The organism is Burkholderia sp. Ac-20384, from assembly GCF_017104605.1.
Taxonomy (GTDB): Bacteria; Pseudomonadota; Gammaproteobacteria; order Burkholderiales; family Burkholderiaceae; genus Burkholderia; species Burkholderia lata.
The window spans coordinates 1-54,052 of record NZ_JAAGPE010000015.1 but is presented as its reverse complement, the minus strand read 5'-3'; the positions used below and the strand labels follow the sequence as shown (position 1 = coordinate 54,052).

Below are 54,052 nucleotides of genomic sequence, written 5' to 3'. Positions count from 1 at the left end.
AGTTCGCGCACGGTGTAGAGCGGGTTGACGTTGACGACGATCGCGCCGGCCTTCAGCGTGCCGAACAGCGCGACCGGGTACTGGAACGTGTTCGGCAGCATGATCGCGACGCGGTCGCCGGGCTTGATGCCGATGCTTTGCAGGTACGACGCGAACGCGTCGACTTTCTGCGCGAGCGTGCGATAGGTCATCGATGCGCCCGCGCTCACGTAGGCGACGCGTTCGGCGAAGCGGCTCGTGCATTCGTCGAAGAACTGCACGAGCGAGGCGTATTGCGTGACGTCGATCTCGTGCGGGACGCCGGGCGGGTATGACGCGTACCAGATGCCGTCGGTGTTCGGCGGAACCTGGGCCGCTGCGGTTGCTGCGGAAGATGACATGACGAGTCTCCGGTCTGTGCTCTCGGCGAGGGCGGGCGCTTCTGCGCCGGCCCGTGCCCCGTGCCGCACGGTCGATCGACGGGGCGCCTCGACGCCCCGCACGACCGCGCGTTTCAATCAAATCGTGAACAGGAAGCCGCGCGTGGCCTCGCGCGCTCAGTTCGTGGAATGCAGCGTCGCCGTATCGATGGCGGTCGCAGCCGACTGCGGCAGCCCGAACGCTTCGCTGGCCCCCGCGTCGTCGAGCACGGCCGCGAAGATCGACAGTTGCGCACTGTCGGGCATCGGCGCTTTCAGTGCGGCGACGATCAGCGACGACAGTCGCGCGATCATCTGCACGTCGTTCATCGTGCGGCCTTGCGAGAACTCGTCGATCAGGCTTTCCGTTTCAGCGCCCGCGAGCGCGCCGGACAGCGCGCCGATCGCGAAGTGCAGCCGCCAGCCGAGCTCCGTGCGCGGCAGGTGCGGCAAGGCACGCTGGAACGCGTCGAAGAAGCGGCCTGCGACGCTTGCGTAGTGCGCGGTCAGGAAGTTGCGCACGAACGGTGACGGATCGGTGTACGCACGGCCGATCAGCCGCAGGAACCCGGGCCCGCCGCGTTCGGGGTTGCGCGATGCCTTCAGTGCGGGGATGAACATCGCGCCGAGCACGTGCTCGCAGGTGATGTGCGTGCCGAGCTGCGCATCGAAGCGGTCGAGGATGCCGAGGCGTTCCTGGTTGAGCTGGTCGAGCCGGCGCGACAGCATCGCGTGGATCAGCGCTTCCTTGCTGCCGAAGTGGTAGTTGACCGCGGCGAGGTTGACCGCCGCGCGCGAGGTGATCTGGCGCATCGACATCGCCTCGAAGCCATGCTCGATGAACAGATCCTCGGCTGCATCGAGGATGCGCGCCTTCGTCCCGCCGGTCTGCCGCGTGCCGGATGACCGTGCCCCGGACGGCCGTCCCGCGGATGGCCGCCCCTCCTGACTTACTGCCATGTCCCGCCTCCCATGCCGGTCGCCCGGCCGCGAACTGGTGATTTGTTTGTCTGATTCAAACAGTCGTTTTTATTAAGATAAAAAATCGCGGACGGAGCGGGCAAGCAGGGAATCTGGACAAATTCCTCTAGTTCGATGTGCGAATGCGGAAAGTATCGCGCGTGCCCTCGGCGGGACGGGGCACACGCGATGATGCGGTGCGGCAACGCGCGGGTTCAGGTGACCGTGCTACGCGTATTGACCGATTGCGTCATGTCGATGCCGCGCCGCTCGCGGCTGAACAGGATCAGCACGGCGATCACGACGGCGACGATGCCGGCCACGAGCGCGAGCGCGAAGCTGTAATTGTTGTTGTTCGAAACGGCGAGCGAGGCCTGCATCGTCGCGTTGCCCGACGCGAGCAGATTGCCGAGCTGGTAGACGACTCCGGGGAAGGTCGCGCGGAGCTCGTCGGGCGAGATCTCGTTCAGGTGAACCGGGATCACGCCCCACGCACCCTGCACCGAGATCTGCATCAGGAATGCCCCCGCGGCGAGGGCGACCGGGCCGCTCGAGAACGCCCACAGCGGCAGCACGGGCAGGGCGATCAACGCCGCGATGAAGATGGCACGACGCCGGCCGATCCGTTCCGAGATCGCGCCGAACGACAGGCCGCCGACGATGGCGCCGATGTTCAGCACGATCGTGATCCACGACACGGTATGCGGATCGAAGTGATGCTGTTCGCGCAGGAACGTCGGGTAGAGATCCTGCGTGCCGTGCGAGAAGAAGTTGAACGCGGTCATCAGGACGATCGCGTAGATCGTGAGCTTCCAGTTCTGCTTCAGCGTGGTGCCCAGGCTCGGGCGCGGGCGCTTCTCCATCTGCATCCACGCCGGCGATTCGGGCACGTGAGCGCGCACGTACAGCACGAGCAGCGCGGGCAGCACGCCGACCATGAACATCCCGCGCCAGCCGATGTACTGGTAGAACAGGCCGAACACGACGGACGCGAGCAGGTAGCCGCTCGGATAGCCGGCCTGCAGCAGCCCCGATACAAAGCCGCGCGCATGGGTCGGCACGGTTTCCATCGTCAGTGCCGAGCCGACGCCCCATTCGCCGCCCATCGCGACGCCGAACAACGCGCGCAACACGAGCAGTGCGGTCAGGCTCGGCGCGAAACCCGATGCGAGTTCGAGCAGCGAGTAGCACGCGATGTTGACCATCAGCGTCGGGCGGCGGCCGAAGCGATCGGCGAGCCGGCCGAAGATCAGTGCGCCGAGCGGGCGCATCGCGAGCGTCAGTGTGAGCGCGAACGCGACGGCGGGAATCGTCGACCCGAATTCGGCGGCGATGTCCTTCAGCACGAAGACCATCAGGAAGAAGTCGAACGCATCGAGTGTCCAGCCCAGGTAGGCGGCGATCGTGACGTTGCGTTGTTCGCGGGTCCAGCTCATGTCCGAGGTCTCCTCGTTGGCTTGCGCGCTCGCGATGTGCATGCGGATGCCGGCCGGCTTGCGCGCGGTGCGGGGGCATTGATCGAGTGTAGGCCGCGACGCCGGACGATGTGGGGCGCGATAACGTCGAATCGGGAATAATCCCTAGGAAATGAACTGTTGCGGAATGGGAAACGCCGTCGCATGAATCAGGCGACAGGCATCTGTATCATTCCGGAAGGCAGTTTGTATCTGTTTTGTAATCAACCCGATGCGCATTGTCACCGAATCAGGAGTCCCGATGACCGAACGTTCCGCCGCCACGCTGCCCGTGCTCGAAACTGCCCGGCTGTGGTTGCGGCCGCGTGTGATGGCCGACCTCGATGCGTGCCTTGCGATGGATCGCGATCCCGAGGTCACGCGGCACATCGCCGGGCCGTGGCACGATCCCGTCGAGCATCGGCGCTTCGTCACGCACCGGATCACGTGCGACTATCCGCCGGGCCTCGGCTACTGGTCGATCTTCGAGAAGGCCGTGCCCGATGCGTTCATCGGCTGGATCCTGCTGATTCCCGACTATGTGGACGGTGCGCACGACGTCGAGATAGGCTGGCGGCTGGTGCGTGCGACATGGGGGCGTGGCATCGCGAGCGAGGCCGCAGCAGCCGTCGTGCGCCACGCCTTCGACACCGTGCGCCTGCCGCGCGTGATCGCCGATATCGCGGAGGCCAACAGCGGCTCGCTGAATGTCGCGCGCAAGCTCGGGATGCGTCGCGTGAGCGTCGTGCACGATGGCATTCCTTACATTCGACATCGTCTCGAACGCAACGATCTGCGCGCGTAGCGCGGCGACGCGTGTGCGCGGGACGGTGTCAGAGATCGTCAACCGGTGGCGTATCGAGGTCATGACGTATTAACGGCTCGCGCGATCAGGAGTATCGTTGCCGGAATTTCGCAACATGGGGTACGACCATGGCTCTCGGCAACGATGTTCATCTGATTCCCGTCAAGCTGGAAGAACTGCGTCCCACGCAGATGACGGTCGGCTATCGCGAAGTCAAGGCGAAGCGCAAGCACTGGAAGGCGCTCAGCAAGCGCGCGCGCAAGGCCGCGATCGAATCGCACTGGTTCCCGGCGGTGCTCGGCCCGGACGGGCTGCACTACATCACCGATCATCACCACCTCGGCCTCGCGCTGATCGAGGAAGGCGAGGCGCGCGTGAACGCGATGCTGCTGAAGGATCTGTCGTGGCTCGACGACACGATCTTCTGGCGGATGATGGAACACAACCAGTGGGTGCATCCGTTCGGCGCGGACGGCACGCGCCGCGACTACGGGAATCTGCCGAAGGCGCTGACGGGGCTCGTGGACGATCCGTACCGCAGCCTCGCCGGCGAGTTGCGCACGGCGGGCGGCTATGCGAAGGATGCGACGCCGTTCAGCGAATTCCTGTGGGCCGATTACCTGCGTCAGCACGTGTCGCTCGACCAGATCCGCAAGAACTTCGCGAAGGCGCTCGATATCGCACTGCATCGTGCGCATGAGCAGGATGCACGCTATCTGCCCGGCTGGTCGGGCGTCATCGCCGTCAAGCCCTGACCCCCTCATGACGACCGCCCCGATCCGCCCCGATGCCGGCCCGCAGCATGCCGACCATTTCGCCGCGCTCGACGCGGCCTCGCCGCCGCCCACGCGACGCATCGGCCTCGATGCGCTGGCTGGCCTGTCGATCGCGGGCCTGCTGATCCCCGAGGCGGTCGCGTATGCGGGGCTGGCGAACCTGCCGCCGCAGGCCGGTCTCATCGCGTTGCTGTCGGGGCTCGTCGTCTATGCGCTCACCGGCAGCAGCCGCTTCGCGATCGTGTCGTCGACGTCGTCGTCGGCCGCCGTGCTCGCGGCGACCGTGCTCGCGGAATCGGGGATGGCGCTTGCCGCACAGCTCGCGCTCGCCGCCGCGCTCGTCGCAATGACGGGCGTGCTGTTCATCCTGGCCGGTGCCGCGCGGCTCGGCGGCATGTCGGATTTCGTCGCGCGGCCGGTGCTGCGCGGCTTCACGTTCGGCCTCGCGCTGACGATCGTCATCAAGCAGTTGCCGAAGATTCTCGCGATCTCCGTGCAGCACAGCGATGCGCCGCATGTCGCGCTCGACCTGATCACCGGCGCGCCGCATGCGAATCTCGCGAGCGTCGTGCTCGGTGCGATCGCACTGGCGTTGCTGTTCGCGCTCGGGCGGAGCTCGCGCGTGCCCGCGACGCTCGTCGTGATCGTGCTGTCGATCGCGGCCGGCTATGCGATCGACTGGCAGCGATACGGGATTGCGATCGTCGGCCATATCGATTTCAAGCATATCGAGTTCGGCCTGCCGACCCTCGACCGCAACGCGTGGATGCAGACCATCGAGCTTGCATTCGCGCTGATGCTGATCCTGTACGCGGAATCGTACGGATCGATCCGCAACTTCGCGTTGAAGCACGGCGACAGCGTGTCGCCGAACCGCGACCTCGTCGCGCTTGGCTGTGCGAATCTCGTATCGGGCCTGTTGCACGGGATGCCGGTCGGCGCCGGCTATTCGGCGACCTCGGCGAACGAAGCGGCCGGCGCGCAGTCGCGCTTTGCCGGCCTGTGGGCGGCGGGTGTGGTCGCGCTGATCGTCTGGCTGCTGCTGCCGCAGCTCGCGCGCACGCCGGAGCCCGTGCTCGCGGCGATCGTGATCTTCGCGGTCAGCCACTCGCTGCATCCGTCGGTATTCCGGCCGTACTGGGCCTGGCATCGCGACCGGCTCGTCGTGGTCGCCGCGCTGCTCGCGGTGCTCGTGCTCGGCGTGCTGCACGGACTGCTCGCGGCCATCGGCGTGAGCCTGCTGCTGACGCTGCGCAAGCTGTCCGAGCCGAACGTCAGCGTGCTCGGCAGGCTGCGCGACAGTCACGATTTCGTCGACGTGGCGAGCCATGCTGACGCGAAGCCGGTGCCGGGCGTGCTGATCGTGCGGCCCGAGGCGCAACTGTTCTTCGCGAATGCGGACCGGATGCTGAACCGCGTGCGCGCGCTGATGAAGGCCGCGCCTGACGCGCATACCGTGATGCTGAGCCTCGAGGAAACGCCGGATGTCGACAGCACGACGATCGAATCGTTGCGCACGTTCGCGGCCGAATGCACGGCGCGCGGGTTGCGGCTCGCCATTGTGCGGCTCAAGGTGCACGCACTGCATGCGTTGCGCCGGGCGGCCGACGATACGCTGCACGACGATGCAATGTCCGAACTGAGCGTCGACGAAAGCCTGCAACTGCTGCAGGCCGGGATGCCGCCGGACGGCAGCGACGGCACGACCGCCGCGTGACGAGGCGGCGCGCCGGCGCGTGCTATTGCGAAACTGCGGCGTCGGCGGAGCGATCGATCATGTCGGTCACTTCGGCCGCCGTCGGCGCATAGGCGCCTGCATGCGCACAGGCGACCGCCGCGCACGCGGCTGCATAGCGCAGGTGCTCGGCGTCTGACGCATCGGGACGCGCGAGCTGGCTCGCGAGCCAGCCGCCGATGCTCGCATCGCCGCAGCCGACGGTGTCCGCCACGTCGGTCGGGAACGCGGGTTGGAACAGCACGGTGTCGCGATGCAGGAGCTGCATGCCGGATGCGCCGCGCGTGACGAGCATCGTCGCGCGCGGCGCCCACGTGCGCAGTTGCGCGAGCGCGGCGGCTTCATCGAGTTCGGGAAACAGTCCGCGCAGATCCTCGTCGGATACCTTGATCCAGTCGGCGAGCCCGGCCAGCTTGCGCAGCGTGTCGCGATACGACGGTGCGGCCATCGGCGCACGAAAGTTCGGGTCGAACGAGATCCGCTTGCCGGCCGCCCGCGCAGCTTGCGCCACTTCGATCAGGCGTGACGCGAGCGGCTCGCGCACGACGCCAAGCGAACCGACATGCACGATCTCGGCCGCGTCGAGTGCGCCGGCGGGCAGGTCCGCCGGATCGAACGCGAGATCGGCGCTGTTCTCGCCGATGAAGAAGTAGTGGGGCGGCTGCTTCGATACGACCATCGCGAGCAGCGGTGCGCGATCGACCTGCCGGATGAAGCGCAGGTCGAGCCCCGCGTCGGCGCTCTTGCGCATCAGCTCGTCGCCGAAGGTGTCGCGGCTGACCGTGCCCGCAAAGGCCGTCGGCACACCGAGTCGCGCACCGACGCGCGCGACGTTCCAGCATGAGCCGCCGGCGACGCTGTGCCAGTGCTGCGCGTCGTCGCGGATGAAATCGGTCAATGCTTCGCCGAATACGATCAGGCGGGGAAACGTCGTCGTCATGTCGAACCTTGTGCCGCGGCGTGGTGCGCGGCCATGCAGCGATTGATCTGAAATGACGGGCAGTGCGGGCCGTCGCACGTTGCGATGCGGTCCGGCACTGCCCGGTTGCGTGGGCGGACGGGCGGCGCGATCAGCGCGGGGTGCTCCAGCCCTTGTAGCTCTTCACGTTGTCGCGCGTGATGAGCGTCGGTTCGATCAGGATCATCGGGTTGGCCGGCTTCTGGCCGTTCATGATGCCGTAGCCGACGTTGACCGCCTGCTGCGCCATCGCCCACGGATCCTGGCTCGACGACGCCTGCACGAGCGTATTCGACTTGAGCGCGACCTCGATATCGGGGGCACCGTCGACCGACGTGATCACGATGCCCGGGCGGTTCAGCTGCTTCGCGGCGAGATCGCTGCCGATCGCCTGCGGGTCGTTGATCGTGAACACCGCATCGAGCTTCGGAAAGCGCGTCAGGTAGCCCTGCATCGCGTTCATCCCGCCTTCGCGCGAGCCTTTGCCGTCCTGGTCGCTCGACAGCACCTTGATGCCGGCGTTCTTCGCGAGCACGGTCTTGCAGCCGTTGACGCGATCGATCACGGCCGACACCTGCGGGCCGTTCTCGATGATCACGTTGCCCTTGCCGTTGAGCTTCTTCGCGATGTAGTCGCATGCCAGCTCGCCGGCCTTCACGTTGTTGGTCTGCACGGTCGCGTTCGCGCCAGCCGCCGCGACGTCGACCGCGACGACCGTGATGCCGGCCGCCTGCGCCTTCTTCACCGCCGGCTCGATCGCCTTCGGATCGGTTGCGTTGAGCAGGATCATGTCGACGTGCGCGGAGATGAAATTGTCGATCTGCGTGAACTGCTTGTTCAGGTCGTAGTCGGCCGACACGGCCGTGACTTTCGCGTTCGGGTTGATCTGCCTGGCGCGCGCCTCGGCGCCCTTGACGATCGTGACGAAGTACGGGTTGCCGAGCGACCCGACCGTGACGCCGATCGATTTGAGCGGCTTGTCGGCCGCGTGCGCGGCGGAAGCGCCGAAGGCGAGTGCGCAGGCGACGGCGGTCAGGGCGGCTTTGTGCTTGAACATGTCGTTGTGTCTCCGTGAAGTTGCTTGGCGAGCGGGCGCGGGGATCGGCCCGCGCTGCAAGGTTGAATGGACGGGCAGGCGCTCAGGTACGTGCCGAATCGCGCTGGCGGTAGCGGTCGAGCGCGACCGCGCCGATGATCACGAGCCCCTTGATGATGTATTGCCAGATGTCGGATACGCCGAGCAGCACGAGGCCGTTCGTCAGCACCGCGATGATCAGCGCACCGATCAGCGTGCCGACGATCGAGCCGACGCCGCCGACGAAGCTCGTGCCGCCGAGGATCACCGCGGCGATCGCGTCGAGTTCGTACGACTGGCCGAGCTGCAGGCCGTTGGCCGCATAGAGTCGCGCGGCCGACATCACCGCGCCGAGGCCGGCGAGCAGCCCCGACGCCGCGTACACGAACATCTGGATCGCCCGCACGTTGATGCCCGACAGGCGGGCGGCTTCCGGATTGCCGCCAACCGAATAGATGCGCATCCCGAGCACGGTGCGGCGCAGGATGAACCACGAAATCGCGATCACCGCGCACGCGATCACGACGAGCCACGGCACGCCGAGGATCGTGCCGTTGCCGATGAACGCGAACGGCAATTGCGGATTGAACACGGTCGTGTCGTTGCCGATCAGGCGCGCGACGCCGCGTACGGCCGTCATCGCGCCGAGCGTGACGATGAACGGCGGCAGGCGCAGGAACGAGATCAGGCCGCCGTTGATTGCACCGAACACGAGGCCGACGATCAGCGCGAACGGCACGCCGAGCCAGCCCCAGCCCGGGATGGTCGACGCGAGCAGCGCCGCGACGGCGGCGGCGGCGAGCACCGAGCCGACCGACAGGTCGATGCCGCCCGTCAGGATCACGAAGGTCATGCCGGCGGCGAGCACGATGTTGATCGACGCCTGCTGCGTGACGATCGACAGGTTCTGCAGCGTAAAGAAACCGTCGGTCAGGAAGCCGAAGCCGATGCACAGAACCAGCAGCACCGGCAGCATGCCGGCGGTGCGGATCAGCGATTGCATGCGGGCGCGGTGATCGGCGCCGCGCAATAGTGGCGTACGGGTGGCCACCGGCTGGGCCGTCGCGGAAGCGAGGTTCCGCTGCTTGGTCGGGTTGATCATTTCGTTAACCTGAATGTAAGAAAGAAATGAAAAGGGCGAGGCTCAGTGCGCGTCGGCGAGCTCGGCTTGCGAGCCGGTGGCGAGCGCGATGATGGCTTCCTGCGTGATGGGCGTCTGCGTGTAGCCGCCGAGTTCTCCGGCGATCTCGCCTTCGCGCATCACGAGCACGCGGTCGGCCACACCGATGATCTCCGGCAGTTCGCTCGAGATCACGATCACGCCAACGCCGGCCCGTGCCAATTCGTTGATGATCCGGTAGATTTCGGATTTCGCGCCGATGTCGACGCCGCGCGTCGGTTCATCGAGGATCAGCACGCGCGGCTTCGTCTCGAGCAGGCGCGACAGCAGCACTTTCTGCTGGTTGCCGCCTGACAGCGCACCGACGTTGACATTCGCATCGGGTACGCGGATCGACAGCGATGCAATGGCGTCGCGCGCGCGTTCGGCGCCGCGCGCGAGGTCGAGCGCACCGAGCCGCGCGTCGCGGTTGCAGACCGAAATGTTGATGTTGTCGCGCACGCTCATGTCGAGGAACAGGCCCTGGCGCTTGCGGTCTTCGGTCAGGTAGACGAGGCCGGCATCGATCGCGTCGCGCGGCGAGTGCGCGCCGAACGTGCGTTCGCCGACCTTCACGTCGCCGCGCACGCGCGGTTCGGCGCCGAAGATCAGCCGTGCGAGTTCGGTGCGGCCTGCGCCGACGAGCCCCGCGATGCCGAGCACTTCGCCGGCATGCAGGTCGAGGCTGCAGCCGCGCACGCGCGCGTCGTCGGCGATGTCGCGGACCGACAGCAGCAGGTGGCCGGGGTCGTACGGCGCGTGTTCCTTCTTGTAGAAGCCGGAGATGTCGCGGCCGACCATCATCGCGACGAGACGCTCGGCCGACAACGATGCGCGTTCGAGCGTGCCGACGTACGTGCCGTCGCGCAGCACCGACACCCGGTCGGACAATTCGTAGATCTCCGCCATCCGGTGGCTGATGTAGATGATCGCGAGACCTTCCTCGCGTAACTGGCGGATCAGGCGGAACAGGTGTTCGGTTTCGCGCGACGACAGCGGCGTGGTCGGCTCGTCCATCACGAGGATGCGCGCACGGGTGTGCACGGCGCGCGCGATCTCGACGAGCTGCTGCTCCGCGATCGACAGCGTGTCGACGAGCGTGTCGGGCCCGAACGACGCGCCCAGGCGCGCGAGCACGTCCTCGCAGCCGCGCGCCATCGCCGCGCGGTCGATCGTGCCCCAGCGCCGGTTGCCGCGCCGCAGTTCACGGCCGATGTAGATGTTTTCCGCGACGCTCAGGTTCGGCGACAGGCACAGCTCCTGGTAGATCACCGCGACGCCCGCATCGCGCGCGGCAAGCGGGCCGTCGATGTCGATGCGGGCGCCGTCGATCAGGATCTCGCCGCCGGCGTCGGCGCGGTACGCGCCCGACAGGATTTTCATCAGCGTCGATTTGCCTGCGCCGTTTTCGCCCATCAGCGAATGGATCTCGCCGGGATAGACGGTCAGGCTGACGTTGTCGAGTGCACGCACGGCCGGGAACGTCTTGCTGATCCCGCGCATCTCGAGCAACGGGCGGGGCGACTCAGATCGCGACATGGTTGACCTCCTGCGAGTCGGTGCGGGCGCCCTTGAGGATGCCGGCCCGCGGGGAGAAGTTGAAGAACATCGGCAGCGTGGCCGCACCGATCGCACCGGCATCGGCGCCGAACGTGCCACGGACGAGCACCGGCGTGCCGCGCGCTTCAGGGGCGGTGGCCACGAGCGCCGCGCGCAGGCGCGTCGTGACCGCGTCGAGCAGTCCCGCGTCGGTATCGGCGTCGAGCACGACCACCGGCGCATCGACCACGCACAGCACTGAACGCAATGCCGGTGCCAGAGCGTCGACGCAATCGTCGATCCATTCGTCGACGGCCGGCAGCCCGCGGGCGATGCACGCTTCGAGATCGGCCCGGTTGTCGACCGTCTCGCCGTGATGGCGCAGGTGGCGCACCAACGCGTGCAGCGACGCGCGCGCGAGCAGGATGTCCCACGGGCCGCGGGGCGGCGGCGCGGAAGCCAGCCGGCTCGGCGGCACGGGAATCACGGCGATGTCGCCCGCATTGCCGGTGACGCCGCGCAGGCAGTCGCCATCGATCGCGATGCCGCCGCCGATCGCCGGCCCGATGAACAGGTAGACGAAGTCGTCGCACTGCCGGCCGTATCCGTAGAACAGCTCGGCGATCGCGGCCGCGTTGCCGTCGTTTTCGCCGAATACGGGAAGCGACAGCGTCCGACCGAGGTCGGCCGCGAAATCGACGTCCTCCCACGCGCGGAATGTGTCGGGCGCAAGCCCGAGTTCGCGCATCCATGCGCCGAGGTTGTATGGCTGTGCGACGCCGATGCCGGTCAGGCGCGCGCGCTCGTGGTCGGGGAGCAGGGCCTGCATTGCGTCGATGTCGTGGCGAACGATCTCGAGCACGTCGGCGGGCGGCGGCAGCAGCGTGTCGTGCGAGCGGCGGCCGAGTACGTCACCCGCGAAGTTGACGAGTGCCGTTTCGATGCGCATGCGGTCGAGATGGACGCCAATGCCGAACGCGCCGCGAGGGTCGAGGCGGATCAGCGAAGCCGGCTGGCCGCGCTGGCCTTCGGTGCGGCCCGCGAATTCGATCAGCTTCGCGTCGGAGAGCGACGCGATGATGCTGCCGACTGCCGTTCCCGTCATGTTCGCAAGGCGGGCGAGGTCAGCCTTCGACGCGCTGCCTGCGCGGCGCAGCGTCTTCAGCAGCAGGCGCTCGTTGTAACGGCGCACGTTGGCCGAATTGCTTCCCTGGCCGAAGTGCGGGCTTCTCATGGCGTCTCCTTCCATGTCGCGCCGTTCGGTGGCGCATTAAATAAATCACGTTGATTTATTTAACCGCGTGAGCGACGGCATGTCAGCCTAGGGAAATCCCGGTTTGGGGTGGCGGCAGGGATGGCGGTGTGCGGTGTCCGGAATCGGGGATGGAGCGCGGGGATCGAGACAATCAGGCGCAGGGCGGCTTGCGGGGTGATCCGCACCCTGGACAATGGGCCGTCGTCGGAGTCGCCGCATGCCGTCACGGCTCGCTGGCCGCGCAAACCGAAGCGACTGGTTTGCTCTCGGAGATGGAGGGGGGTGCGTTTTCTGAGCCGGAAATGAAAAAAGGCCGGCTAAAAGCCGACCTTTTCAAAAACAGATGGTGCCCAGGAGAGGACTCGAACCTCCACGATGTTGCCACCGCTAGGACCTGAACCTAGTGCGTCTACCAATTCCGCCACCTGGGCACGTTTTGCAGTAGCTGCTTGCTGCAAAGAAGCGAAATTATAGCGCGTATTGCGAGGCTGTCAACAGAATTTGAGGTCGCGAACGAAAATAATTCGCAGACTTATTCGGGAGGGTATCGGACGAGGTGCGCAAACGCCGCGGTGGCCGATGTACGTCGGCGAATTCGTGATTCCGGTTGCAGGCACGGGCACAGCAATTTCGAAGTCGGGAGTGAAAAGAGGTTGACTGGAAGCGGGCCGCTTGGGAAAGCTGATGGGGATCAGGAGGGGCGGTCACGCGTGCGCGCTCCGGCCTCGCTTGCAAGCACAGCCTTCCGGGATCGCGCGAAGCGAGCAGGCGCATTGCTTGTCTTGAGCTGGAAATGAAAAAAGGCCGGCAAAAGCCGACCTTTTTAGAAAACAGATGGTGCCCAGGAGAGGACTCGAACCTCCACGATGTTGCCACCGCTAGGACCTGAACCTAGTGCGTCTACCAATTCCGCCACCTGGGCACGTTTCGCTTATTACTGCAGTGCGAAGACCGCTATTCTAGCGTGTCGGCGGAGTCTGTCAACACAATTTCACTCAAGGCGATAAAAATATTGCCCCTTGCACGACGGATTCTCACGCGCCGACCGGATCAGCGCGTTTCGCAACGAAATTCCAGCGCTGCGCCTGGCTCGTGTCGACGCGGGCAGGCAGTAGCCCGGCTGCGAGGAACGTGTCGGCGATCTTCTGCTGTTCGCCGAAGTTTTGCGCGACCACAGCACGAACGACATAGCTGCGCCGTGCGTTCGCGCGCGCGATCGTCGCCGCGTCGAGCCCCCAGATCGGCGCGAGCGTATTCGCGGCCTCCTGCGGGTGATCGCGCAGCCATGCGCCGGCCTGCGACAGCTGGTCGAACACGATCTGGACGACGTCGGGCCGCGCGGCGGCGAAACTGCTGGATGCGAGGTAGTAGCGCTGGTACGACGCGAGTCCGTTGCCGTCGGCCAGAATTCGCACGTCGGGATTCCGGTCGACCGACGCGACATAGGGGTCCCACGTGATCCAGGCGTCCACGCTGCCACGCTCGAACGCCGCGCGGCCGTCCGCGGGCGTCAGGTAGTGGATTGCCGCATCGGCCGGCCCGAGCTTCGCGCGTGCGAGCGCGGCAAGCAGCAGATAATGACTGCCGGCCGCCTTCGTGACCGCAATGCGCTTGCCCTTGAGATCGGCGAGCGTGCGCAGCGCGCTGTCCTGCTTGACGACGATCGCCTGTGCCTTCGGCGAAGGCGCCTCCTGCGCGACGTAGACGAAACGCGCACGTGCGGCTTGCGCGAAGACCGGAACCGTATCGGCCACGTCGGCACTGAAATCGACGGCGCCGACGTTGAGCGCTTCGGTCAGCGGCAATCCGCTCGCGAATTCATGCCACGACACGCGCAGGCCGAGCGGTGCCAGTGCCTGCTCGAGCGCGCCGCGCGTCTTGAGCAGGGTGATGAGCGTCGACGACTTCTGGTAGCCGATGCGCAGTACCTCGGGTGTGTTCTCGGCGTGCGTTCGGACGCCGGCGGCAGTCAGGCCGGCGGCCAGCATCACGCGCGCAAATGCGCGGCGGTTCATCGACGTCATGGGCTGTGCTCCTCGTGTCTGGTTCGTTGCAATGAAGCGAGCCGGCTAACGTACCAACGGGGCGAGCGGACGATAACCGATAAATTCTGCTTTCGATCCGGCTGACGGGCATAAGGGCGGGGCGCACGGAATCGCGGCGCGCCCATGCAGGTACGGGCGGGCGATCGATGCCTCCTGCTTGCATTTGATTGCATAGTCAAATATAGTCGTTGCAGAAAACTCAGAGTCAGCGATTGGCGTTGACGCGGGCAACCCCCGCGCGTCGCGCCGATCGCTTTTTTTCCGTCATTTATCTGACTTGTCAGATATTTTTGTTCGGCGCCGAAGCTGTTTGCGTGGCGCTCGATCAGAAGGACATCCGATGAAGCCGTCCGAAACCCCGGGTACGCCGGCGCCCCTGACCGGCGCCAGCTTCGCGCTGGGCACGCTCGCCGTGTCGCTCGCCACGTTCATGAACGTTCTCGATTCGTCGATCGCCAACGTCGCGATTCCAACCATTTCCGGCAATCTGGGTGTGTCCACGGACGAGGGCACGTGGGTCATCACGCTCTTCTCGGCGGCCAACGCGGTGTCGATCCCGCTGACCGGCTGGCTGACACAGCGGGTCGGGCAGGTGAAGCTGTTCGTCTGGGCCATCCTGTTGTTCGTGCTGTCGTCGGCCGCGTGCGGACTTGCGCCCAACCTCACCACGCTCCTCGCGGCACGGATCGTCCAGGGTGCGGTGGCCGGGCCGCTCGTGCCGTTGTCGCAGGCGTTGCTGCTGGCTTCGTTCCCGAAGGAGAAGAGTTCGAGCGCGCTGGCGCTGTGGGGGATGACGGCGACCGTCGGGCCGATTGCCGGCCCCGCGCTCGGCGGCTGGATCACGGACAACTACAGTTGGTCGTGGATCTTCTACATCAATGTGCCGGTCGGGTTGTTTGCCGCTGCCGTGATCTGGGCGCTCTATCGCAACCGCGAGACGCCAACCAGCAAGCTGCCGATCGACAAGGTCGGATTGATTGCGTTGGTCGTGTGGGTGGCCGCGTTGCAGGTCATGCTCGACAAGGGCAAGGATCTCGACTGGTTCAATTCGTCGACGATCTGGATCCTGACCATCGTGGCGGTGGTCGGCTTCGTGTTCTTCCTGATCTGGGAGCTGACCGAGGCGCGCCCGATCGTCGATCTCAGGCTGTTTGCACAACGAAATTTCCTCGGCGGGACGTTGGCCATTTCGATTGCGTTTGCGGTATTTTTCGCGAATCTCGTGATCCTGCCGCAATGGATCCAGGGTTCGCTCGGCTACCCGGTCATCAATGCCGGCCTCGTGACTGCGCCGCTCGGCATCTTCGCGGTGATCCTCGCGCCGGTGGTCGGCAAGATGATGCCGAAATCGGATATGCGCGTGCTCGTCACGCTCGCCTTTCTCGGGTTTGCCGGCGTGTTTTTCATGCGCTCGCGCTATACGACGGACGTCGATACATGGACGCTCATCGTGCCCACGTTGCTGCAAGGGATCCCGACGGCGTTCTTCATGACGCCGCTTACGTCGATCATCCTGTCGGGGCTGCCGCCCGAGCGCATCCCGGCGGCCGCGGGACTGTCCAATTTCGCGCGGGTGTTCATGGGGGCGGTCGGCACGTCGCTCGCGAGCACCGCGTGGAATGACCGCACGATCCTGCATCACGCGCGACTGGCCGAGCAGGGCAGCGTGAACAACCCGATCTTCGCGGGCGCGCTCTCCGGAGTGCAGAGTGTGCTGGATGCCGGTGCGCCGAAGGCGCTGACGTTCCTCGAGGCGACGCTGAATGCGCAGGCGACGATGCTGGGGCTGAACGATGTGTTCTGGCTGTCGTCGGTGATCTTCGTGCTGATCATCCCGCTGGTCTGGGTGACGAGGCCGGGCAAGGGCGTGGCAGCCGGGGCCGCGGCCGCCGGCGGGCACTGAGCCGGTGCAGGCGGTGCATGCAGGATTCCGCGTGCCTTGAAAAATCGTGATGTCGCAATTATTGTGTGGGTCAATAAATTGCGACTCAGCGAGCCCGATGGAACACTACACGCCGAAGAATTTCCTGCACACCGAAAGCGTGGGGTTCATGCTCGTGAAGGCGCGCAATCTGATCACGTCCGAGATGGATGCGGCGTTGAAGGATCTCGATATCACGGCGCAGCAAATGGGCGTCCTGCTGTCCCTGCGTACCGGCATTGCGGCGACGCCGTTCGAATTGTCGAAGCTGCTCGGCGTCGACACCGGGCTGATGACGCGCGTGCTCGACAAACTGGAGGGCAAGGGGCTCGTCGAGCGGTCGCGCAGCGTGAGCGATCGGCGGGTGGTGAACCTCGCGCTGACCGAAGCGGGGCAGGCGGTGGCCGCGCAGATTCCGGAGATCGCGCCGAAGGTGCTCAACGCCCGCTTGCGGAAATTCTCGAGGGCCGAGTTTGACGAACTGTCACGGCTGCTGCACAAGTTCATCGGCGAGTGAGCCGGGCGCTGTTTCCTGGCGCCGGCAATGAAAAAAGGCCGGCTAGAAGCCGGCCTTTTTAAAAACAGATGGTGCCCAGGAGAGGACTCGGTCACACATGCGCGACCCCGGCTGCGCTTGCAAGCGCAGCCTTTCGAGTCCTCGCGCAAAGCGCGCAGGCGCTTTGCTTCGTGGGCCGGAAATGAAAAAAGGCCGGCTAAAAGCCGACCTTTTCAAAAACAGATGGTGCCCAGGAGAGGACTCGAACCTCCACGATGTTGCCACCGCTAGGACCTGAACCTAGTGCGTCTACCAATTCCGCCACCTGGGCACGTTTTGCAGTAGCTGCTTGCTGCAAAGAAGCGAAATTATAGCGCCCCAATTATTCGTGTCAACACTTTTTTGCGATGCATCGCAAACCGGGCTCCGCCGCGCCTGCAGGCGGCATTCCGGTCATTTGGCGACACAGGCGGGTGATAGAATGACCCGCCGCCGTCAATATAGAACTGTCTGAAGGACACCTCTATGTTGATGCCGTGCACCATCAATCAACGCAACGAGAACAACCATCGACAAACCCTTGAGCAAATATCCGTACCCCATTCCGAGCCGTGAAGAAATTCTCGGCGTGCTGCGTACGAGCGACGCGCCGCTGGCCGCCAACGACATCGCCGAAGCACTGTCGATCAAGCGTCAGGAGCGCGAGGGGTTCTTCCGGCGTGTCGCCGCGATGGAACGCGACGGCCAGATCCGCCTCGACAAGCGCGGCCATTACCAGTTGACCCATCCGTCGAACTTCGTCGCCGGGCGCGTGCAGGGGCATCGCGACGGCTACGGGTTCGTGATCCGCGACGACGGCCAGGACGACCTGTTTTTGCCGAACGGCGAAATGCAGAAGGTGATGCACAACGATCGCGTGCTCGCACGGATCGTCGGCTACGATCGCCGCGGCCGCCCGGAGGGGCACGTCGTCGAAGTCACCGAGCGCGCGAACAAGCGCGTGATCGGCCGCCTGCTCAACGAGAACGGCGCGCTGATCGTCGCACCGGAAGACAAGCGCATCGGCCATGACATCCTGATCACGCAGAACGTGAAGAAGGCGAAGGTCGGGCAGGTCGTCGTTGTCGAGCTGACCGATTTCCCGAGCCGCCATTCGCAGCCGCTCGGCCGTGTCGTCGAGGTGCTCGGCGACATCGACGATCCGGGCATGGAAATCGAAATCGCGGTACGCAAGTACGGCGTGCCGCACGAATTCAGCCAGCCGGCGCTCGACGAAGCCGCCGCGCTGCCCGACAAGGTGCGGCCGACCGACCTGCGTTTCCGCGTCGACCTGCGCGACGTGCCGCTCGTGACGATCGACGGCGAGGACGCCCGCGACTTCGACGACGCCGTTTACTGCGAGCCGGTCAAGGTCGGCCGCGGCGACGGCTACCGCCTGATCGTCGCGATCGCCGACGTGTCGCACTACGTACAGCCGGGCAGCGGGCTCGATGCCGACGCGCTCGAGCGCAGCACGTCGGTCTACTTCCCGCGCCGTGTGATTCCGATGCTGCCGGAGAAGCTGTCGAACGGCCTGTGCTCGCTGAATCCGCAGGTCGACCGCTGCGTGCTCGCGTGCGACATGGTGATCACCGCGCGCGGCGAGATCAAGGCGTACCAGTTCTACCCGGCCGTCATCCATTCGGCTGCGCGCCTCACGTACACCGAAGTCGCGGCGGTGCTGTCGAACACGAAGGGGCCGGAGGCCGCACGCCGCGCGGATATTCTGCCGCACCTGCAGGATCTGTACGGCGTCTACAAGTCGCTGTTCGCCGCACGACAGAAGCGCGGCGCGATCGACTTCGACACGACCGAGACCTACATCGTCTGCAACTCGCAGGGCAAGATCGAGCAGATCGTGCCGCGCCAGCGTAACGATGCGCACAAGCTGATCGAGGAATGCATGCTGGCCGCGAACGTCTGCGCGGCCGATTTCCTGAAGCGCAACAAGCATCCGGGCCTGTACCGCGTGCACGCGGGGCCGACGCCGGAGAAGCTCGAGAACCTGCGCGCGTTCCTGCGCGGCATGGGCCTTTCGCTCGGTGGCGGCGACAAGCCGCATGCGAGCGACTACGCGGCGCTGATGGCGCAGATCCGCGACCGGCCCGATGCGCAGATGCTGCAGCCGATGCTGCTGCGTTCGATGCAGCAGGCCGTCTACAGCCCGGACAACATCGGTCACTTCGGCCTGGCCTACGAGGCGTACGCGCACTTCACGAGCCCGATCCGCCGTTATCCGGACTTGCTCACGCACCGCGCGATCTACGCGATCCTGTCGGGCAAGAAGTACACGCCGAAGGCGCCGGACGGTTTCGAGCTGAACACCGCGCTGTCGCCGCGCGCCCGCGCGATGCAGCAGGCCGACGACGAATCGCGCGGCCGCTCGCGCTCGAACACGGCGATCTGGGAAGAGCTCGGCCTGCACTGCTCGGCGAACGAGCGCCGCGCGGATGAAGCATCGCGCGACGTCGAAGCCTGGCTCAAGTGCTACTTCATGCGCGACAAGCTCGGCGAGGAGTACGGCGGGATGGTGAATGGCGTCACGTCGTTCGGCATCTTCGTGCAGCTCGACACGCTCTTCATCGAAGGGCTCGTGCACGTCACGGAACTCGGCTCGGACTACTTCCAGTACGACGAGATCAAGAACGAGCTGCGTGGCGAACGCACGGGCATCCGTTATCGCCTGTCGGATCGCGTGCGCGTGCAGGTGAGCCGCGTCGATCTCGATGCACGCAAGATCGATTTCCGGCTCGTGCGCGATACGCCGGTGAAGGCGCCGCGTCCGTCGCCCGCGCCGGCTTCCGCGGGTGGCGGTGTCGACCGCGGCAACGGTCCGCGCGTACGCACACTGCCGCAGGCGGAGGAGCCCGTGCCGCGCCGCAAGAAGGCCGCGAGCGCGCCGAGCGTCGCGGTGAATGAGGCGCGCGCCGCGCGTGCCGCCGCGAAGAAGAAGGGCGGCAGCGGCAGCGGTGGCGGTGCGGCGGCGAAGCCGACCGCGAAGAAGACACGCGCCCGCAAGAAGTATTGAGCGTTCGGGGCGGCGCCAGCGACCGCCCTGCAGTATCGAGAGACGCCGCGTCACCGGCCATCAGCCGGCAACGCGGCGCTTTCCTTTTCCATGGATCGCGGCTGCGCGCGTCGCGCGGCCGCACGTTTGATCGAAGGTTGTTCCAGTCATGTCACGTCTGAAGGTTCTTTACGGTTTTCATGCGGTGACCGCACGTTTGCGGCACGATGCATCGACGGTTGCGGAGGTGCTGTACGACCAGACGCGCCGTGACCGCCGGATGCAGGACTTCCTGCACACCGCGAAGGAAGCGGGCGTGCGGCTGATCGCGGCCGACGAAACGCGCCTGTGGGGCCTCGCGCATACCGAGCGTCACCAGGGCGTCGTCGCGCGTGTCGAGGACATCCCGCTCGCACAGAACCTGTCGGAGCTGCTCGACGGCATCCAGGGCCCGGCGCTGCTGCTGGTGCTCGACGGCGTCACCGATCCGCACAACCTCGGCGCGTGCCTGCGTGTCGCCGATTCGGCCGGCGCGCACGCGGTGATCGCGCCGCGCGACCGTGCGGTCGGCCTCAACGCCACCGCGGCCAAGGTCGCGAGCGGCGCGGCCGATACGGTGCCGTACATCACGGTGACGAACCTCGCCCGCGCGCTGCGCGAGCTGAAGGAGGCCGGCGTGTGGATCATCGGCACGTCGGACGAGGCATCGGCAACGCTCTACGAAACGAAGCTCGACGGCCCCGTCGCGCTCGTGATGGGCGCGGAAGGCGAAGGCATGCGCCGGCTGACGCGCGACACCTGCGACGAAGTGATGAGCATTCCGATGGCCGGCAGCGTGGAAAGCCTGAACGTATCGGTCGCAAGCGGCGTGTGCCTGTACGAAGCCGTGCGCCAGCGGCGCGTGAAGGGCTGACACAGCCCGTCCCGCGCGCCCTGCGCGGGCCTCGAATGACCCGAACGACGCGTGCCGCGATCCGATGCGGCACGCGGCTCTCCGGAGCTCGCGACCGATGACCCTGTTACGCGTTGGTGCATCCTGCGCCGTGCTGTGCCTGCTGGCCGCCTGCACGTCGCCGTCGCTCGTCGAACGCGGCACCTACTACGCCGACACGAGCCTGCACGCGCGCGGCGCCGATTCGCGGGTCCGCTTTCTCGTGATGCATTACACCGAAAGCGACGAGGCGAAATCGCTGCGCACGCTGACGGGCGATTCGGTCAGCGTGCACTACGTCATCCCGCCGCAGCCGCGTATCGAGCGCGGGATGCCGGTCGTCTACCAGCTCGTTCCGGAATCGGAGCGCGCGTGGCACGCGGGCGTCAGCGAGTGGCAGGGCACGACCGAGCTGAACGCGGTGTCGATCGGCATCGAGAACGTGAACCGCGGGCCGCTTGATCCGCAAAACCGTACCTGGCAGCCTTATCCGCCCGAACAGGTCGCGGCGCTGACCCGGCTGTCGAAGGACATCGTCGCGCGCTACGGGATTCCGCCGACGCGCGTGGTCGGGCACAGCGACATCGCGCCACAACGCAAGATCGATCCGGGGCCGCTGTTTCCGTGGCATGCGCTGGCCCAGGCCGGCGTCGGCGCGTGGCCGGACGATGCGACCGTGACCGCGCGGCTCGGCGGTCGTGATCCGCATGCGCCGGTCGACGTGCGCGAACTGCAGCTTAAGCTCGCGCGCTACGGTTACGACGTGGCCACCGATGGCGTGCTCGACGCCCGCACGCGACGCGTGTTCGCGGCGTTCCAGATGCATTTCAGGCCGTCCGGCTATGCGGGCAACCCGGACGCCGAAACCGACGCAATCGCGCAGGCGTTGCTCGACAAGTACTTCCCCGGCACGCAACCGGCGGACAACGCGCCCGAGGCGGGCGCGCCCTGAGTCCACGGCGCACGGCACCCCGAAAAACGCGGGGCGGTCATCCGAGTCCGGTAAACTGGCGGTTTTCCGCAATCCCGCAGCATTACCACTCCATGACTCAAGACGAACTCAAACGCCTCGTCGGCCAGGCCGCCGCTGATTACGTGATCCAGAACGTGCCGGAAGGCGCCGTGATCGGCGTCGGCACCGGCTCGACCGCCAACTGCTTCATCGACGCGCTCGCCGTCGTCAAGGCCCGCTATCGCGGCGCCGTATCGAGCTCCGTCGCCACGACCGAACGCCTGAAGTCGCACGGCATCAAGGTGTTCGACCTGAACGAGGTCGACTCGCTGCAGGTGTATGTCGACGGCGCCGACGAGATCGACGCGAGCGGCGCGATGATCAAGGGCGGTGGCGGCGCGCTGACGCGCGAGAAGATCGTCGCGTCGGTGGCCGATACGTTCGTCTGCATCGCGGACGCCAGCAAGCGTGTGCCGGTGCTCGGCGCGTTCCCGCTGCCGATCGAAGTCGTGCCGATGGCGCGCACGGCGATCGGCCGGCGCGTGACCGCCCTCGGCGGCGTGCCGGTGCTGCGCGTGACGAAGGACGGTGCGCCCTACATCACCGACAACGGCAACGAGATCATCGACGTGAAGGGGCTGCAGATCGCCGATCCGCGCGGTTTCGAAGCGCAGGTGAACGCATGGCCGGGCGTCGTGACGGTCGGCCTGTTCGCCGAGCGCGGCGCGAATCTGTGCTTGCTCGGCACGGAAAACGGCGTTGAAACGATCGTTTATTCGGCTAATTGAAAGATACAACAAGCAGTCCGTAATGACGTGTCACATGTCGTAATGGACTGAATGTTTAAATCTTGTGGAAATCGGGGCCCGGTAGGCGCAATGCGCTTCCCGGGCCTTATTTTTAGCCGTATAAATCACCCCGTCAAAAAGAGGGATAACCCTGTCAGGTGTTTACCAGATAGCGAAATATCCTCGAACTCATCAACTTATAGATCATAAGAACAGTCGTAACCAGGGCCGGCGGAACTGCGGAGCAGGTGTTCGCAAATCGACGCACGGGGAGGTGTCATGGAGCAGGGCAAAGACCGGTCACTGGTCGCCAAAGTGATGGATGGGCTTGTCTCGGGTATCGTCGAAGACAAGTACGGCGGCATCTTGCCGCCGCAGGACGTGCTGTCGAAAGAGTTCGATGTGAGTCGCACCGTGATGCGGGAAGCGCTATCGATGTTGCTTGCGCGCGACATGCTCGACGTGCGTCCGAAAGTCGGCACGCGCGTGCGGCCGATGCGCGACTGGCGGATGATCGACGAAGACGTGGTGAGCTGGCGATTCCGGGCGAAACCCGATCCGCAGTTCATGCGCGATGTCATCGAATTCCGGATGCTGATCGAACCGCGCGCAACCGCGCAGGCGGCGGTGCGTGCAACGGCTGCCGACATCGCGGGCATCCGCGAAGCGTTCGATGCGTTCAAGGTGCTGCAGCCGGGCGACCCCGGCTACGACACGGCGGACGAGTTGCTGCACACGCGCATCGTTCAGGCGAGCGGCAACCAGTTTTTCCAGCAGATGGCGGCGATCGTGCGCGGTGCGGTGCGTCTCGTGAATCCGCGTGTCGTGCAGAAGGAAGGTGCGCACGAGATCGTGGTGAAGGCACATGCGCGTGTGGTCGACGCGATCGAGCGTCGCGATCCGCGCGAAGCCGAAGCCGCATCGCTCGCGCTGATCGATTTCAGCGCCGACGAGATCTCGCGCGATTTCTCCGTCGACGTGCCTATGCGCGCCTGACGCTGCGCGTGTCGCTCATCCGTGTGCCGCCGGGCCGTTTATCATGACGACCGGCCGGCAGCGTGCCGGCCACCGTCATACGACCGACACGGAAGATCAGGATGAACGACAACGACCATCGCCCGGTGCGCTTCGGCATCGTCGGCGCAGGCAGCATTGCGCGCCGCTTCGCGCAAAGCCTCGCTCACGTGCCGGGCGCCACGCTTGCTGGTGCCTGGGCCCGCCGAACCGATGCCGCGGCAGCCTTTTGCGGAACGCACGGCGGTACGCCTGCCGAGAGTCTCGAAGCACTCCTGGCGAGCGATATCGACGCGGTTTACATCGCGACGCTCCATGACAGTCACGCGCAGTACACGCTGGCCGCGCTTGCTGCCGGCAAGGCCGTGCTGTGCGAAAAGCCCGCGACGCTGAACGCGGCGCAGCTCGACACCGTGCTGCGTGCGGCACGCGACGCCGGGCGGCTTTTCATGGAAGCGATGAAGCCGCCGTTCTTTCCGTTGTACCGTCAGCTGCGCGCGCATCTGCACGACGATCCGATCGGCGAGATCCGGCTCGTGCGGGCCGGGTGCGCGTCGTCGTCGGTACCGGACGACCATTCCGTCTATCGTCTCGATCGCGCGGGCGGCGCGCTGCTCGATATCGGGATCTACGAGACGTTTCTCGCGGTCGACTGGCTCGGCGCAGCGCGCGACGTGCAGACGCTCGGCCGCGTCGGCGCTACGGGTGTCGACCTGTTCGCCAGCCTGAACAGCGTGCACGCGAACGGCGGGATCGCGCAGCTCTTTTGCGGGCTCGACGTGATGGGGCGCGGCGACGCGCTGATCGCCGCGGCCGGCGGCCACGTGACGATTCACGAGAAGTGGTGGAACCCCGCGCGTGCGACGATTCGCTATGCGGACGGGCGCACCGTCGAACTCGATGCGCCGGTCGACGGTGGCGGGCTGAACTACGAGACCGCGCATTTCTGCGACCTGCTGCGCGCGGGCAAGACCGAAAGTCCGATCATGACGCACGACCATTCGCGGCAGATGATCGCGATGACCGATGCCGCGCGATCGGCGCTCGGCGTGCGTTATTCGGGGGAGTAAGCGGGAAGCGGGGTGCCGGGCGCGCGCGAGCGGCCCGGCGGACGGCATGCGCTCAGTGCCGCGACGGCAGCGACAGGCGCTTTTCGTACCAGCGTTGCACCCATTCGAGGATCTGGCACAGGATCCAGTACACGGCCGCGGCGGCGAGATAGAGCGGCAGCGGCTGATAGGTCGCCGCGATCACTTCCTGCGCGCTGCGCAGCAGTTCGGTCACGGTGATCACGGACACGAGCGAGGTGTCCTTGATCAGGCTGATCAGGCTGTTCGACAGGCTCGGCACCGCGATGCGCAGCGCCTGCGGGCCGATCACGTAGCGCAGCGTCTGCCCCCACGACAGCCCGAGGCTATACGCGGCGAGCCATTGGCCGCGCGCGATCCCGTTGATCGCACCGCGCATGCTTTCCGACATGTAGGCGGCGACGTTCGCCGACAGCGCGATGACGCCGGCGGGCGTCGGGTCGAGCGAGATGCCGAGGCTCGGCAGCCCGTAATAGATGACGAAGATCTGCACGAGCAGCGGCGTGCCGCGCATCAGGCTCACGTACGCGCGAGCCAGCCACGCGAGCGCGTTGACCCAGATGCGTTCGAAGCCGTCGAGTGCTTCGCTTTGCCGGATGCCCATCATCGCGAGCACGACGGCGCCAAGCAGGCCGAACACCATCGACAGCACGGCGAACTTGACGGTCAGAACGGCGCCCTGGGCGAGCACCGGCAGCGATTGGACGAGCAGGGACGTTGTCGACATGGAATACGAATCGAATGTGTGCGCGAAAGCGCAATCATAAACCGGACGAATAAAACAAAGGGCGGCATCGTTACGGATGCCGCCCTTTCCGGCCCGCCGTCAGGCGGGAAATGCAGGCGTGCTTACTTGATCGGCTTCGTCACGTCGATGCCGAACCACTTGTCCGAAATCTTCGTGAAGGTGCCGTCGGCTTCGAGTTGCGCCATTGCGTCGTCGATCGCCTTCTGGAATTTCGGGTTGCCCTTCTTGAACGGGATGCCCGACGGGTTCGCCGAGCCGACGTTCGCGCCCGGTCGCAGCGGCAGCTGCGAATTCTTCGTCAGGTACGCGAGCATCAGGCGGTCGTTGAGCGCCGCGTCGAGACGGCCGGCCGCGAGGTCGCGCAGGTACTCGGGGGCGCCCGGGTACGTCTTCACGTCGATGCCCGGCACCGACTTCGCCATGTCCATGTAGTTCGTGCCGAGCGCGACGCCGAGCTTCTTGCCTTTCAGGTCATCAAGCGACTTGAACTGGCGCGTGTCGTCGTTGCGCTGGATCAGTTGCGCGGACGAGTACGTGTACGCCGGCGAGAAGTCGAGCGTTTCCTTGCGCTTGTCGGTGATACCGACCTGGTTGGCGATCACGTCGAACTTGCCTGCCTGCAGGCCCGCGATGATGCCGCTCCATTCGGTCGTCACGAATTCGGCCTTCACGCCGAGCTTGGCGGCCACGGCCTTCGCGATGTCGACGTCGAAGCCGACGAGTTCGCCTTGCGGGTTCTTCGAGTTGAACGGCGGGAACGTGCCTTCGAGGCCGACCCGCAGCGTGCCGCGTTGTTTCACCTGGTCGAGGAGGTCGGCCGCATGCGCGGTGGCGGCAGCGAACGACGTGCCGATCAGGCCGGCAACCAGCAGCTTCTTCAGCAGCGCAATCTTCATCGTGTGTTTCCTTGCCCTGTCCGGGTCATTGATTCTGATAACGGGGTCGATGATAGCAAAAACACAATCGACCACTAAATACCGTTTGTTTATGCCTATATTACGCAGTGCGTTCGCGAGCGATGGCCTTCACGCATTCCGAGACGAGCGCGGGGCCGCGATAGATGAAGCCCGTATAGAGCTGCACGAGCGCCGCGCCGGCCGCGAGCTTGGCCCGGGCATCCTCACCCGAGAAAATGCCGCCGACACCGATGATCGGCACTGCGCTGCCGACTTCGGCGTGCAGCTTGCGGATCACTTCGTTCGACGCGTCGAACACGGGGCGGCCGGACAGGCCGCCGGCTTCGTCCGCATGCGGCAGGCCTTGAACGGCCGCGCGCGACAGCGTCGTGTTGGTGGCGATGACCGCCTCGATCTTGTGGCGCAGCAGCGTGTCGCCGATTTCCTTGACCTGTTCGTCGTCGAGATCGGGCGCGATCTTCAGCGCGAGCGGCACGAGCTTGCCGTGCAGGTCCGCGAGGCGCTGCTGCTTGTCCTTCAGCGCCGCGAGCAGTGCGTCGAGCTCGCCTGCGCCCTGCAGCTGGCGCAGGTTCTTCGTGTTCGGCGACGAGATGTTGATCGTCACGTAGCTCGCGAACGGGTACACGCGCTCGAGGCAGTACAGGTAGTCCTCGGCGGCGCGCTCGATCGGCGTATCGGCGTTCTTGCCGATGTTCAGGCCGAGGATGCCGCGATAGCGGGCGGCCTGGACGTTCTTCACGAACTGGTCGACGCCGTGGTTGTTGAAGCCCATCCGGTTGATCAGCGCTTCGGCCTGCGGCAGGCGGAACATCCGCGGGCGCGGGTTGCCGGGCTGCGCGCGCGGCGTGACCGTACCGACCTCGATGAAGCCGAAACCGAGCGCCGCAAGGCCGTCGATGGCCGCGCCGTCCTTGTCGAGACCGGCCGCGAGGCCGACCGGGTTGCGGAACGTGAGCCCCATCACGGTGCGCGGCGCGTCGGGCACGCGGGCCGACAGCGGGGAGGCAAGGCCCGGACGGCCGGCCGCGCCGAGTGCGGGCAGCGTGAGGTGGTGAGCGTCTTCCGCATCCATCTTGAACAGGGATGCGCGGGCCAGCGGATAGAGGGAACTGAACACGGGAATTGGGCGGACAGCCGGAATGAATGACAACCCGCTATTTTACCGGGAGTTGGGCGGCAGGGGCGCGCTTCGCTTCGTCATCCCCGCAGCGCGCGTCAGCCGGAGCCGGAATGCCCGCCCGGCAACGGCGCACGGGCCAGCGCCGCGTCGACGGGCGGCAGGTCGATCCGTTCCGGATCGAGTATCTTCCAGCGGCCGTCGATCAGCCCTTCGAGCGGGTGGAAGTTCGCCTTGTAGGCCATCTTCGGGCTCTCGCGGATCCAGTAGCCGAGGTACACGTAGGGCAGGCCCAGGCTTTTCGCCTGCTCGATCTGCCACAGGATGTTGTAAGTGCCGTAGCTCGTGTGCTGGTCGTCGGGCTCGAAGAACGTGTACACGGACGATAGCCCGTCGCCGAGGATGTCGATCATGCTGACCATGCGCAGCTTGCCGGGCTCGCCACCCGGAGCGTCGAGGTCGCGGAATTCGACGAGGCGCGAGTTGATCCGGCTCTGCAGCAGGAATTGCTCGTACTGGTCGCGGCTGTCGCGGTCCATGCCGCCGCCCGCGTGGCGCGCCGACTGGTAGCGCATATAGAGCGCGTAGTGCTCTTCGTCGTAGTGCAGCGGCGAAACCGTCGCGACGAGCGTGCGGTGCCGTTTCCACATCCGGCGCTGCGTGCGCGACGGCGCGAATGCGTCGACGGGGACGCGTACCGGCACACAGGCACGGCAGCCGTCACAGTACGGACGATACGTGAAGACGCCGGAGCGCCGGAAGCCGGCCTTGACGAGTTCGGTGTAGATGTCGGAATTGATCAGGTGGCTCGGCGTCGCGACTTGCGAGCGCGCGACGCGGCCGTCCAGATAGCTGCACGGATAGGGCGCCGTTGCATAGAATTGCAGCGCCGAAAGCGGTGAAAGCGGCAGCTCAGTCGGGTGAGTCATGGGCAGCTCTCGTTGCAGGGAGGGAGGGCCGCGCTAGCGCTCGATCCCGGAGGGGGCCGCCGTTTCGGCGCGGCCCGTCAGCGCGGCGAGCACGCGCTTGTCGAACTGCCACGGAATCGGCGGTTCGGCTACCGCGCTGCGCACGTGAGCGACAAAGGCCTTGCGTGCGATCTCGCGGCCGCCGAGCGACGCTAGATGCGACGTATTCTGCTGGCAGTCTATCATTTCCAGCCCCTGCTCGCGAAGGTGCGCGATGAGCGTGGCTAGCGCGATTTTCGATGCGTCAGTCGCGTCCGCATACATCGATTCGCCGAAAAACATCCGCCCGAACGACACGCCGTACAGGCCGCCGACGCGCCGCCCGTCGTGCCACGTCTCGATGCTGTGCGCGTTGCCGGAGCGGTAGAGTGACGTGTACGCGTCGATGATTTCGGCCGTGATCCATGTGCCGCGCTGCCCGCGGCGCGGCGCCTGCGCGCACGCGCGCATCACCCTCGGAAAGTCGTAGTCGACGCGCACTTCCCATTGGGGTTCGCGCAGCACGCGCTTCAGTGTCTTGCGCAGCGAAGGCGACACCTTGAATTCGGCCGGCACGAGGATCATGCGCGGGTCGGGGCTCCACCACAGCACGGGCTGGCCGTCCGAGTACCACGGGAAGATGCCGCGCAGGTACGCGTCGATGAGGCGCGACGGCAGCAGGTCGGCGCTCGCGGCGAGCAGCCCGGGCGCGCCGGTCGCGGGACCGAGCGCGCGCTCGATGGGCGGAAACGGATCGTCCGGGCCGAGCCAGGGGACCATGGGGCGGGGGCTCAGCCGTTGCGCAGCGAGCGGAAGATATCGCCGGTGTGCACGCCGTAGTCGCCCGCGGCGCGATCGGCGAAGAAGAATCGCAGGGTCTGGCTGACGGTCGGGAACGCGATCTCGTCCCACGGGATGTCGGCTTCGTCGAACAGCTTCACTTCGAGGCTTTCCTCGCCGGCTTCGAACGCCGGATCGGTGAGCCGCGCGAGGTAGAACAGGTGGACCTGGTGCACGTGCGGCACGTTGAGCAGCGTGAACAGGTTCTGCACCTCGACGCGCGCGCCGGCTTCCTCGAGCGTTTCGCGTGCGGCAGCTTCAGCCGTCGTCTCGCCCATTTCCATGAAGCCCGCGGGCAGCGTCCAGAACCCGTAGCGCGGTTCGATCGCGCGGCGGCACAGCAGGATCTGATCGCCCCAGACCGGGACCGTGCCGACGACGTTGCGCGGATTCTGATAGTGGATCGTGCCGCAGTGATCGCAGACGAAGCGCTCGCGGTTGTCGCCCGGAGGAATGCGCGCGATGACTTCGTGACCGCAGACGGAGCAGAATTTCATGTCGAGTGGAAGGGACGAGGTGATGCGAGTGTATCACCGGGGCGCGGCATTCTTGAACGCCTGCGCGTGCAGGCCGCGTGTCGCGCGAAGCGGGGCGGGGAGTGCGACGGAAAAACAAAAAGCCCGGCACTGGGCCGGGCTTTTTGCGTAATTCTGGACGTTGGTTGCGGGGGTAGGATTTGAACCTACGACCTTCGGGTTATGAGCCCGACGAGCTGCCAGACTGCTCCACCCCGCGTCCGTCGAAGAAATAAATTATAAGGAGTAACCCGCATGCGTGCAAGCGTTTTCTGACAATTTCTTGTCGTTGCTTGTGGGGCCGGTACCGCGGGTGCGTGCGCTAGAATCGAGCGGTTTGTTTCGTTTATTCGGCAGCGGGGCCGTGCGCGATCGCTTCGGCGCTGTTGCGACTCTCATTACTGTATCGACGGATTCATGGACATCGCTCACGATCTGCAATCGATCGGCGCGCAGGAACAGGCGCTTGTATTTCCCCATTTCGACCCGGCCCGCGCGTGGGCGCTCGGCAACCGGATGCACGCGCTCGCGACGTCGCGCGGCCATGCGATCGCAATCGACATCGTCACGTTCGGCCAGCCGCTGTTCTACGCGGCGCTCGCAGGAGCCACGCCGGACAATGCCGACTGGGTGCGCCGCAAGCGCAACGTCGTCGCGCATTTCCGCCGCAGCTCGTACGCGATCGGCCTGCGCATGCAGCAGGCGGGCGCGACGCTTGCCGACAAGCACGGGCTGCCGATCGCCGAATATTCGCCGCATGGCGGCTCGTTCCCGCTGACCGTCGCCGGTGCCGGCGTAATCGGCTCGATCACGGCGTCGGGGCTGCCGCAGCGCGCGGACCACGAATTCGTCGTCGAGGCGCTGTGTGCCGAGCTCGGCCACGACTACGCCGTGCTGGCCCTCGCCAGGAGCTGAGCGATGCAACTGCCCGGTTACGCATGGCTCGCGATCGCGATCGTCGCGGAAGTGATCGGTACGTCGGCGCTGCGCGCGGCGGACGGCTTCACGCGCCTCTGGCCGTCGTTGCTGGTCGTCGCCGGCTACGGCATCGCGTTCTACTGCCTGTCGCTCACGTTGCGCACGATGCCCGTCGGCATCATCTATGCGGTCTGGTCGGGCGCGGGCATCGTGCTGATCACGCTCGTCGCGATGCTGCTCTATCGCCAGGTGCCGGACCTGCCGGCCGTGATCGGCCTCGGCCTGATCGTCGCCGGCGTCGTGGTGTTGAACCTGTTTTCGAAGATGCAGGCGCACTGAGCGTGCGACTGCCATTTGCCGGATGACCCTCATGACCGATTCCACTTCCGCTGCCGTTTCCGCCGAATCCACTCAGCCCGATGTACGCGCGTATGTCGCGAACCGCATCGGCTTTCTCGAACTGAACCGGCCGAAGGCGCTGAACGCGCTGTCGGTCGGCATGATCCGGCTGATGCAGCAGGCGCTCGATGCGTGGCGCGACGATCCCGAGGTCGTCGCGGTCGTCGTGCACAGCCCGCATCCGCGCGCGTTCTGCGCGGGCGGCGACGTGCGCTTCTTCCACGATGCGTGGCAGCGCGGCGACCGCGATGCGGTCGACACGTTCTTCATCGAGGAATACACGCTCAACCACACCATCTTCGCGTATCCGAAGCCCTATATCGCGCTGATGCACGGCGTCGTGATGGGCGGCGGCATGGGGATTTCGCAGGCGGCGCGGCATACGGGCGGCCTGCGTGTCGTGACCGACTCGACGAAGATGGCGATGCCGGAAACGCGTATCGGCCTGTTCCCGGACGTCGGGATGAGCTGGTTCCTCGCGCGCACGCCCGGTGCGATCGGCCGCTATCTCGCCGTGACCGGCGCGACGCTCGACGCGGCCGGCGCGCTATACGCGCAGCTCGCCGACGTCTATCTGCCCGATGCCGCGCTGCCGGCGCTGCTCGATACGCTGCGCAGCGCGCGTATCGACAGCGGTGAGCAGGCCGTTGCGTGCGTGGCCGAGGCCGCCGCCGCGCACAAGGTCGTGCCGACGCCCGACACGTCGGCGCTGGCCGACGCGCGTACCGGGATCGACCGGCATTTCGCGCAGCCGGACATCGGCGCGATCCTCGCGTCGCTCGACGCCGACCAGGATTGCGCGGCCGTCGACGGATGGATCGAGAAGGCGACCCATGCGATGCGCGAACAGTTGTCGCCGTTGTCGATGGCCGTGTCGCTGGAAGTCGTCGAACGCGCACGCGGCGCAACGATGGCCGACTGCCTGCGGCGCGATCTCGATCTCACGCGCTCGACGTTCGCGCGCGGCGACGTGATCGAAGGCGTGCGCGCGCTGATCGTCGACAAGGACCACCAGCCGGTCTGGCGCTTCAAGTCGTCCGCCGATATCGATCGCGCGGACGTGCTCGCGATGTTCGACAGCCCGTGGACGCCGGATACGCATCCGCTGCGGAAACTGCACGACTGACGCCGGTCGGACTGATCGAAGCGCGAGCTGGAAACGAAAAGGCCGCCTGCACATGCAGGCGGCCTTTTTCATGGGTGTCGACCGTTTGGGGGGGGGCGACGAGCGTAGCGCTTGCGCCCGCGTTACTCGTCGCCTGCGTCGTCCGACATGAACGCACGCATGAACACGAGCGCGCCGAAGCCCCACACCGCGTTCGCCGCGAAGCCGGCCGCAAGCACGGGCATCATGTTGCCCGACGGCCAGATACCGCGCAGCGGATCGATCGCGAATACGCGGGCGGCCGTCAGCACGATGCCGCCGAACACGAGCGCGCCGATCCATGAGGCCTCACGTTCCGGCGACACGCGCAGCAGCCACGCCATCGGGATCGCGCAGCACGCGCTGATCAGCGCATTCGCGACAAATTCAGGAATGCCGAGCGGCGCGAACGGCTGCGTGGAGAAGCCGGTTGCGGCGATCAGGTCGGCCGTATGAAGGAGTGCGAGCGTAGCTTCGCGGAAGAACAGGGCGGCCAGGAAGCCGGACAGGAATGGCAGGATGACTTTCTGCATCGATGAGTGCACCGCAGGCGCGCACGGCCGGGGCCGTCCGCGCGGAGTTATTCGGATAGGTGCGTCATTATAGGGCCCGCCCGCCGCGATATTCGCTCCAGCGTCGTGCTAATCACGAAAGCGGAAAACCTAAGCTCAAAAAAATCGTTCCAAAGCCCTGCACCGATCCCTAGACTGATTTCCCAGAAACAGCCGTGCAATCGCGTCCTCGCCCGCTGCACGGCCTGACCGGCGAGCCATCCCGATTCGAACGCACACCATGCATGCGCCGCTCATTCGCGACGCGAGCAGGGCGGTGTTTTTTCCAAATTCCGGCAAGGACAGTCAAGCAGGAGCAGCAGATGAATGTGTTCTGGTTTATCCCCACGCATGGCGACAGCCGCTATCTCGGTACGGCCGAAGGTGCGCGCGCCGCGGATTACGATTACTTCAAGCAGGTCGCGGTGGCGGCCGATACGCTCGGCTACGAAGGCGTGCTGCTGCCGACCGGCCGTTCCTGCGAGGATGCGTGGGTCGTTGCATCGAGTCTGATCCCGGCGACGCAGCGCCTGAAGTTCCTGGTCGCGATCCGTCCCGGCATCGCATCGCCGGGGCTGTCGGCGCGGATGGCCGCGACGTTCGACCGCCTGTCGGGCGGCCGCCTGCTGATCAACGTCGTGACGGGCGGCGATGCCGCCGAGCTCGAAGGCGACGGCCTGTTCGCGGATCACGACACGCGCTACGAAATTACCGACGACTTCCTGAACATCTGGCGCGGGCTGCTGTCCGCGTCGCACGACAACGGCGGGTTCGACTACATCGGCAAGCACCTGCAGTCGAAGGGTGGCAAGGCGCTTTATCCGCCCGTGCAGCGTCCGCATCCGCCGCTGTGGTTCGGCGGTTCGTCGCCGGCTGCGCATGAGATCGCGGCCGATCACATCGACACCTACCTGACCTGGGGCGAGCCGCCCGCGGCCGTTGCGAAGAAGATCGCCGATATTCGCGCCCGCGCGGAGGCACGGGGCCGCAAGATCAAGTTTGGTATTCGTCTGCACGTGATCGTGCGCGAGACCGAAGATGAAGCATGGCGCGACGCCGAGCGCCTGATCAGCCGCCTCGACGACGAAACCATCGCACGTGCGCAGAAGGCGTTCGCGAACATGGATTCGGAAGGCCAGCGCCGGATGGCCGCGCTGCACGGCGGCAAGCGCGGCGGCCGCGAGGCGCTCGAGGTGTATCCGAACCTGTGGGCAGGCGTCGGTCTCGTGCGCGGCGGCGCGGGCACCGCGCTCGTCGGCAATCCGGAGCAGGTCGCGGAGCGCATGCGCGAGTATGCGGATCTCGGCATCGAGACCTTCATCCTGTCCGGCTATCCGCACCTGGAAGAGTCGTACCGGTTCGCGGAACTCGTGTTCCCGCTGATCAAGGGCAACGGCGCGGCGAAGGCGACCGGCCCGCTGTCGGGCCCGTTCGGCGAGATCGTCGGCAACAGCTATCTGCCGAAAGCGGCCCAGAGCTGAGCGACAGGAGGCCTGCGATGACAACGAAAACGTCGACGACGGGTGCGGCCGTGGCCGCCCGCGCATGGCGCGGCGTCGCACCGTGGCTCGTGCCGCTTGCGCTGCTGGTGGCATGGGAAGTCGGTGCGCGCATCGGTTGGCTGTCGACCCGCGTGCTGCCCGAACCCGTGGCGGTCGTGCGAGCGGCCTGGTCGCTCGTGACGTCGGGTGAAATGTGGGCGAACGTGAAGGTCAGCACCTGGCGCGCGCTGTTCGGTTTCGTGATCGGCGGTGGCGTCGGTCTCGCGCTGGGGCTCGCGACCGGCTTGTCGAAGGCAGCCGAGGTCGCGCTCGATTCGACGATCCAGATGATCCGCAACATCCCGGCGCTCGCGATGATTCCGCTGGTGATCCTGTGGTTCGGCATCGACGAGAAGGCGAAGCTGTTCCTCGTTGCGCTCGGCGTGTTCTTCCCGGTCTACATCAACACGTATCACGGGATCCGCTCGGTCGACGCGAACCTGATCGAGATGGCGAAGAGCTATGGCGTGCGCGGTTTTGCGCTGTACCGCGACGTGATCCTGCCCGGTGCGTTGCCGTCGATCCTCGTCGGCGTGCGCTTTGCGCTCGGGCTGATGTGGGTGATGCTGATCGTCGCGGAAACGATTTCTGCGCAGTCGGGCATCGGCTACATGACGATGAACGCACGTGAATTCCTGCAAACCGACGTGGTGGTGGTCGGCATCCTGCTGTACGCGGTGCTCGGCAAGCTGGCCGACGTGCTGGCGAAATGGCTCGAGCGCGTGACGCTGCGCTGGCACCCCGCTTATCAATCAGGAGCAAAGGCATGAATGCGACGACTTCGGCGGCCGCCTACGGCCTGCTCGCCGGCGCAGACCTCGAGGCCGAACTGGCGCAGGCGCGTGTCGCGGACGGCGACGCGCGGGACGCGGCGGTCCTTGAACGTGACGGCAGTGCATCCGTCGTTCCGCTCGCGCGGCGACGGCCAGGCAGCCCGGCATCCGACGATGCAGTGACACTGTCGGGCGTCAGCAAGCGCTTCGGGGCACGCACGGTGCTCGACAACGTCCAGCTCGGCATCGCACGCGGCAGCTTCGTCGCGATCGTCGGCCGCAGCGGCTGCGGGAAATCGACCCTGCTGCGTCTCGTTGCAGGGCTCGAGCAGCCGAGCAGCGGCGCGCTCGAGACGCGCGGCGAGGGTGGTGGCGAACTCGATACGCGGATCATGTACCAGGATGCGCGCCTGCTGCCGTGGAAGACCGTGCTGCAGAACGTGATGCTGGGCCTCGGGCGCGGCGCGCGCGACCAGGCACGCGCGGTGCTCGATGAAGTCGGCCTGCTGGAGCGTGCGAACGACTGGCCCGCGCAACTGTCGGGCGGCCAGCGGCAGCGTGTCGCACTGGCCCGCGCGCTCGTGCACCGGCCCCAACTGCTGTTGCTCGACGAGCCGCTCGGCGCGCTCGACGCGCTGACCCGCATCGAGATGCATGCGCTGATCGAGCGGTTGTGGCGTGAGCACCGATTCACCGCGCTCCTCGTCACGCACGACGTGCAGGAGGCGGTCGCGCTCGGCGACCGCATCCTGCTTATCGAGCAGGGACGAGTGGCGCTGGATCAGCCGGTGCCGCTCGACCGGCCGCGCGCCCGCGCATCGGCGGCATTTGCAGCGCTGGAGGATCGCGTGCTGAAGCGCGTGCTCGCCGGCGGGCCCGGTGCGTCCGACCACGGCGCACCGCATGAGGCAGACAACGTTCGACCGGTCGGGCAGATCCGCTGGGCCGTTTAAATCCGGGCGGCAGCGGCCGCCCGTTCTGAGATCTTTTTCTTCGGAGCGATCAACCTGATGAGCATCATCGCAATCAACGTACGTAACCAGTTCAAGGGCAAGGTCAAGGAGATCATTCGCGGATCGGTGGTCTCCGAGGTCGACGTCGAGACGCCGTTCGGCATCGTCACGTCGGTGATCACGACCCGTTCGGTTGACGAACTCGAACTGAAGGTGGGCGCGGAAGTCGTCGCGCTCGTGAAATCGACCGAAGTATCGATCGCGCGCCTCTGAGCCCGCGTGTCCTGCACCGGCGCGGCGCCGCGGGCAACCTGCCCGTTGGCGCCGTCCGGCATTTGCGCAGCGCGTTTGCCTTGGTATTCGACGTCCGGACGAAGTGCTAGGATGGAGCGACACCGATGCCGGAGGCCAACGCATGACCCCCATCCTTTCCCCCGAAGCCATCGAGGCGCTGAAATGGATCGACCAGTTCGGTGAAAGCCGGCCGGTTCCCGCTGCGTTCGACGACGTCGTCTACGCGTTGCTGAACGAGGGGCTGATCTACCAGGCAGCGGCCGATCGGGTCGACCTGACGGCCGATGGCAAATCCTTTTTATCCGACGAATACGATTGAGCGCCCGGCGCCGGCCGCGCGGGCGGCCTGGCGCTGCGTCGCCACGGAGCGTGCGATGGAACCGAGAGGCAGCGACCTCGGCGATTTCAGCGAGCCGTACCGCGGTTTCGAGATCGAGGTGAAGACCGAGCAGGTCTGGGACGGCGAGCATGCGCATTACCGCGTGTTGCAGGGCGATGCCGTGCGGATCGACTGGCGGCTCGTCAAGGTCGACGGGATACTGCTGACCGAACGACGCGTGATCGAGCGCGTGCTCGACGAGGCGCGGCGGGCGGTCGATGCGGAGCTGGGCGAGGGGTAGCACGCGTGTCGGGCAGGCAGGGCCCGTGTTGCGGTAAAATGCCGGGTTGTTTCCGTGCCGCCTGGCCTGTTGCCCGAAATCCATGTCCGTACCGTCTTCGCTTCCTCCCCGCCGCGTATCCGTCGCGCCCATGCTCGACTGGACCGATCGCCATTGCCGGTCGTTCCACCGTACGCTGACGCGCGACACGTGGCTGTATACGGAGATGATCACGACGGGCGCGCTGCTGTTCGGCGATGCCCAGCGGCATCTCGCGTTCACGCCGAACGAGTCGCCGGTCGCGCTTCAACTGGGCGGCAGCGAGCGCGACGATCTCGCGCGCGCGGCGAAGCTCGGCGAGCAGTGGGGCTACGACGAAATCAACCTGAATTGCGGATGCCCGTCGGAGCGCGTGCAGCGCGGCGCGTTCGGCGCGTGCCTGATGAACGAGCCGCCGCTCGTCGCCGACTGCGTGAAGGCGATGCGCGACGCGGTGTCGGTGCCGGTCACGGTCAAGCACCGGATCGGGGTCGACGCGGTCGAAGACTACGCATTCGTGCGCGACTTCGTCGGCACGGTGGCCGAGGCTGGCTGCGAAACGTTCGTCGTGCATGCGCGCAATGCGATCCTGAAGGGGTTGTCGCCGAAGGAGAATCGCGAGATCCCGCCGCTCAAGTACGACTATGCGTATCAGTTGAAGCGCGATTTTCCGTCGCTCGAGATCGTCATCAACGGTGGCATCACGACGCTCGACGAGGTTGCGCAGCATCTCGAGCATGTCGACGGCGTGATGCTCGGCCGCGAGGCGTATCACAACCCGTACGTGCTCGCGGAGGTTGATGCGCGCTTCTACGGATCGACCGATGCGGTGCCGACGCGCGAAGAGGCCGAGGCAAAGCTGATCGAATACTGCGCGGCCGAACTGAAGCGCGGGACCTACCTCGGCGCGATCGTGCGGCACGCGCTCGGGTTGTATCGTGGCATGCCCGGCGCACGCGGTTGGCGTCGTGTGCTGTCCGACAACAAGAAGCTTGCGCGTGCCGATCTGGCCGTGTTCGACGAGGCGCGCGCGCATCTGAACGAGGTCGAAGAAGTTTTTGCAAAAAAAGCTTTGCAAGATTCAAAAGTGTTCGTATAATCTTGTTCTTCGCTGCTGAAACACAAAAGCAGCGAAGAACAAAAAGCAGTAACAGTGGTGGCTGTAGCTCAGTTGGTAGAGTCCAGGATTGTGATTCCTGTCGTCGTGGGTTCGAGTCCCATCAGCCACCCCAAAGAATGCATTAACAAAACAGGCGCTTAGGCGCCTGTTTTGCTTTGCGCGGGACAACTCGAGGGCAATAACGTCGATTCGAGCCTCGCCATCTCCAGAGCGTTCTGCTCGCCATCCATTCACTTCGCGTACGTTGTCTGAACCGTCACGATGTTGTGCTCGGGTTGAATCACGCACAGGGTCGGTGTCATGCCGCCGCGGCATATTGCTGTCGCGCGTGGCCATACCGTACGTCGTCTCGGCGGCGTCGCGTATTTCGAGCAGCTTCAAACAGGTATTCGAAGTGGCATCGAAACACGCTCATCTTCTCGGTGCGTGCCGTACCTCAGGTTGCAGCGTCAGGAATCTGCGTGAACGAGCGCAGCCGTTCCAATGCGCCGAGAGGAGCAGCCGATCAACTTTTCAGTTCCGTTTTATGTACTCAACGATGGCAGCATAGCTGCAGCGAGAGGCGGTGACGGCGCGGCCATCGACTGACGGCGCTGGAATAATGCGCGCAGATGGTGGCACAGCGTCCGTCGGGAATTGACGGGTTCCGCACGTTTAGAATTCGAGTCTTTTCGGACAATCCATGCGCTGAAAGAATAGGGATGTGATCCAGGGCAATGGAACGGCAAACACATTCAAGGCACAAGGTGATGGCTATGGCGACTTTCAGGGTGGTGAGGGCGTCGTTTTACGTGCTCGCTGGAGTCGCTCCGGCGATGCCGTTGCAGATATTGTCGTGGTTTGTGTTTATCTTCTCTTTGCTGGATTCAGGCGTGGATTGGCCCACAGCGTGTTTTTTCCTTTTGTCTAATGCAGGCAGCATTGGCTTGCTTCTCACAACGTGCGTTTTGCCTCAGAAGGCACGCATCAAGCATGTTGCGGGAGTCATCGTTCTGTTGATCTGCGGGAGCGCCGCCAGCTTGCCGTCGGCCATTGATTCGGTGCTGAAAATCATGGATAACCACCGAGTCGGTTACCACATGCATCCAGTGGATTTTGGTGACTTTGCCATTATTGCTTGCAACGTTGTGGCGATCGTCTATCTGTTCGAAGTCCTTGCGGCACTGCGTGCGAGACACTTGGCCGGGCTTCTCGCACGATAGGCTCTGATACCTCACCCTCCCCACAACACATCGCGCGCCGCGAGCAGGTGCCTCAGGCGCTGAAGCGCCGTGCGCATCGACCTTCATCCATTAAAGCGTCGTCGCCTATGTCTGGACCGATGGCGCCTCGGCCATCTTTGAGTACGGCCAATCGAGGCTTCGATGGCGTTGACCCGGGGCCGTGTTCGCCGTCCTTCCTATTTGTTGTTTCCCGTTCGGCGCCGTGCTTATCCGGTTCACTGCGCTGCAGATCGGGCATTGTGCTCTTTTGGCGTTCGGCTAGGCGAGTAGATGAACGAAGTGAAGCCGCGGAAAAGCAAACCCGTCCTCAACGATCACACACATTGCTCGCGATTCCCGCCTGCACCGTCCGGGTGTTTCTAAATACCACCCACGACCACAAAGCACCGCCAGCCACCTTTGCGACGAACTGCAACGCGGCGATCGTCGGAAACACTGCACCGAACGCAATAAGCGGAAAGACGATGGAGTCGACAGCCGCACCCGCGACGTTCGCGCCGTTTGCGCGCGCCAGTATCGGAAAGCGACGTGCGAGTTGAAACACGATTGCACTTGCCAGGGCTGCCGAACCGAACGCTACGAGAGACGCGAGGGCGATTTCCTTGGCGGCGGGATTGAGCGCGTAACTGACGACGCCGGCAGCCGCGATCAACGCAAACATCCGTGACCAAAGCGCGCGGCCGCGCCAGTCCAGGTGGAGCCGGTCGCGAATCGCGAGATCGAGCCCGATCAGAAAGAACGCGATGATCGGTGTGGCAGCCGGTCCGAAATGAGCGACCATCAGATTCGCGACAGCGACTGCTGCGATATAGATCAAGACGTACATGATTTCCCTGCGGTAAAGAGTGCGCGCTGCGTCGATTCGGAGCCGAAGTTTGCCATACATGGCTGATTGAACGGACTGGCGCTTCGCGACGAGCAAACCGGGGGGAACTGCGCGCGATTAGCGGACGGCCAGAGTCGGGAGCGACAGGATATCGTCACTGCGTTGCCGGTTTTCATCAATGAATCTTTGATGCGCGATTGTATGGCTGTATCCAGACGGCGTGACGTTGCGAAGTTTTCTTTCCGCACTAAGGTTCGCGCGCCTCGCGCCGTTATCTTCCATGGACAGCCCTCGTGCCTCGAATGCTGATCCGTTTTCTTGCCTGCTCGCGTTCCGCGTGAGCAGGCTTTTTTCGTTTATGGTCGCTCGTTGGCGCATGAATGGCGGAATGGAACAGGGACTTGGCGTGAATCGACAACGCGCAACAGTCTTACATTGGTGTAATGTATCGACTTCCTCGTGCCCGCATGCTTTGCAGGGCCGTTCGATCCCGACGACCAATGAAGGTGTCGGGATTTTTTTTGCCTGCATCCCGTTGCGCTGGCAACGAGTTCAGGAGCCGGCCCGCGGCGCGAACCGATCGAACGCGACACACAGGCGTGGCCCACGCGATCACGCCGACGATGCTCGCGATCGCATATCCGATCGTTCCGAAGAGACGTCGCATCGTTTGATTTCCCCAAAGACCATCTTCCGTCGTCCCGGGTCAGGCCGACACGGTATCGTTCGAGCACGGCGACGTCGAGGGTTGCATGCCACAACGCGCGGTATATTTTGCGGCGAGACGTTCGATCAACGGCACAAGCCGAAGGAGTGACCATCGATGCCGGAAACCCGGGCCACGCTGCGTGCCGCGACAGCACAGGACGCAAACCACATCGCTCGCCTGCACACGCTGAGTTGGCAAACCGCATACAGCCACATCCTGCCGGCGGCCTACTTGTCCGACGAGGTGCGGGCGGAACACGCGATCCGGTGGCGGCAATATCTCGATCGCAATGAAAAAGAGTGGGGCCTCGTGCTGATCGCCGAGGCGGACGGCGAGACCGTGGGCTTCGTCAGCGCCGAGCGCCCCGTCGATCCGGCGCTTGGCGTGCTGCTCGACTGCCTGCACGTCCATCCTTCGTATCGCGGAAGCGGCACGGGCAAGCGCATGATCGAAGCCGTTCGCGCCTGGGCGCGTACGCTCGGCGTGGACACGGTCCACCTGAGGGTGCTGGTGGGCAACGAACGCGCGATCGGCTTCTATGAGCACAACGGTTGGCAACTGGCGGGTATCGAAACGAGCCGCATCGGCCAGACGGAAGTCACCGACCGGATCTACGCGATACGGGCGTAGCGGCCCGGCGATATTCGCGCGAGCAGCCGCATGAGGTGCGGCCCTCGCCGGGCAAAAGTCGAACGTACGCCGTCGTTACTCGCCGCAGTACCGCACGAGCAGATCGGCTTCCGTCTCGTGCACCTCGACGGGCAGCGTCGTTGCGCCTGCGTAGGCAAGATAGCGCGCGCGATGCTGGCCGTTGCGGAACGACGCGACGCCGACTCGCGACAGGCCGGGGATACCGAGCAGCGTTCGTGTTCTTGTCTCGCGAAACGTGATGTACGGCATGTCCGGAATCCTGTCCTGTTCAGGATCGAGAAATTCGCGAATGCCCGCGGCCTTTCCAGGGGCCCAGTACAGAACGGACGGCAATACGTAGTCCGTCGTGTCTCGGTCGGCGCATGCCAGCAGTTTCGTCAGGTCGATCGTCACGACCCGGTGTCGCGTATCGTCTGACGAGAATACCCGCTTGAGATGCGTATAGGCATAGGGGGCGTGCCCGGGAAGCTGGATAACCCAGACTTCTACGCCATTCTCCTGTGCGTGGGCGAGTGCCATTTTTTCCTCTGGTGTTGCAAGCGACCTTATTGATTCCAGTTTAGCAGCGCGATTGTGGTGACGAAGCAGGGCAATACCCGGAATAGGAAAGCGGAGCGATTCGCGGCACAACCTGGACCGCAAGCAAAGGCGGAGAGGGGAAGGGTAGGTAAATCGGATGCGGTCATGTGTCGGCGATCGATATCGACAGGTCACGAGAATATCGCGATACTGCCAGCGGATATGACGCACCGCGCGAATTTCATCGAAGATTCACATAGTGTCGTGAAACCCGGTGCGTGCGGCTCACCATGAGAACAGAGAGGTCAGATTGGCCGGAGAAAACGATGTCCTCGAAACTTGAGATCGAGTACCTCGATTACTGTTTCACCGCGATGCTCGAAATCCGGGAGTCCGGTCGGACAGGCGTTGTCGACTGGCATCTCGAATCCGATTCGCGAAGCAAGACGCTTGCGTGGATCGTGTTCGACCGCTTTCTCGAGCGGCATGATTTCGTCGATGAAGAGGATGCGCGTGCCAACATCGTCGACTGGCTGGAGCGGCTGGCCGATCCGAGATCGGGCGCGTCGGGCGAAATGGCGAAGGTGAACGCGGTTGCTGCCGGGGCCGTGGCGACGGGCGCATCGACCACATCGACTGCCGAAATCGTCGGCGAAACCGTCATCGATATCGCCAGCGATCTCGACTGGATCGAGATGGTTGCGGAATGGCTGTTCAACTGACCGTCACGATGACGAAACCCGGTTGTCACGACGCGAGTTCCTGTGTTCGCCAAACGCGGCTTGGAAAAAGCCGGTGCAGAAAAATGAAGCCCGAATCGTGTCGATCGGGAAAATAGAATAAACCTGCTTTGACAACACCTGCGACTTACCAGAAACTTTGCCCGGGCCTGAAAATATCCGATTGAATTAAAACAAAATAAAACACCATACATGAAAAGAAGAACACTGCTGACGGCGGGCGCGGTCATTGTCGCTGCCGGCCTGACAGGCTGCACGGCAATGCTGTTCGAAGACGGTCATTACGAAGAGACGGTCGACCGATTCCTCGTCAGCGAGGACGGCAAGAAATTCGTCGTGCTCGGCAAGAAATATCACTACATCTTCGATATGCCGGAGCATCTCGGCGCCGTGCTGGCATCGTCTTACCGGAAGTCGATCAATGCGTCGCTATATGGGTTCGTCGCGCAGGGCAGCAAGATCTCGGGCGAGTTCTCGCTGCGGCTCCACCGCAATGACATGACCGGCGAGGATTGGGATCGCGCGCTGGAGGACGGCTTCACGAAGCTCGGAAGCGTAGATCTGGGGATGACGGGTGCGCTGGCCGGATCGCGCTATCTCGCCGATGGTTTTGCGCAGGGCAAGACGTGGTCGTCGTTTACCCATTCGTACAAGATCCAGGTCACCGATCGCATCACGACGGCGGGCAAGGCCGTGCGCGTGCTCGCGACGCCCGTCACGCTCGCGGCCGACGGCGTGATGATGCTCGGGGCCGTGGTGCTGTCACCCATCATCGTGGTGATGCTCGCGCCGGTCGCGGGCGTTGCGCTCGGACCGTGACGCAATCTGCGCGGCACGCGAGCGAACCAATTGCTGCGGCATTGTCACCAAATGGTGAGTTGCCGCACAGATCGTTGCGCGGCCCGCGCTCACAATTTGGCCGGTTGACCGTTCTTCCCCGGCCCGGTCAACCGTTTCCCCGCTCGCTCGCGCAGGAGCGGGGGCTTTTTGCCCGTCCGACGCCGGAAGGCTGCGTCGGCGGAACCGGACAGGCGTCCGGCGGGCGGCGTAATCGCATCGGTTGCGCGCCCCGGCATCCGGTCGCCTGATCCGCACGAATCGCTTTCCTCGTGCCTGAGCGAACCCTCAGGCCCATCGCCGGTTTCGGCCGGTGATGCCTTGGTCCCGGCGGCGCGCAAGTCGGCCGCCGGGATATTTTTTGCGCCGGATGCATTGCATCACGTGTGGCGCAGCGGGCAAGTCAACCCGCTCAGCCAGCCTGCTCGACGCTGGTTTCCCATCCGTCGTATTCCCCTCCGAGCGAACGGACTTCGCGGTTGATTGCGACCGTATGGCCCGTAATGTCGGCCAGTGCCATCGTGCCTTCATGCGAAAACCGTACGGCCGACTTGCCGTCTTCGGTGGGCGCAACCGACTCGACCGGACAGCCTTTCGCTTCGGCCCAGTCCGCGAACTGATGTGCGTCGCTCGGGTCGGGGAAGTACGCCCAGTGCATCACGCGCCGGCTTACATCGCTGGCGTCGCCTTTCTTCCGCAATTCGTCCAGCACGCGCATGTCGCGCATGATCAGCCAGTCGTCGTCGGTCGGGTAGAGCGTTTGCCAGTACGCTTCCTTGTCCGGATCGTCCTGATGCGCGTACTGCAGTGCATAGGGTGTCTGATCGGCCAGCGCGTCGACGATCTCCGCCGCCGCCTCTTCGTCGAACGGCACATAGAACAGGAAATCGCGATGGCCGTCGACGGTGATGCGGCCAACTTGCACGCCACCTTTCGCGGCGATCGTGGCGTCGAGCAGATCCTCGATCGTCGCGAGATCGGCGAATTCGTCGCCGGTCGGCAGGCCTTCCGGCGTCGGATGCGCAAAGGGGACGCGCACGCTGAGCAGCGACGTGCGCGGATCGCCTTCGGCGATTTCCGCAAAGCTGTGGTTGAAGCTGATGAAAGCCTGATGGTCGCCCATTCTGGCAGGGAAGGTTCCCCAGGCGTCGGTCATGTGTTTCTCCCGTGCACGCTTGTCTGTTGACGGTTGTAAAGCGTCCCAATGTATCATCGAAAATCGCGTTGGCCGGAGAAGGCACATGATCGCGAGTCTGGGCATCCTGGTGCCGGTCGAAGACGATCGCTTCCGGGCGGTGGTGGATTTCTATCGTTTGGCGCTCGCGCTGCCCGTGCATTCCGAAGGCGTGTCGGCGGCGGGGAATCCGTGGCATCGCTTCGTCGTGGACGGAGCGACGCTGACCATTCATACGGGCCGTGGTGGCGAGTTTCCGTACCCGGAGTTTCGACCGACCGGCCACGGCATTGCGCTGGCCATCGAGGTCGCGCATGTCGCGGAAGCCATTGCGCGACTTGAATCGTGCCGCGTCGGCATCCTGAACGAGTGGGACTACGGAGACGGCACGATCGCGATTTCCGTGGCGGATCCGGCGGGAAACGTCTGCGAGATCTGGGGCCGTCCGTGACCGCGCATCGGGACGGCGGGCCACAAAAAATTCGAAGGAGATGCCGATGTCGATGTTTGCGGTGAATGGAGTGCGAATCGATCCGCTCAGCGCGCGCGTGACGCACGTGCGCTGGGCGGCCGTGAATCCGGCTGACCGGTCGTGGGCGGCGACGCCAAGCGAGGCGCCAGTGGTGGACGTGGCGCGCGCGCTCGCGTCCGGTAACGATGTCCGCGCAATCTTCTCGGCATCGGATGACACCGCGATCGGGCCCAGGCTGAAACGCGTGCTGTATCGCGATGCATCGGAAGGGATCGAGCTCGACATCGATGCGACGAGCGAGTCGCGCACGCTGCGTGATCTGCCGCAAATCTGACCGGCACGGCATGCATCAGCGATAGCGGGTGTCGTCGCATGGATGGCGGTGCCTGGCCGAACGGCCGGTCGCACGACGTCGATCGCGAGGAGTAGTATTGGGTGATCGTCATGCTGCGTGGGCGGTTGCGCCGAATGGTCTGACGGGGCACGTGGTCTTCCGCGAGCCCGTTTTACCGGAAGCGAATATCGCAAACGCGTACGAGACCATGTCCAGACTGCTCATCGCCCCGTTGGCATCCGCTTTTTGTCTGGCGCTATCGGCTTGCCAGACCGCGTCCGAGCCGCCTCCGCTACCGTCGCCCGACTCCGCGTCGGCTGCCGCGGCCGTTCCGGCATCGTCGCCGTCCGGGCCGATCCGTGGCGTCGGCCAGGCGCCTCATCTGGCCGGGCAGAGCCACTGGGCCATCGGTCAATGCACGACCAACGGCACCGTCAAGGTGTGCAACTGAACATGACCGATGCCGATGGAGCATGGCCCGTTCCTCGTTGTCGAAGGCGCATTGCCGCGCGTCGATGCTTGCCATCGTCTATCCCGAACGTTTTCGGTCGACAAGCTGTCCGTCTCGGCGTGTCGGTATGGTGTCCGACCTCGATGAGTCGGTTGTCGTCGATGTGAGCGATCGCGCGATGAACGATGAAGGCGAAACCACTGATTCAGGACGGCATGTTGATCCCGTTGCGGGAACCGTCGTCGGCCCGTTGCCGGTGACGCTGGCGGTCGACGGCCGGAGCCTGAAGAGAAGGGCGATCGCGTGTGCGGTGCTGGCCGCCGTGATCCTGTGCGGCTATGCGGCCGCACCGGCGCTCTGGCCGGTGGCGGCACTGGCCGTGCTGCTGGCGCTGGCGGGGGCCGCTTTCCTCGTGTCGTCGCGGCGCAGGATGGCGCTGCAGGTCGACGAGACGGGCTTCAGGCTGATCGGGGCCTTACGTGAACAACCCGTCACGCGATGGCGTGACGTCACCGAATTCCGGATCATCAGCGTTGCCGGGAATCACTACATCGGCTACCAGTTCTCGGCGCTTTCATCGCGCACCAGGGTACCCGGTGGCGTGATGCTGCCGATTACCGCGTTTGCCGATCTTCCGCTCGATGCAGTGGCTGGATTGCTGGAGGCATGCCGTCGACAGTTCGGCGTGCCGGGCGACGAGGGCGACCAAACGGGCCGATGACGCCCGATGCAAGGCGCCGGCGCGCGCCGATACCCGAGACAACAAAAAAATGTCGGGCGCCGTGTCGATTTCCGCCGGGTTCGTCCGTCGTAGCATCGGAGGCGTGCGCATCGCGCGTCCGTCCCGATTCCGATACGACAATCGACCGAAGGAGCGATACCCATGTCCACGTCCGTCAAACCGATCCCGGAAGGGATGCGCACGCTGACACCGCATCTGATCTGCGCCGGCGCAACAGCCGCCATCGACTTCTACAAGCGCGCGTTCAATGCGAGCGAACAGTTTCGCCTGGCGATGCCCGACGGCCGGCTCGCGCACGCGTGCCTCGTGATTGGTGATTCGACACTGATGCTGGTGGATGAAATGCCGGAGCACGGCGCGCTCGGGCCGAAGGCACTGAAAGGCACGCCGGTCTGCCTGCACCTGTACGTGCCGGACACCGACGCGGCGATCGCGAAGGCGGTCGAGGCCGGTGCGACGGTCACGATTCCGGCCGCCGACATGTTCTGGGGCGATCGTTACGGGCAGGTCGAGGATCCGTTCGGCCATCGCTGGTCGCTCGCGACGCACCAGCGCGACCTGACGCCCGAGCAGATCGCGGAGGCCATGGCCAGCGCGCCGCCGTGCGGAAGCTGACGCAGCCACGCAAGCGCAGTTGAACGGCCGGGCGGCGGCACGCGCCTGCGCCCGGTTCGCCCGCGCTTACGCGCCGGCCGTCTTGCCGCGCTGCTTGTCCTCGTACATCCGTTGATCGGCCGATGCGAGCAGGTCGGCCACGTCGCGATGGTGCGCGGGATCGTAGTCGACGAGCCCGACGCTGAACCGGATGTCATAGCCGCGTGCATCGGCCGCGTTGCGCTGCGCGAGCGCCTGCTTCACGCGTTCGACCGGCTCGGCAACGTCGCCCGGATCGGTGGCGCTCAGCAGCACGACGAACTCGTCGCCGCCAAGCCGTGCGATCACGTCGCTGTCGCGCAGCGCGCCCGTCAACGTATCGGCGAATGCCTTGAGCGCATGGTCGCCTTCGGCATGGCCGAAGCGGTCGTTGATCGACTTGAAATCGTTCAAGTCGAAAAACAGCAACGCCGCGTGACGGTCGAGGCGATCGCACAGGCTCAGCACGTGGCGGGCCAGGATCTCGAAGCCGCGCCGGTTGGTCAGTTGCGTGAGCTCGTCGGTGGTCGCGAAATGCAGCGCCGCGATCTCGCGCTCGGTCATGTGAGCGAGATCGCCGAGCAGCGCGAGTTCGTCGGGTTCGAGCGAGCGCGGCCGCGTGTCGATCAGGCACAGCGTGCCGATGGGTGCGCCGTTCGGCGCCGTAAGCGGTCGGCCCGCGTAGAAGCGGATGCCGGGCGCGCCGGTGACGAGCGGGTTGTCGTGGAAGCGATTGTCGTTCAGCGCATCCTGGATCACCATCGTATTGCCCTCGAGCAATGCATGGGAGCAGAACGACACGTCGCGCGACGTTTGCGTGACGTCGAGCCCGGCGTGACTCTTGAACCACTGGCGATCGTCGTCGACGAGGCTGACGAGTGCGATCGGTACGTCGAACAGCCTGCGCGCGAGACGCGTCAGGCGATCGAAGCGCTCTTCGGGCGGCGTGTCGAGGATCGAGAGCGAATGAAGCGTATCGAGCCGGGCCGCCTCGTCGGCCGGTTTCGGTGCGATTTGCATGGGCCTTGTCTTTTGTCCCGGCTGCGAGGCCGGTCACGGGATCGTATGTCGGACAGTATCGCGCATTGTTCGACGCATCGCCACGTTGCAAATCTGCCGACGCGTGGTTTCGGTCCGGTACGGATCGATGCAGATGGGGTGAGAAGCGGGCGCCATGGGGGCGCGTTTCACCCCGATGCGCAATCGGAGGCGCGATGCCTCAAGGTGCCCGGCGCAGTGCCGTAAACAGGGCGAGTCCATTTCTTCATCGCTTCCCATCGCACCATGGTTCGATTTTTGTACGCGGGTTATCTCGCGTTTGCGCTGTATCTTCTTTATCCGATGGTTCAGAACACGCTGGCACTCGGCGTCGTTTGTGTGAGCAGCGCGCTGCCCAGCGGCGCTAGCGGCTTGTCGACGTCTTCGGCAAGCGGCGCGAGCGGGCAGGCGACTCGCTGTGCGCCGACGACGCATGCCGGTGCAGCGACCGGGCGGACGCCCGAAATCCACTAAGTGCGACGGCGCGCTGGCCATTTGGCCGAATTGAACTCCGCGCCATGCTCGCCGATCATCAGCAACACGGCGGATCGAACACGGAAGCGTGCGCCGCGCGGTGTGCGTCAGTAGCTGGAGCGGTACGGCGTGCCCTGGTCGAAGCGGCTTTGCCAGTGCGTGAGATAACGCGACGCGAGTTGCGGGTTGTTCCACACCACGACGACGTTCTCGGAGTTGCGGCTGGCCGCCGACGCGCTGTAGTTGAACGAACCCGTTTCGACGTGCTCGGCGTCGATCACGAGGTACTTGTCGTGATGGATCGCGTAGGCGTCGATCGTGCGCGTCGGGATACCTGCGTTGACGAGCAGGTTCAACGCCTGCTTGCTGCTCTTTGCACGATTGCCCTTGTCGTCGACGACCACCGCGACATTCACGCCGCGTCGTTTGGCGGCGAGCAGTGCGCGCGTGACAGGCGGTGACGTGAACGAGTAGGCGGCGACGCGGATCGAGCTGCGCGCGGCGCCGATCGCTTTCAGCACGAGCGCTTCGGCACCGCCGTCGGGCGAAAATGCCGATTCGACGACCTGTGTCGCGGGTGCTTCGTGAGTGGGGGCAGGCAGCCAACGCGACACGAAGTCGATCGCTTGCTGGAGCAGCGATTCACTTTGCGTCTTGCCGAAGGCGGCGAACGGAGTGGCGAGCAGGGAGGCGGCGAGACAGGCAGCGGCGAGGCGATTGCGCGACAACATCTTGGACAGCGAACAATTTCGAGACAGCGGGCCGTGAGTGTAACGCAGACGTGGCGGGCCGGTCACGTGTCGATGAGACGGAATGGCTGATCGCGATGCCCGGTGATGGCAGAGGCGGTGACGCAAAGTTGCGTTGTGCGGTATCCGAATGCGTGATCGGGTTTATTAGCGGATGGGGGCGAAAGCAGCGCGCGATTGCGCGTGCGGCGGTGGCGGAATTGCCGGTGTGCAAGCTATGTGCGAGTGCAGCCGGTGGGCTCGATGCGGCCCACGACAGCTGCGCGAGTGCGACTAACGATCCGTGCGCGTCGCGCGTTCGTTCGCGCATGCACGACGCTGCGTCAATCCTCGTCCGCGGGCGCCCCGGCTGCGTCGGCTGCGATCCACCCGGGGCCACGCTCCGGCTGCACGTCGCGTGCATCGAGTGGTTCTCCGCACGCCGAGCATACGGTGACCGCATGCATCAGATGGCCGCAAGTGCGGTGACGTAACTGCACCGGCGGCCCCTGGCCGTCGTCTTTCCAGCGGTCGCCCCACGCCGTCAGCGCGAGCAGGGTCGGGTAGAGGTCGAGGCCCTTGTCCGTCAGCCGATATTCGAAACGCGGCGGGCGCTCCTGATACGCGCGCTTCACCAGCACGCCTTCGTCAACGAGCCGCGCGAGCCGCTCCGCCAGCACATGGCGCGTGAGGCCAAGCTGGGTCTGGAACGCGTCGAAACGGCGGCAGCCGAGGAACGCGTTGCGGAGGATCAGCATGGTCCAGCGGTCGCCGAGCACGGCGAGCGTACGCGCGATCGAACAGTTCAGCGTGCCGATGTCATCCCATTTCATCGTCGAGTGTCTTGCCTCTCTTGCGGCGGTTCAGCGAAATAGCGGGTTCGATTATAGAACCCGCCTTCGGTTGCAACGGGCCCGGCGACGTTGACAACCGCCAGCATCGTTGTCAATAATGAGTTCCAATTTGGAACTTACTCGCGCGGCGACGCGCTTTCAACCCGGAGACAACCCGATGAACCCGCTTTCCCTGTCTGGTCTCGATCTGCTGCGCGCAGCGGTATCGGGTGATGCGCCGCTTGCGTCGATTTCCGAGACGATCCCGATGCGTCCGCTCGACGTCGAGCTCGGTTATGTGAAGTTTTCGGCGCGGGCGGACGGCCGGCACCTGAATCCGCTCGGCGGCGTGCACGGCGGATTCGCCGCGACGGTGCTCGACTCGGTCACGGGGTGCGCGGTGCATTCGATGCTGGATGCGGGCGTCGGCTACGGCACGGTCGACCTGCACGTGAAGATGCTGCGACCCGTGCCGCGCGACGTCGACCTGGTAGCGGAAGGGCGCGTGATTCACCTGTCGCGTTCGCTGGGTGTCGCGGAGGGCACGCTGAAGACCGCGGACGACAAGATCGTCGCGCATGCGTCGGCGACCTGCTTCATCCAGCGGCCGCAGTAACGGCGGGCGGTAGCGTCATCGTCCGGGGCGGCGCGAGAGCCTCCGCGCCGGTGTCGAAGGCCGCCTGTAAGCGTATGCGGCGGCTGTCTGAAGCGGTCGCTTCAATGTGATAGCGTTCCTGCTTTCCACCGACGCGACAGGAACAGCATGGAATACCGCACACTTGGCGATTCAGGCATCGAGGTCAGCCTGATCGGCCTGGGCACGATGACGTGGGGCGAGCAGAATTCGGAGCGCGATGCGCACGAGCAGATCGACTACGCGATCGGGCAGGGCGTGACGCTGATCGATGCCGCGGAGATGTATCCGGTGCCGCCGAAGCCCGATACGCAGGGGCGCACCGAGGAGTACATCGGCACCTGGCTCGCGCAGCATCGCGCGCAGCGCGAGCGTATCGTGCTCGCGACGAAAATCGCGGGGCCGGCGCGGCAGCCGCACAATCCGCGCCATATTCGCGGCGAAGGCAACCAGTTCGACCGCAAGAACCTGACCGAAGCGCTCGACGGCAGCCTCAAGCGCCTGCAGACCGACTACGTCGATCTCTACCAGTTGCACTGGCCCGATCGCAGCACGACGACGTTCGGCCGTCCCGCCTATCCTTGGGTCGACGATACCTATACGGTGCCGATCGAGGAAACCCTCGGCGTGCTCGCGGAATTCGTGAAGGCCGGCAAGGTGCGCGCGATCGGCGTGTCGAACGAAACGCCGTGGGGCGTTGCGCAGTTCCTGCACGCGGCCGAGAAGCTCGGGCTGCCGCGTATCGCGAGCATCCAGAATCCGTACAGCCTGGTGAACCGCACGTTCGAAAACGGCCTGTCGGAATTCTCGCATCGCGACGGCGTCGGCCTGCTCGCGTATTCGCCGCTCGCGTTCGGCTGGCTGTCCGGCAAGTACGAGAACGGCGCGCGTCCGGCCGGCGCACGCATCACGTTGTTCGAACGCTTCCAGCGCTACAGCAAGCCGCAGGCCGTCGAGGCGACGTCGCGCTATGTCGCGCTCGCACGGCGTCACGGGCTGTCGCCTGCGCAGCTCGCGCTGGCGTTCGTCAACAGCCGGCCGTTCACGCGCAGCAACCTGGTCGGGGCGACGTCGCTCGAGCAGTTGAAGGAGAACATCGGCAGCATCGGCGTGAAGCTGTCCGACGAGATCCTCGCCGAGATCGACGCGCTGCACGAACTGCAGCCGAACCCTGCGCCGTAAATGGCGCGCGGCCCGTGCGGCAGCGATGCCGCGACGGGCCGCACCGTCGGCGCTTCGCGGCGCCGTCGTTTCTTCCGTTATCGCATCTTGAGCCGTGTGCGCGCGACGAACAGCGCGGCGAGGCTCAACAGTGCGCAGCCCATCAGATAGAGCGCCGGCGACAACCGGTTGCCGGTCGCGCTGATCAGCCAGGTGATCACGAACGGCGCGAAGCCGCCGAACAGCGTGACGCCGGTGTTGTAGCTGACCGCGAGCCCCGTTGCGCGGGTCTGCGACGGGAACAGCTCGGCCATCAGCGCCGGCAGCGCGCCGCAATACATCGCTTTCAGCGCACCGATCCAGACCAGGGCGGCGAGCATCGTCGCGAACGATGCGTGACGCGTGAGCCACGCGAACGTCGGGTACACGGTGACGAGCATCAGGACCGCCGCGACCGCCATCATGCGGATCCGCCCGGTGCGATCGGACAGGTGGCCGACGACCGGCGTGACGAGCGTGAGCACGAAGCCGGTCGCGAGCGTCGCCGCGAAACCCGTCGATGCGGGCAGGCCGAGCTGCTTGATCGCATAGGTCGGCATGTACAGGATCATGTAGTTGATCGCGGTCGAGATCACGAGCGCGCCGATCGACAGCAGCACTCGCACCTTTTGTTCCGCGAACAGCTCGCGCACCGGTGCTTCCGAGCGTGCCTGCGTCTTGAACTCGACGCCTTCGTCGACGTAACGGCGGATATACAGGCCGACCGGGCCGATCGCGAGCCCGAACAGGAACGGCACGCGCCAGCCCCAGCTTTCGAGTTGCGCGGTCGTCAGCGTCGATGTCAGCAACGCCCCGAAGCCCGATGCGAGCAGCGTCGCAAGGCCCTGGCTCGCGAACTGCCAGCTCGACATGAAGCCGCGCCGCTGCGGTGCGTGCTCGACGAGGAATGCGGTCGAGCTTGCGAATTCACCGCCCGCGGAAAAGCCCTGCATCAGCCGCGACAGCATGATCCCGAGCGGCGCGAGTATGCCGATCGATGCGTAAGTCGGCATCAGCGCGATCAGCAGCGTGCCGGCCATCATCATCGCGATCGACAGCAGCAGCGACGCCTTGCGGCCCGCGCGATCGGCGTATGCACCGAGTATGAAGCCGCCGATCGGCCGGATCAGGTAGGAGAGCCCGAACGTGCCGAGCGTGAGCATCAATGACGTCGCTTCGCTCGTCGCGGGGAAGAACAGCTTGGCGATCGTCACCGCGAAGAAGCCGTAGACGATCAGGTCGAACCATTCAAGTGCATTGCCGATCGACGCCGCGAAGATGATGCGCCGGATCTTCGCGGCGCTGGGGCGGACGGCTTCCTGCGAGGTCAGGGTGGTCGTATTCATCGTATGTGCAGGTCCCGTGAGAGGGGCGAAGCGCGTTACAGGGCGGCGCCGGCCGCGGCGGGCGCCGCGCGGCGAACGGTCGGTGTATCGTCGCCGAGATCCCAGAAGAGGCCGGCCATCATCTGCAGCCCCTCGCTGACGACGCTCGCGAGCAGGTGCTCGTCCGGCGCGTGTTGCGAGCACGCCGGGTACGAGTGCGGCACCCACAGCGTCGGCAGCCCGAGCGTGTCGGCAAACACTTCGTTCGGCAGCGTGCCGCCGAGATTCGGCAGGATCGCGGGCTTCTTGCCGGTGGTCCGCGCGAGCGACGCGACCGCCCAGCGGACCCACGGATCGTCCGGCGGCACGCGCGTCGCCGGGGCGCCGCGTTCGACGTCGATCTCGATGTCGGCGAAGCCGTGCGCATCGAGGTGCGTGCGCAGATGCGTGTGCAGCGCTTCCCAGTCGGTGCCGACGACGAAGCGCAACTGGCAGTGCGCATACGCGGCGGGCGGGATCGCATTGACGGGGTGCTCGGGGTTGCCGGCCTTGAACGCGAGGATCTCGAACGTGTTCCAGCCAAACACGCGCTCGGGCGCGGTGAGGCCGGGTTCGCCCCAGTCGGCGTCGAGCGCCGGATCGCCGGGGCCGCCGCCGACGGTGAGATCGGCGAGCGCGTCGCGCACGGCGGCCGGGATA

General features: G+C 65.3%; 57 protein-coding genes and 5 tRNA genes (1 of these 62 cut by a window edge). 34 read left to right on the top strand and 28 right to left on the bottom strand.

Going from position 1 to position 54,052, the window contains the following annotated elements; translation table 11 throughout:
- The 3 genes from G3O00_RS04810 to G3O00_RS04800 form a co-directional block, all read right to left on the bottom strand.
- Positions 1–380, bottom strand: the beginning of a protein-coding gene (locus G3O00_RS04810) for an AMP-binding protein (protein ID WP_206142253.1). 1,375 nt of this gene lie to the left of the window's left edge; the window shows 380 of its 1,755 coding nt (coding positions 1–380); it begins with the start codon at positions 378–380; its stop codon lies beyond the left edge, outside the window.
- Positions 381–536: 156 nt separating this feature from the next.
- Entirely contained in the window at positions 537–1,358 is an 822-nt protein-coding gene (locus G3O00_RS04805; RefSeq protein WP_011351832.1) for a TetR/AcrR family transcriptional regulator, read from the bottom strand.
- Positions 1,359–1,573: 215 nt separating this feature from the next.
- Positions 1,574–2,794 carry an MFS transporter gene (locus G3O00_RS04800; protein WP_206142252.1) on the bottom strand — a complete coding sequence of 407 codons (1,221 nt, stop codon included), beginning with the start codon at positions 2,792–2,794 and terminating at the stop codon, positions 1,574–1,576.
- A gap of 280 nt (positions 2,795–3,074) precedes the next feature.
- Between G3O00_RS04800 and G3O00_RS04795 the strand changes: the two genes are divergently transcribed.
- From G3O00_RS04795 to G3O00_RS04785, 3 genes are all read left to right on the top strand, one after another.
- Positions 3,075–3,617, top strand: a complete 543-nt coding sequence (locus G3O00_RS04795) for a GNAT family N-acetyltransferase (RefSeq protein ID WP_206142251.1) — start codon at positions 3,075–3,077, stop codon at positions 3,615–3,617.
- A 128-nt stretch (positions 3,618–3,745) separates the two neighbouring features.
- A complete protein-coding gene (locus G3O00_RS04790; RefSeq protein WP_206142250.1) occupies positions 3,746–4,372 on the top strand; it encodes a ParB-like protein in 627 nt (208 codons plus the stop codon).
- 7 nt (positions 4,373–4,379) lie between these two features.
- Positions 4,380–6,110, top strand: coding sequence for a SulP family inorganic anion transporter (locus G3O00_RS04785; protein ID WP_206142249.1), 1,731 nt, complete (start codon positions 4,380–4,382; stop codon positions 6,108–6,110).
- Positions 6,111–6,132: 22 nt separating this feature from the next.
- Here G3O00_RS04785 and G3O00_RS04780 read toward each other — a convergent pair whose 3' ends face one another.
- The 8 genes from G3O00_RS04780 to G3O00_RS04745 form a co-directional block, all read right to left on the bottom strand.
- Entirely contained in the window at positions 6,133–7,068 is a 936-nt protein-coding gene (locus G3O00_RS04780) for a carbohydrate kinase (RefSeq protein WP_206142248.1), read from the bottom strand.
- A 130-nt stretch (positions 7,069–7,198) separates the two neighbouring features.
- Positions 7,199–8,143, bottom strand: coding sequence for an ABC transporter substrate-binding protein (locus tag G3O00_RS04775; RefSeq protein WP_174934097.1), 945 nt, complete (start codon positions 8,141–8,143; stop codon positions 7,199–7,201).
- 82 nt (positions 8,144–8,225) lie between these two features.
- Entirely contained in the window at positions 8,226–9,263 is a 1,038-nt protein-coding gene (locus G3O00_RS04770; protein WP_011351839.1) for a ribose ABC transporter permease, read from the bottom strand.
- Between the two features lie 42 nt (positions 9,264–9,305).
- The gene (locus G3O00_RS04765) at positions 9,306–10,859 is read right to left on the bottom strand and encodes a sugar ABC transporter ATP-binding protein (protein ID WP_174934099.1); all 1,554 of its coding nucleotides are present in this window, start codon (positions 10,857–10,859) and stop codon (positions 9,306–9,308) included.
- Positions 10,846–12,093, bottom strand: coding sequence for an ROK family protein (locus G3O00_RS04760; protein ID WP_174934100.1), 1,248 nt, complete (start codon positions 12,091–12,093; stop codon positions 10,846–10,848). Before G3O00_RS04760 ends, G3O00_RS04765 begins: the two co-directional genes overlap by 14 nt.
- Before the next feature lie 365 nt (positions 12,094–12,458).
- Positions 12,459–12,545: transfer RNA gene (locus G3O00_RS04755), tRNA-Leu, on the bottom strand.
- 404 nt (positions 12,546–12,949) lie between these two features.
- Positions 12,950–13,036 (bottom strand) — tRNA-Leu (locus G3O00_RS04750).
- 112 nt (positions 13,037–13,148) lie between these two features.
- Entirely contained in the window at positions 13,149–14,138 is a 990-nt protein-coding gene (locus G3O00_RS04745; RefSeq protein ID WP_206142247.1) for an aliphatic sulfonate ABC transporter substrate-binding protein, read from the bottom strand.
- A 361-nt stretch (positions 14,139–14,499) separates the two neighbouring features.
- On the opposite strand from G3O00_RS04745, the gene G3O00_RS04740 reads away from it, so the two are divergent.
- Positions 14,500–16,062 (top strand): DHA2 family efflux MFS transporter permease subunit, encoded by a 1,563-nt coding sequence (locus G3O00_RS04740; protein ID WP_206142246.1) that lies wholly within the window; start codon positions 14,500–14,502, stop codon positions 16,060–16,062.
- 97 nt (positions 16,063–16,159) lie between these two features.
- The gene (locus G3O00_RS04735; protein WP_041492818.1) at positions 16,160–16,597 is read left to right on the top strand and encodes a MarR family transcriptional regulator; all 438 of its coding nucleotides are present in this window, start codon (positions 16,160–16,162) and stop codon (positions 16,595–16,597) included.
- Positions 16,598–16,820: 223 nt separating this feature from the next.
- Here G3O00_RS04735 and G3O00_RS04730 read toward each other — a convergent pair.
- Positions 16,821–16,907, bottom strand: a tRNA-Leu gene (locus G3O00_RS04730).
- A 249-nt stretch (positions 16,908–17,156) separates the two neighbouring features.
- Between G3O00_RS04730 and rnr the strand changes: the two genes are divergently transcribed.
- The 6 genes from rnr (at position 17,157) to G3O00_RS04700 (ending at position 24,377) form a co-directional block, all read left to right on the top strand.
- Complete coding sequence (gene rnr / locus G3O00_RS04725; protein ID WP_206142245.1) at positions 17,157–19,643, top strand: ribonuclease R; 2,487 nt, start codon at positions 17,157–17,159, stop codon at positions 19,641–19,643.
- 148 nt (positions 19,644–19,791) lie between these two features.
- A complete protein-coding gene (gene rlmB / locus G3O00_RS04720; protein WP_011351846.1) occupies positions 19,792–20,535 on the top strand; it encodes a 23S rRNA (guanosine(2251)-2'-O)-methyltransferase RlmB in 744 nt (247 codons plus the stop codon).
- 97 nt (positions 20,536–20,632) lie between these two features.
- Complete coding sequence (locus G3O00_RS04715; RefSeq protein ID WP_206142244.1) at positions 20,633–21,505, top strand: N-acetylmuramoyl-L-alanine amidase; 873 nt, start codon at positions 20,633–20,635, stop codon at positions 21,503–21,505.
- Between the two features lie 92 nt (positions 21,506–21,597).
- Complete coding sequence (gene rpiA, locus G3O00_RS04710) at positions 21,598–22,293, top strand: ribose-5-phosphate isomerase RpiA (RefSeq protein WP_011351848.1); 696 nt, start codon at positions 21,598–21,600, stop codon at positions 22,291–22,293.
- A gap of 279 nt (positions 22,294–22,572) precedes the next feature.
- Positions 22,573–23,289 carry an FCD domain-containing protein gene (locus tag G3O00_RS04705; protein ID WP_011351849.1) on the top strand — a complete coding sequence of 239 codons (717 nt, stop codon included), beginning with the start codon at positions 22,573–22,575 and terminating at the stop codon, positions 23,287–23,289.
- 101 nt (positions 23,290–23,390) lie between these two features.
- Entirely contained in the window at positions 23,391–24,377 is a 987-nt protein-coding gene (locus G3O00_RS04700; RefSeq protein WP_206142243.1) for a Gfo/Idh/MocA family oxidoreductase, read from the top strand.
- 52 nt (positions 24,378–24,429) lie between these two features.
- Here G3O00_RS04700 and G3O00_RS04695 read toward each other — a convergent pair whose 3' ends face one another.
- The 7 genes from G3O00_RS04695 to G3O00_RS04665 form a co-directional block, all read right to left on the bottom strand.
- Positions 24,430–25,122 carry an amino acid ABC transporter permease gene (locus G3O00_RS04695; RefSeq protein WP_006484207.1) on the bottom strand — a complete coding sequence of 231 codons (693 nt, stop codon included), beginning with the start codon at positions 25,120–25,122 and terminating at the stop codon, positions 24,430–24,432.
- Positions 25,123–25,244: 122 nt separating this feature from the next.
- A complete protein-coding gene (locus G3O00_RS04690) occupies positions 25,245–26,039 on the bottom strand; it encodes a cystine ABC transporter substrate-binding protein (RefSeq protein WP_174931607.1) in 795 nt (264 codons plus the stop codon).
- Between the two features lie 100 nt (positions 26,040–26,139).
- On the bottom strand, positions 26,140–27,177 hold the full coding sequence (locus G3O00_RS04685; protein WP_206142242.1) for a quinone-dependent dihydroorotate dehydrogenase: 1,038 nt from the start codon (positions 27,175–27,177) through the stop codon (positions 26,140–26,142).
- A gap of 98 nt (positions 27,178–27,275) precedes the next feature.
- A complete protein-coding gene (locus tag G3O00_RS04680) occupies positions 27,276–28,106 on the bottom strand; it encodes an arginyltransferase (RefSeq protein ID WP_011351853.1) in 831 nt (276 codons plus the stop codon).
- A 33-nt stretch (positions 28,107–28,139) separates the two neighbouring features.
- Positions 28,140–28,904 (bottom strand): leucyl/phenylalanyl-tRNA--protein transferase, encoded by a 765-nt coding sequence (aat, locus tag G3O00_RS04675; RefSeq protein ID WP_206142241.1) that lies wholly within the window; start codon positions 28,902–28,904, stop codon positions 28,140–28,142.
- Between the two features lie 11 nt (positions 28,905–28,915).
- Positions 28,916–29,461, bottom strand: coding sequence for an NUDIX hydrolase (locus tag G3O00_RS04670; protein ID WP_011351855.1), 546 nt, complete (start codon positions 29,459–29,461; stop codon positions 28,916–28,918).
- Between the two features lie 161 nt (positions 29,462–29,622).
- Positions 29,623–29,699: transfer RNA gene (locus G3O00_RS04665), tRNA-Met, on the bottom strand.
- 197 nt (positions 29,700–29,896) lie between these two features.
- On the opposite strand from G3O00_RS04665, the gene G3O00_RS04660 reads away from it, so the two are divergent.
- Genes G3O00_RS04660 through G3O00_RS04650 form a run of 3 tightly spaced genes read left to right on the top strand, consistent with a single transcriptional unit; the run spans position 29,897 to position 31,922 of the window.
- Positions 29,897–30,394, top strand: coding sequence for a heme-degrading domain-containing protein (locus tag G3O00_RS04660; protein ID WP_011351856.1), 498 nt, complete (start codon positions 29,897–29,899; stop codon positions 30,392–30,394).
- A gap of 3 nt (positions 30,395–30,397) precedes the next feature.
- Positions 30,398–30,736: a multidrug efflux SMR transporter gene (locus G3O00_RS04655; RefSeq protein WP_011351857.1), complete on the top strand. Its 339-nt coding sequence runs from the start codon at positions 30,398–30,400 to the stop codon at positions 30,734–30,736.
- A gap of 31 nt (positions 30,737–30,767) precedes the next feature.
- Positions 30,768–31,922 (top strand): enoyl-CoA hydratase/isomerase family protein, encoded by a 1,155-nt coding sequence (locus G3O00_RS04650; RefSeq protein WP_206142240.1) that lies wholly within the window; start codon positions 30,768–30,770, stop codon positions 31,920–31,922.
- Positions 31,923–32,044: 122 nt separating this feature from the next.
- Here G3O00_RS04650 and G3O00_RS04645 read toward each other — a convergent pair whose 3' ends face one another.
- Positions 32,045–32,473 (bottom strand): hypothetical protein, encoded by a 429-nt coding sequence (locus G3O00_RS04645; RefSeq protein WP_006484223.1) that lies wholly within the window; start codon positions 32,471–32,473, stop codon positions 32,045–32,047.
- A 341-nt stretch (positions 32,474–32,814) separates the two neighbouring features.
- Here G3O00_RS04645 and ssuD point away from each other — a divergent pair, with 341 nt between their 5' ends.
- From ssuD to G3O00_RS04600, 9 genes are all read left to right on the top strand, one after another.
- Positions 32,815–33,972: an FMNH2-dependent alkanesulfonate monooxygenase gene (ssuD, locus tag G3O00_RS04640; RefSeq protein WP_011351859.1), complete on the top strand. Its 1,158-nt coding sequence runs from the start codon at positions 32,815–32,817 to the stop codon at positions 33,970–33,972.
- A gap of 17 nt (positions 33,973–33,989) precedes the next feature.
- Complete coding sequence (ssuC, locus tag G3O00_RS04635; protein WP_174931602.1) at positions 33,990–34,802, top strand: aliphatic sulfonate ABC transporter permease SsuC; 813 nt, start codon at positions 33,990–33,992, stop codon at positions 34,800–34,802.
- Positions 34,799–35,758, top strand: a complete 960-nt coding sequence (locus G3O00_RS04630; protein WP_206142239.1) for an ATP-binding cassette domain-containing protein — start codon at positions 34,799–34,801, stop codon at positions 35,756–35,758. Before ssuC ends, G3O00_RS04630 begins: the two co-directional genes overlap by 4 nt.
- A 57-nt stretch (positions 35,759–35,815) precedes the next feature.
- Entirely contained in the window at positions 35,816–36,031 is a 216-nt protein-coding gene (locus G3O00_RS04625) for a TOBE domain-containing protein (protein WP_011351862.1), read from the top strand.
- A gap of 142 nt (positions 36,032–36,173) precedes the next feature.
- On the top strand, positions 36,174–36,371 hold the full coding sequence (locus G3O00_RS04620; RefSeq protein WP_027787628.1) for a hypothetical protein: 198 nt from the start codon (positions 36,174–36,176) through the stop codon (positions 36,369–36,371).
- Positions 36,372–36,426: 55 nt separating this feature from the next.
- The gene (locus G3O00_RS04615; RefSeq protein WP_011351864.1) at positions 36,427–36,672 is read left to right on the top strand and encodes a hypothetical protein; all 246 of its coding nucleotides are present in this window, start codon (positions 36,427–36,429) and stop codon (positions 36,670–36,672) included.
- A 130-nt stretch (positions 36,673–36,802) separates the two neighbouring features.
- On the top strand, positions 36,803–37,789 hold the full coding sequence (dusA, locus tag G3O00_RS04610; protein WP_241024954.1) for a tRNA dihydrouridine(20/20a) synthase DusA: 987 nt from the start codon (positions 36,803–36,805) through the stop codon (positions 37,787–37,789).
- Between the two features lie 57 nt (positions 37,790–37,846).
- Positions 37,847–37,922: transfer RNA gene (locus G3O00_RS04605), tRNA-His, on the top strand.
- A 643-nt stretch (positions 37,923–38,565) separates the two neighbouring features.
- A complete protein-coding gene (locus tag G3O00_RS04600) occupies positions 38,566–39,012 on the top strand; it encodes a hypothetical protein (RefSeq protein WP_206142237.1) in 447 nt (148 codons plus the stop codon).
- Between the two features lie 328 nt (positions 39,013–39,340).
- Here the strand turns inward: G3O00_RS04600 and G3O00_RS04595 are convergent, their stop codons facing one another.
- Positions 39,341–39,859 carry a VUT family protein gene (locus G3O00_RS04595; protein WP_206142236.1) on the bottom strand — a complete coding sequence of 173 codons (519 nt, stop codon included), beginning with the start codon at positions 39,857–39,859 and terminating at the stop codon, positions 39,341–39,343.
- Between the two features lie 823 nt (positions 39,860–40,682).
- Between G3O00_RS04595 and G3O00_RS04590 the strand changes: the two genes are divergently transcribed.
- On the top strand, positions 40,683–41,198 hold the full coding sequence (locus G3O00_RS04590; protein WP_206142235.1) for a GNAT family N-acetyltransferase: 516 nt from the start codon (positions 40,683–40,685) through the stop codon (positions 41,196–41,198).
- Between the two features lie 75 nt (positions 41,199–41,273).
- Here G3O00_RS04590 and G3O00_RS04585 read toward each other — a convergent pair whose 3' ends face one another.
- A complete protein-coding gene (locus G3O00_RS04585) occupies positions 41,274–41,738 on the bottom strand; it encodes a hypothetical protein (protein WP_174931539.1) in 465 nt (154 codons plus the stop codon).
- A gap of 326 nt (positions 41,739–42,064) precedes the next feature.
- Here G3O00_RS04585 and G3O00_RS04580 point away from each other — a divergent pair, with 326 nt between their 5' ends.
- A complete protein-coding gene (locus tag G3O00_RS04580) occupies positions 42,065–42,460 on the top strand; it encodes a hypothetical protein (protein WP_206142234.1) in 396 nt (131 codons plus the stop codon).
- 210 nt (positions 42,461–42,670) lie between these two features.
- Positions 42,671–43,297, top strand: a complete 627-nt coding sequence (locus tag G3O00_RS04575; protein WP_206142233.1) for a hypothetical protein — start codon at positions 42,671–42,673, stop codon at positions 43,295–43,297.
- A 430-nt stretch (positions 43,298–43,727) separates the two neighbouring features.
- Here the strand turns inward: G3O00_RS04575 and G3O00_RS04570 are convergent, their stop codons facing one another.
- The gene (locus tag G3O00_RS04570; RefSeq protein WP_206142232.1) at positions 43,728–44,471 is read right to left on the bottom strand and encodes a DUF695 domain-containing protein; all 744 of its coding nucleotides are present in this window, start codon (positions 44,469–44,471) and stop codon (positions 43,728–43,730) included.
- An 85-nt stretch (positions 44,472–44,556) separates the two neighbouring features.
- Between G3O00_RS04570 and G3O00_RS04565 the strand changes: the two genes are divergently transcribed.
- From G3O00_RS04565 to G3O00_RS04545, 5 genes are all read left to right on the top strand, one after another.
- Positions 44,557–44,940, top strand: coding sequence for a VOC family protein (locus G3O00_RS04565; RefSeq protein ID WP_206142231.1), 384 nt, complete (start codon positions 44,557–44,559; stop codon positions 44,938–44,940).
- A 46-nt stretch (positions 44,941–44,986) separates the two neighbouring features.
- Positions 44,987–45,295 carry a phosphatidylserine/phosphatidylglycerophosphate/cardiolipin synthase gene (locus tag G3O00_RS04560; RefSeq protein ID WP_174931534.1) on the top strand — a complete coding sequence of 103 codons (309 nt, stop codon included), beginning with the start codon at positions 44,987–44,989 and terminating at the stop codon, positions 45,293–45,295.
- Positions 45,296–45,503: 208 nt separating this feature from the next.
- Positions 45,504–45,746, top strand: a complete 243-nt coding sequence (locus G3O00_RS04555) for a hypothetical protein (RefSeq protein ID WP_206142265.1) — start codon at positions 45,504–45,506, stop codon at positions 45,744–45,746.
- 178 nt (positions 45,747–45,924) lie between these two features.
- Positions 45,925–46,467, top strand: coding sequence for an aspartyl-tRNA synthetase (locus G3O00_RS04550; RefSeq protein WP_206142264.1), 543 nt, complete (start codon positions 45,925–45,927; stop codon positions 46,465–46,467).
- A gap of 162 nt (positions 46,468–46,629) precedes the next feature.
- Positions 46,630–47,103 carry a VOC family protein gene (locus G3O00_RS04545; protein WP_174931533.1) on the top strand — a complete coding sequence of 158 codons (474 nt, stop codon included), beginning with the start codon at positions 46,630–46,632 and terminating at the stop codon, positions 47,101–47,103.
- A 66-nt stretch (positions 47,104–47,169) separates the two neighbouring features.
- Here G3O00_RS04545 and G3O00_RS04540 read toward each other — a convergent pair whose 3' ends face one another.
- Positions 47,170–48,141 carry a sensor domain-containing diguanylate cyclase gene (locus G3O00_RS04540; RefSeq protein ID WP_206142230.1) on the bottom strand — a complete coding sequence of 324 codons (972 nt, stop codon included), beginning with the start codon at positions 48,139–48,141 and terminating at the stop codon, positions 47,170–47,172.
- Positions 48,142–48,405: 264 nt separating this feature from the next.
- Here G3O00_RS04540 and G3O00_RS43260 point away from each other — a divergent pair, with 264 nt between their 5' ends.
- Positions 48,406–48,633: a hypothetical protein gene (locus G3O00_RS43260; RefSeq protein WP_241024951.1), complete on the top strand. Its 228-nt coding sequence runs from the start codon at positions 48,406–48,408 to the stop codon at positions 48,631–48,633.
- Positions 48,634–48,740: 107 nt separating this feature from the next.
- Here the strand turns inward: G3O00_RS43260 and G3O00_RS04535 are convergent, their stop codons facing one another.
- Entirely contained in the window at positions 48,741–49,364 is a 624-nt protein-coding gene (locus G3O00_RS04535; protein ID WP_011351878.1) for a phospholipase D family protein, read from the bottom strand.
- Between the two features lie 341 nt (positions 49,365–49,705).
- Positions 49,706–50,194 (bottom strand): helix-turn-helix domain-containing protein, encoded by a 489-nt coding sequence (locus G3O00_RS04530; RefSeq protein ID WP_206142229.1) that lies wholly within the window; start codon positions 50,192–50,194, stop codon positions 49,706–49,708.
- Between the two features lie 178 nt (positions 50,195–50,372).
- On the opposite strand from G3O00_RS04530, the gene G3O00_RS04525 reads away from it, so the two are divergent.
- Together G3O00_RS04525 and G3O00_RS04520 are read left to right on the top strand one after the other, a co-directional pair.
- Complete coding sequence (locus G3O00_RS04525; protein ID WP_039358790.1) at positions 50,373–50,810, top strand: PaaI family thioesterase; 438 nt, start codon at positions 50,373–50,375, stop codon at positions 50,808–50,810.
- Positions 50,811–50,957: 147 nt separating this feature from the next.
- A complete protein-coding gene (locus tag G3O00_RS04520) occupies positions 50,958–52,010 on the top strand; it encodes an NADP(H)-dependent aldo-keto reductase (RefSeq protein ID WP_174931530.1) in 1,053 nt (350 codons plus the stop codon).
- Between the two features lie 77 nt (positions 52,011–52,087).
- Here the strand turns inward: G3O00_RS04520 and G3O00_RS04515 are convergent, their stop codons facing one another.
- Both G3O00_RS04515 and G3O00_RS04510 read right to left on the bottom strand, forming a co-directional pair.
- Positions 52,088–53,374, bottom strand: coding sequence for an MFS transporter (locus G3O00_RS04515; RefSeq protein ID WP_206142228.1), 1,287 nt, complete (start codon positions 53,372–53,374; stop codon positions 52,088–52,090).
- A gap of 35 nt (positions 53,375–53,409) precedes the next feature.
- A partial coding sequence (locus G3O00_RS04510; protein ID WP_206142227.1) for a peptidase dimerization domain-containing protein occupies positions 53,410–54,052 on the bottom strand: 643 nt, incomplete at its 5' end.

Bases quoted from the DNA above. Each gene is read 5' to 3' on its own strand.
- G3O00_RS04650 (WP_206142240.1), top strand. From the start codon at position 30,768: ATGACCGATTCCACTTCCGCTGCCGTTTCCGCCGAATCCACTCAGCCC.
- G3O00_RS04690 (WP_174931607.1), bottom strand. From the start codon at position 26,039: ATGAAGATTGCGCTGCTGAAGAAGCTGCTGGTTGCCGGCCTGATCGGC.
- G3O00_RS04770 (WP_011351839.1), bottom strand. From the start codon at position 9,263: ATGATCAACCCGACCAAGCAGCGGAACCTCGCTTCCGCGACGGCCCAG.
- G3O00_RS04585 (WP_174931539.1), bottom strand. From the start codon at position 41,738: ATGGCACTCGCCCACGCACAGGAGAATGGCGTAGAAGTCTGGGTTATC.
- G3O00_RS04700 (WP_206142243.1), top strand. From the start codon at position 23,391: ATGAACGACAACGACCATCGCCCGGTGCGCTTCGGCATCGTCGGCGCA.
- G3O00_RS04545 (WP_174931533.1), top strand. From the start codon at position 46,630: ATGTCCACGTCCGTCAAACCGATCCCGGAAGGGATGCGCACGCTGACA.
- G3O00_RS04575 (WP_206142233.1), top strand. From the start codon at position 42,671: ATGAAAAGAAGAACACTGCTGACGGCGGGCGCGGTCATTGTCGCTGCC.
- G3O00_RS04735 (WP_041492818.1), top strand. From the start codon at position 16,160: ATGGAACACTACACGCCGAAGAATTTCCTGCACACCGAAAGCGTGGGG.
- G3O00_RS04765 (WP_174934099.1), bottom strand. From the start codon at position 10,859: ATGTCGCGATCTGAGTCGCCCCGCCCGTTGCTCGAGATGCGCGGGATC.
- G3O00_RS04705 (WP_011351849.1), top strand. From the start codon at position 22,573: ATGGAGCAGGGCAAAGACCGGTCACTGGTCGCCAAAGTGATGGATGGG.
- G3O00_RS04775 (WP_174934097.1), bottom strand. From the start codon at position 8,143: ATGTTCAAGCACAAAGCCGCCCTGACCGCCGTCGCCTGCGCACTCGCC.
- rpiA (WP_011351848.1), top strand. From the start codon at position 21,598: ATGACTCAAGACGAACTCAAACGCCTCGTCGGCCAGGCCGCCGCTGAT.
- G3O00_RS04745 (WP_206142247.1), bottom strand. From the start codon at position 14,138: ATGACGTCGATGAACCGCCGCGCATTTGCGCGCGTGATGCTGGCCGCC.
- G3O00_RS04795 (WP_206142251.1), top strand. From the start codon at position 3,075: ATGACCGAACGTTCCGCCGCCACGCTGCCCGTGCTCGAAACTGCCCGG.
- rlmB (WP_011351846.1), top strand. From the start codon at position 19,792: ATGTCACGTCTGAAGGTTCTTTACGGTTTTCATGCGGTGACCGCACGT.
- G3O00_RS04555 (WP_206142265.1), top strand. From the start codon at position 45,504: ATGTCCAGACTGCTCATCGCCCCGTTGGCATCCGCTTTTTGTCTGGCG.
- G3O00_RS04670 (WP_011351855.1), bottom strand. From the start codon at position 29,461: ATGAAATTCTGCTCCGTCTGCGGTCACGAAGTCATCGCGCGCATTCCT.
- ssuD (WP_011351859.1), top strand. From the start codon at position 32,815: ATGAATGTGTTCTGGTTTATCCCCACGCATGGCGACAGCCGCTATCTC.
- G3O00_RS04565 (WP_206142231.1), top strand. From the start codon at position 44,557: ATGATCGCGAGTCTGGGCATCCTGGTGCCGGTCGAAGACGATCGCTTC.
- G3O00_RS04625 (WP_011351862.1), top strand. From the start codon at position 35,816: ATGAGCATCATCGCAATCAACGTACGTAACCAGTTCAAGGGCAAGGTC.
- G3O00_RS04570 (WP_206142232.1), bottom strand. From the start codon at position 44,471: ATGACCGACGCCTGGGGAACCTTCCCTGCCAGAATGGGCGACCATCAG.
- G3O00_RS04740 (WP_206142246.1), top strand. From the start codon at position 14,500: ATGAAGCCGTCCGAAACCCCGGGTACGCCGGCGCCCCTGACCGGCGCC.
- G3O00_RS04590 (WP_206142235.1), top strand. From the start codon at position 40,683: ATGCCGGAAACCCGGGCCACGCTGCGTGCCGCGACAGCACAGGACGCA.
- G3O00_RS04715 (WP_206142244.1), top strand. From the start codon at position 20,633: ATGACCCTGTTACGCGTTGGTGCATCCTGCGCCGTGCTGTGCCTGCTG.
- ssuC (WP_174931602.1), top strand. From the start codon at position 33,990: ATGACAACGAAAACGTCGACGACGGGTGCGGCCGTGGCCGCCCGCGCA.
- G3O00_RS04535 (WP_011351878.1), bottom strand. From the start codon at position 49,364: ATGTTGTCGCGCAATCGCCTCGCCGCTGCCTGTCTCGCCGCCTCCCTG.
- G3O00_RS04525 (WP_039358790.1), top strand. From the start codon at position 50,373: ATGAACCCGCTTTCCCTGTCTGGTCTCGATCTGCTGCGCGCAGCGGTA.
- G3O00_RS04780 (WP_206142248.1), bottom strand. From the start codon at position 7,068: ATGACGACGACGTTTCCCCGCCTGATCGTATTCGGCGAAGCATTGACC.
- G3O00_RS04530 (WP_206142229.1), bottom strand. From the start codon at position 50,194: ATGAAATGGGATGACATCGGCACGCTGAACTGTTCGATCGCGCGTACG.
- G3O00_RS04805 (WP_011351832.1), bottom strand. From the start codon at position 1,358: ATGGCAGTAAGTCAGGAGGGGCGGCCATCCGCGGGACGGCCGTCCGGG.
- G3O00_RS04600 (WP_206142237.1), top strand. From the start codon at position 38,566: ATGGCGACTTTCAGGGTGGTGAGGGCGTCGTTTTACGTGCTCGCTGGA.
- G3O00_RS04760 (WP_174934100.1), bottom strand. From the start codon at position 12,093: ATGAGAAGCCCGCACTTCGGCCAGGGAAGCAATTCGGCCAACGTGCGC.
- G3O00_RS04515 (WP_206142228.1), bottom strand. From the start codon at position 53,374: ATGAATACGACCACCCTGACCTCGCAGGAAGCCGTCCGCCCCAGCGCC.
- G3O00_RS04550 (WP_206142264.1), top strand. From the start codon at position 45,925: ATGAACGATGAAGGCGAAACCACTGATTCAGGACGGCATGTTGATCCC.
- G3O00_RS04660 (WP_011351856.1), top strand. From the start codon at position 29,897: ATGGACATCGCTCACGATCTGCAATCGATCGGCGCGCAGGAACAGGCG.
- G3O00_RS04655 (WP_011351857.1), top strand. From the start codon at position 30,398: ATGCAACTGCCCGGTTACGCATGGCTCGCGATCGCGATCGTCGCGGAA.
- dusA (WP_241024954.1), top strand. From the start codon at position 36,803: ATGCTCGACTGGACCGATCGCCATTGCCGGTCGTTCCACCGTACGCTG.
- G3O00_RS04630 (WP_206142239.1), top strand. From the start codon at position 34,799: ATGAATGCGACGACTTCGGCGGCCGCCTACGGCCTGCTCGCCGGCGCA.
- G3O00_RS04785 (WP_206142249.1), top strand. From the start codon at position 4,380: ATGACGACCGCCCCGATCCGCCCCGATGCCGGCCCGCAGCATGCCGAC.
- G3O00_RS04520 (WP_174931530.1), top strand. From the start codon at position 50,958: ATGGAATACCGCACACTTGGCGATTCAGGCATCGAGGTCAGCCTGATC.
- G3O00_RS04560 (WP_174931534.1), top strand. From the start codon at position 44,987: ATGTCGATGTTTGCGGTGAATGGAGTGCGAATCGATCCGCTCAGCGCG.
- G3O00_RS04790 (WP_206142250.1), top strand. From the start codon at position 3,746: ATGGCTCTCGGCAACGATGTTCATCTGATTCCCGTCAAGCTGGAAGAA.
- G3O00_RS04615 (WP_011351864.1), top strand. From the start codon at position 36,427: ATGGAACCGAGAGGCAGCGACCTCGGCGATTTCAGCGAGCCGTACCGC.
- G3O00_RS04595 (WP_206142236.1), bottom strand. From the start codon at position 39,859: ATGTACGTCTTGATCTATATCGCAGCAGTCGCTGTCGCGAATCTGATG.
- G3O00_RS04695 (WP_006484207.1), bottom strand. From the start codon at position 25,122: ATGTCGACAACGTCCCTGCTCGTCCAATCGCTGCCGGTGCTCGCCCAG.
- G3O00_RS04800 (WP_206142252.1), bottom strand. From the start codon at position 2,794: ATGAGCTGGACCCGCGAACAACGCAACGTCACGATCGCCGCCTACCTG.
- G3O00_RS04645 (WP_006484223.1), bottom strand. From the start codon at position 32,473: ATGCAGAAAGTCATCCTGCCATTCCTGTCCGGCTTCCTGGCCGCCCTG.
- G3O00_RS04580 (WP_206142234.1), top strand. From the start codon at position 42,065: ATGTCCTCGAAACTTGAGATCGAGTACCTCGATTACTGTTTCACCGCG.
- G3O00_RS04680 (WP_011351853.1), bottom strand. From the start codon at position 28,106: ATGACTCACCCGACTGAGCTGCCGCTTTCACCGCTTTCGGCGCTGCAA.
- G3O00_RS04540 (WP_206142230.1), bottom strand. From the start codon at position 48,141: ATGCAAATCGCACCGAAACCGGCCGACGAGGCGGCCCGGCTCGATACG.
- aat (WP_206142241.1), bottom strand. From the start codon at position 28,904: ATGGTCCCCTGGCTCGGCCCGGACGATCCGTTTCCGCCCATCGAGCGC.
- G3O00_RS43260 (WP_241024951.1), top strand. From the start codon at position 48,406: ATGGTTCGATTTTTGTACGCGGGTTATCTCGCGTTTGCGCTGTATCTT.
- G3O00_RS04620 (WP_027787628.1), top strand. From the start codon at position 36,174: ATGACCCCCATCCTTTCCCCCGAAGCCATCGAGGCGCTGAAATGGATC.